We start from the raw sequence: 55,849 nt of genomic DNA, 5'->3' as shown, positions 1-55,849 counted from the left end.
ACCGGGCGACGCCGGAGTTCTTCGCCGCCCACAGCATCGCCGACCTCGACGCGCACTCCGAGATGTGGCTCGGGCAGCAGGGGCGCATCACGCATCCGATGGTGAAACGTCCCGGCGGCACGCACTACGAGCCGATCGGCTGGGACGAGGCGTTCACCATGATCGGGGACGAGCTCCGGTCGCTCGCGAGCCCGGACGAGGCGACGTTCTACACCTCGGGCCGGGCCTCGAACGAGGCCGCATTCGTGTACCAGCTCTTCGTGCGTGCCTACGGCACGAACAACCTGCCCGACTGCTCGAACATGTGCCACGAGTCCACGAGCATCGCCTTGCAGGAGTCGATCGGGATCGGCAAGGCGAGCGTCACGCTGCAGGACGTGCACGACGCCGAGCTCATCGTGCTGGCCGGGCAGAACCCCGGCACCAACCATCCGCGGATGCTCACGGCGCTGGAGACGGCCAAGCGCAACGGCGCGAAGATCATCTCGATCAACCCGCTCCGCGAGGCCGGCCTCGTGCGGTTCAAGAACCCGCAGAACGTCCGTGGTGTCGTCGGGCGCGGCACCGACCTGTCGGACCTGCACCTGCCGATCCGGCTCAACGGCGACCTCGCACTGTTCCAGGCGATCGGCTCGCTGCTCGTGGAGTGGGACGCCGTCGACCACGACTTCGTCGAGCGGTACACCACCGGGTACGAAGAGTGGCGCCGGCACGTCGGGGCCGTGGACCGCGACGTCGTCACCGCGGCCACCGGCCTGAGCTGGGAGCAGATCACCGAGGCCGCCCGCATGCTGCGGGACTCCGGCCGCACGGTCTTCTGCTGGGCGATGGGCCTCACCCAGCACCGCAACGCCGTCGCGACGATCAAGGAGGTCGTCAACCTCGCGTTCGCGCAGGGCAGCATCGGCCGGCCCGGAGCGGGACTGCTGCCGGTGCGCGGGCACTCCAACGTCCAGGGCGACCGCACGATGGGCATCTGGGAGCGCGTCCCCCAGTCGTTCCTCGTCGCGCTGCAGCGGGAGTTCGGCTTCGACCCGCCGCGGGAGGACGGGCTGGACACCGTCGACTCGATCCGCGCCATGCGCGACGGCACGGTGCGGTTCTTCCTCGGTCTCGGCGGCAACTTCGCCCAGGCGACCCCGGACACCGACGTCACCGCCCGTGCCCTGCGCCGGACCCGGATGACGGTGCAGATCTCCACGAAGCTCAACCGGTCGCACCTCGTGTGCGGGCGGACCGCGCTCATCCTGCCCACGCTGGGGCGCACCGAGAAGGACGTGCAGGCCGGTGGGCCGCAGGCGGTCACCGTGGAGGACTCGACCTGCTCGGTGCACGCCTCCCGCGGGCCGCTCGATCCGGCGAGCCCGCACCTGCGCTCCGAGGTGTCGATCCTCACCTCGATCGCCGAGACGACCTTGGGGGACCGGTACGGGATCGACTGGCGGGCGATGCGCGAGGACTACCGGCACATCCGCCGGCACATCGCCCGGGTCGTGCCGGGGTGCGAGAGCTACGAGGTGAACGTCCGCCGCCCCGGCGGCTACCTCATGCCGCACCCGCCCCGGGACTCCCGCACCTTCGACACCCCGTCGGGCCGTGGCGAGTTCGCGGTGTCCCCGCTGGAGGTGCTGCAGGTGCCGCCCGGGCACCTCGTGCTGCAGACGCTGCGCAGCCACGACCAGTTCAACACGACGATCTACGGGCTCAGCGACCGTTACCGGGGGGTCGAGGGCGGGCGCCGGGTGATCTTCCTGCACCGCGAGGACATCACCGCGCTCGGCTTCCGTGACGGGGACCGCGTCGACATCGTCACGCGCTGGGACGGCGACGAGCACGTTCGCAGGGCGCCCGGCTTCCGGATCGTCGAGTACGACACCCCGCGGGGCAGCGCCGCGGCCTACTACCCGGAGACCAACCCGCTGGTCCCGCTGGACTCCACCGCGCTGGGCAGCAACCAGCCGGCGTCCAAGTCGGTCGTCGTGACGCTGGAGCGCGAGTCGTCCGGTCGGGCGGCCGACTCCACGTCGGGCACCCAGGACGACACGGGGGCGGACCAGTGGCACAAGCGTGACCCGGAGCCGGTCTACCCGTCCTGACCCGACCAGCCCCGTTCCGCATCTGCGGACGGCGTAGCCATCATCAGATGATGACGCGGGCATCCGGTAGCCATATCTCCGCGGATGCGGATACGCTCCGGTCATGACCTCGACCTTCAGGATCCGGCAGGCCGCCGAGCTTCTGGGGGTGAGCGACGACACCGTGCGCCGGTGGGCCGACTCGGGCCGGCTGCCGACCACCGTGGACGACTCCAACCGGCGCGTCGTGGCGGGTCCCGCGCTCGCCCGGTTCGCTGAGGAGCTCGCCGCGGCGGCGCAGAACGAGCCACGCCCGGCGGTGGCGCAGTCGGCGCGCAACCACTTCCGCGGGCTGGTGACGAAGGTCGTCAAGGACACCGTGATGGCCCAGGTCGAGCTGCAGGCCGGCCCGTTCCGTGTCGTCAGCCTCATGAGCCGCGAGGCGGCCGACGAGCTCGGCCTCGAGCCGGGAGTGCTCGCCGTCGCGAGCGTGAAGTCGACCAACGTCACCGTCGAGATCCCCGCCGACTGACCGCGCCGCCCCGCCGTCCCCTCTCGCCCCGGCCCGCAAGGAGCAACCGTGCGCCGTCGTCCTGCCCTCGCCCCGTCCCTCGTCGTCGCCGGGGCCCTGCTCCTCGCCGCCTGCGGCGGCTCGTCGTCCGGTGCTGACGCGCCTGCCGGGGCGTCGTCCGGCGGGTTGTCCGGTGAGATCACCGTGCTCGCCGCCGCGTCGCTCACCAGCTCCTTCCAGACCCTGGGCACGCAGTTCCAGGACGCGAACCCCGGTACGACGGTCACGTTCAGCTTCGGGGCGTCGTCCGCGCTCGTCACCCAGATCACGCAGGGCGCGCCGGCCGACGTGTTCGCCTCCGCGTCGCAGAAGAACATGGACGCCGTCGTGGCGGCGAAGGCGGCGACGACCTCGACGCCGTTCGCCAGGAACGTCATGGAGATCGCGGTGCCGCCGGAGAACCCCGGCAACGTCACCCGGCTCTCCGACCTCGCCCGGCCGGGCGTCAAGGTGGCCCTGTGCCAGGCCGCGGTGCCGTGCGGCGCGACGGCGGCGAAGGTCTTCGAGAACGCGAAGCTCACTGTCCGGCCGGTCACCGAGGAGGCTGACGTCAAGGCCACCCTCGCGAAGGTCAGCCTCGGCGAGGTCGATGCCGGGGTCGTGTACGTGACCGACGTCCTCGCCGCCGGCGACGCCGTCAAGGGCGTCGAGATCCCGGCCGACGTCAACGCCTCGACGACGTACCCGATCGCGCCGCTCACGGCGAGCAGGAACGCCGCCGTCGCGCGGGCGTTCGTCGACTACGTGCTGTCGGCCGAGGGGCAGAAGGTGCTCGCCGGAGCGGGCTTCCAGGCTCCGTGACACCGCCACCCGTAGGGTCGTGGTCGTGACGGACGACGGCGACCGCCAGGCCCCGCCCGGCCGGTCGCCGTCGTCCGTGCGGGCCGTCACCGACGCCGGACGGCGCACCCCGTGGCCGCTCGGGGTGCCGGCGGCGGTCGCGGTGGCCTTCCTCCTGCTGCCGCTCGCAGGGATGTTCGTGCTCGCCCCGTGGCGAGACCTGCCGCGGATCCTCGCCGAGAGCCAGGCGGTCGAGGCACTGCGGCTCTCGCTCGTCACGGCCTCGGTGACGACGGTGATCTCGGTCGTCGTCGGCGTCCCGCTCGCGTGGGTGCTCGCCCGCTCCCGGGGGCGCGCGATCCGGCTGCTCCGTGCGCTCGTCACGCTGCCCCTCGTGCTGCCGCCCGTCGTCGGTGGCGTGGCGCTGCTGCTCGCCTACGGCCGCAACGGGATCGCCGGCCGCTGGCTCTACGACTGGACCGGCTACCAGATCCCCTTCACGACGGCCGCCGTCGTCGTCGCGCAGACGTTCGTCGCGATGCCGTTCCTCGTGGTGACGGTGGAGGGCGCGCTGCGGTCCGCCGACGCCGGGCTCGAGGAGGCCGCGGCGACCCTCGGCGCGCGGCCCGTCACGACGTTCCGCCGGGTCACCCTGCCGCTCGTCGCGCCCAGCCTCGCCGCCGGGGCGGTGCTCTGCTGGGCCCGGGCGCTCGGCGAGTTCGGGGCGACGATCACCTTCGCCGGCAACCTGCCCGGCGTCACCCAGGCGATGCCGAGCGCCGTCTACCGCGCCTTCGAGACCGACCCGCCCGCCGCCGTCGCGCTGAGCCTGGTGCTGCTCACGGTGTCGGTCGCCGTGCTCGTGCTGCTGCGTGACCGGTGGCTGCGGCCCGGGGCCGGGCTGTGACGGCACGGGCGGACGGCGAGCCCGCTACCGGCGGGGCGCTGCGGGCCGACGTCGGGGTCGTCCGGGGCGGCTTCGACCTCGAGGTGCGGGCGGACGTACGGGCCGGTGAGATCCTCGCCGTCCTCGGCCCGAACGGCGCGGGCAAGTCGACGCTGCTGCGGGCGCTCGCCGGGCTGCTCCCGGTCTCCCGGGGCCGGGTCACGGTCGGCGACCAGACGTGGGACGACGCCGACCGCGGCACGTTCGTGCCGGCGGTGGACCGCCGCGTCGGCCTCGTCTTCCAGGACTACCGGCTGTTCCCGCACCTCACGGTGCTCGACAACGTCGCGTTCTCCCGGCACGTGCGGGGCGGACGGCGCCCCGACGCCCGCGCGCACGCCCGGGAGGTGCTGGAGCGGCTGGGGATCGAGGAGCTCTCGGCCCGCGGACCGGGGCAGCTCTCCGGCGGCCAGGCGCAGCGCGTGGCGCTGGCCCGGGCGCTGGCGTCCGACCCGCGGCTGCTCCTGCTCGACGAGCCGCTCGCGGCCCTCGACGCCCGGACCCGGCTGGAGATCCGCACCGAGCTGCGCGGGTACCTCGCGACGTTCGGCGGACCGACCCTCGTCGTCACGCACGACCCGCTCGAGGCGATGGTGCTCGCCGACCGGATCCTCGTGCTCGAGGGCGGCCGCGCCGTCCAGGAGGGCGTGCCCGCCGCCGTCGCCCGTCGCCCCGCGACCGAGTACGTCGCCCGGCTCGTCGGGCTCAACCTCTACCGCGGCGCCATGACCGACCGCTCGACGGGCCGCGTCGACCTCGACGACGGCGGCCGGCTGTTCGCCGCGGGCCACGACCCGGACGACGGCGGCGGCCACGTCGTCCCGTTGCCCGCCACCCGGATGCTCGTCGCCGTCGCCCCCACGGCGATCTCGCTCTACACGCACTCCCCGGACGCCGGCTCGGCCCGCAACGTGTGGACCGGCACCGTCGCGGGCCTCGAGCTGCTCACCGACCGGGTCCGGGTCGCCGTCGACGGCACGCCCGACGCGATCGTCGACATCACCCCGGCCGCGCTCGCAGACCTCGAGCTGCGGACGGGGCAGCAGGTCTGGCTCACCGCCAAGGCGACCGAGGTGACGGCCTACCCGGCGCCGGGCTGAGCGCACGGGCGCGAGGTGCGCGCTCAGCGCTGCAGGTGCTCCGGGACCCGGAGCTCCTCGCGCGCGTAGAGGTCGGCGACGAACGCGGGGTCGTCGGCACCGCAGACGGCGGCGACGGCGTCGACGAGCGTGTCGTGGTCGGGACCGGTGCGCCCGGCGTAGGCGTCCGCCATCCGGCCCCACTCGTCCCAGGGCAGCACCTCGACCTTGTTGAGCGCCGCGAGGTCCCGGATCGCATTGCCCTTGATCTCGGCCGGTCCCCAGGCGTCGGAGGTGCCCGCGACGCCGAACCGAGACGCGTCGACCGCGCCGCGCCGGAACGCGACCCAGGCCTCGCCGCCGGTGAGGAACTCCCCGGCCACCGCCGCCCCGTCGCTCGTGCTCACGTCCGGTACCGGATTCGCGCCGCCGGAGGGCTCGGAGCGGTACCCGGCGCGAGCATCGGCGGAGGGCGGGAGCTCGGGGTCGACCCGGTGCCAGCGGCCGGCCGGTGCCGTCCGGTACTCCACGACCCAGTGGTCGACGGCCCGGTCCGGCTCGAAGTACGTCGCGAACCCGCACCGGGCCCGGGCCGGGACGCCGTGGTGCCGCAGCAGCGCCACGGTGATCACCGCGACGTGCCGGCAGGTGCCGACGATGCGGCGTGCCGGAGGCCGGACGACGGACAGCGGCGCCGGGTCGAGCGCCAGCACGGCCCGCACGAGGTCCGCGGCCGGCCGGACGTGGTTCGTCGCGGACCGGCCCCGCGGCAGTCCGAGGGCCTGAGCGTCCGGTGGCGCCACGACGAGCCCGCGGGCGATCCCGCACAGCGCGAGCGGGTCCGCGGACGGCGGCAGGACGGCGTCCGGCACCCCGCTCAGGTCGGTGAGGGGGCCCGGGAGGGCGTAGTCGATGACAGCGGGCATGGCGGCCTCGGGGCGTCGGGAGGTCGTCCGACGGGGCCCGCGGCGGACCCGGCGAAGCGAGCGGGGGATGTTCAGCAGGTGCGGGGAAGCGGTGGGCGGCGCACGGCTCCGCACAGTCGTGCGCCGTTCCCACCGGATCCGACCGTACGACAGAACCCCGCGGTTGTCGAACGTGTGTTCGACCGATGGGACAGGGCGGGTCAGCCCGCCGGCGGTGCCTGCACCTGGTCGCGCCAGGGGTGCTGCGGCACGAAGCCCAGCTCGGCGCGGGCCCGGGCGCTCGTCATGAGCGCCGCGAAGCCCTCGACGGGGGTCTTGTGCGGCGTCCCCGGGAAGACCTGCTCGACGAGGTCGGCGCTCGGGGTCGTCATGACCGTGTCCTCATTCGCGATGACGTACGCCCGGGCGCCGGTGACGTCGGACTCCAGCGCGAGCCGGCACGCGAGCGCCGCGTCGCGGACGTCGATGTAGCACCAGAGGTTGAACACGCGCGTCGCCGGGTCGCTCCAGTAGGTCGGGAACGCCGCGTACTCCTCGGGGAGGATGACGTTGGAGAACCGCAGCGCGAGGAAGGGGATCCCGCTCCAGGCCGCGACGTGCTCGGCCGTCGTCTCGGCGACGACCTTGGACAGCGAGTAGGTCGTCGCGGGGTGCGGGTAGTGGTCCTCGTCGAGCGGCACGTAGCGCGGCGCCCGGCCGCCGTCGCCGAAGTTCAGGCCGAGGGTCGTCTCGCTCGAGGCCCAGACGACCTTCGCCAGGCGCAGCTGGGCGGCGGCGAGGAACACGTTGGTGTTCATGAGGTTGTTGCGGTTCAACGTGCGTGCGGGCGGGATGAGGCCCGGCGCCGGGATGTTCGCGACGTGGACGACGGCGTCGCAGCCGCCGAGCGCGTCGACGGTGTCGCCGAAGTCCTCGAGGTCGGCCCGCAGGTAGGTGAAGTCCTCGCGGGACCAGACCGCGGGCAGCGTCGGCGGGTGCGGGACGGTGTCGACCGCGACCACCCGGTACCCGTGCTCCAGCAGCTCGTGGACGGCGTACCGCCCGACCTTCCCGGCGGCTCCGGTGACGCAGACGGTCGTGCTCACGGTGGCGCTCCCTCGACGACGTCGCCCGCGGCGGGGTGCAGCGGGGCGTCGTCCGCGATGCTGCCACGGGGGTCCGGGCCCGGCCGGGGCAGGTCACCTGGCGGGCCCGGAACATCCGTTTAGCGTCGATCGCACGCGCCCGTCCGCGGTCGCGCCGAGCACCAGCGCCGAGCGGAAGGAAGACCCATGCCCCGCCTCACCGTCCCCGACGCCGTCGGGAGCGCCCCTGTCGAGCTGCACTACGAGGACGTCGGCACCGGCCGCCCGGTCGTGCTCGTCCACGGCTGGCCGCTGTCCGGCAGGTCGTGGGAGGCCCAGGTCGGGCCGCTCGTCGACGCCGGCTTCCGAGTGGTGACCTACGACCGGCGCGGGTTCGGGGAGTCCTCCCGGCCGTGGACCGGGTACGACTACGACACCTTCGCCGCCGACCTCGACGCGCTCCTCGAGGGTCTCGACCTGCGCGACGTCACGCTCGTCGGCTTCTCCATGGGCGGCGGCGAGGTCGCCCGCTACCTGGGCACCTTCGGCTCGGCGCGGGTGCGCAGCGCCGTCCTCGCGGGCGCCGTGACGCCGTACCTCGCGAAGACCGACGACAACCCCGACGGCGGCCTCGACGAGGCGACGATCGGGCAGTTCCTCGACGGTGTCGCCACCGACCGGCTCGCCTTCCTCGACGGCTTCGTCAAGGACTTCTACGCCGCCGGCGGCACGCAGACCGTGAGCGACGCCGTCGTCCGGTTCGCCTGGCAGGTCGCCTCGACGGCGTCGCCGAAGGGCACCGCCGACTGCATCACCGCGTTCGCCCGCACGGACTTCCGCGCCGACCTCGCGCGCGTCGACGTCCCGGTGCTCGTCCTCCACGGCGACCAGGACGCGATCGTGCCGTTCGAGGTCAGCGGGCGGCGGGTCGCCGAGCACGTCAAGGACGTCGAGACCGTCGTCGTGAGCGGCGGGCCGCACGGGTTCAACGCCTCGCACCCGCGGGAGTTCAACGCGGCCCTGCTCGCCTTCCTGGCGCGGTGAGCCCCGTGCCGTGCCCGCCGCCGTCCCACCGGCCGTCGCGTCGCCCGCAGGCCGACCCTCTGCACGCGCCACTGCGCCGTCCCAAGCCGTTCCCAGCGAATTCGAAGGTCACGGGAGTGTCACAAACCCCTGCGGCGACTTACGCTCGCTGAATGGCGCGGGCAGTGCTCCCACTGGTCGCCGCCGACGACCCGGCCGACGCCGCACCCGCCGAAGGGGCCGCGACGGGCCGCGTCCGGCGGCGGCTGCGCCCCGCCCTCCTGCTCGTCGTGCTCGTCGTGGTCGCCGCGCTCACGTGGTGGCTGCTGCGTGACCCCGGCCCCGCACCGCTGTCCACGGCGGACGTCGCCAGGACCGTCGCCGAGGGGCTCGCGGCGGCGCAGGCCGAGCAGCGCGCCGCCCCGCCGGACGCCGCCGTCGTCTACGGCACGATCCTGCCCTCGCTCGTCACCGTGACCACCGGCAGCGGCTCGGGCGAGCCGGCCGGGCAGGGCGACGGGTCGCTCGGCACCGGCACGGTCGTCAACGCCGACGGCTCCGTCCTCACCGCGCTGCACGTCGTCTCGGGCGGCGGCACGATCACGGTCAGGTTCGCGGACGGCACCCGGGCGACCGCGACCGTCGCGGAGAGGGACCCCACCAAGGACATCGCCGTCCTGGCCGTCGACCGGCTGCCCGAGGTCGTCGTCCCCGCGGTGCTCGGCGGCGGCGTCCAGGTCGGGGACGCCGTCTACCCGGTCGGCAACCCGTTCGGCCTCGAGCGCACCCTCACCGCGGGCGTCGTGTCGGCCACCGGCCGGACGGTGCGCAGCCAGGCGGGGACGCTCGAGGACCTCATCCAGTTCGACGCGGCGGTCAACCCGGGCAGCAGCGGCGGCCCGCTCGTCAACCGGGACGGCCAGGTGGTCGGTGTCGTCACCGCCCTGGCCAACCCCGGCAAGCAGTCCTTCTTCGTCGGGATCGGTTTCGCCGTCCCCATCGCGAACGCCGGCGGCGCCGCCGGCGGCCCGGCGATCTGAGCCGACGTCGTGGACCAGCCCCAGGAACGGAGCCCGATGACCGCCACCCCGCAGCAGCCGGCCCCCCAGCCGGCGGGCACCCACCCGCTCGAGCAGGCGCTCTACCAGGTCAAGAAGACGATCGTCGGCCAGGACCAGCTCCTCGAGCGGATGTTCGTCTGCCTGCTCGCGCGCGGCCACCTGCTCGTCGAGGGCGTCCCGGGGCTCGCGAAGACCATGGCGATCAAGACCCTCGCCGAGGCGATGGGCGGGGTCTTCCAACGGATCCAGTTCACCCCCGACCTCGTGCCCGCGGACGTCGTGGGCACCCGGGTCTACAACCAGAAGGACGCCGAGTTCCAGACCTGGCTCGGCCCGGTGTTCGCCAACCTGTTGCTCGCGGACGAGATCAACCGGGCGCCGGCCAAGGTGCAGAGCGCGCTGCTCGAGGTCATGCAGGAGCGGCAGGTGACGATCGGCCGCGAGACCCACACTGCGCCGGACCCCTTCCTCGTCATGGCGACCCAGAACCCCATCGAGTCCGAGGGCACCTACCCGCTGCCCGAGGCGCAGGTCGACCGCTTCATGCTCAAGGTGCTCGTCGGCTACCCGACCCCGGCCGAGGAGTTCGTCGTCGTCGAGCGGATGACGAGCGCGCGCGAGCGCACCGCGCGGGTGCTCGACCTCGACCAGCTGCGGGACTACCAGCGTGCCGCGGACGCCGTGTACGTCGACCCCGGCGTCATCGAGTACGCCGTCCGGCTCGCCACCGCGACCCGGGAGCCGGCGTCCGTCGGCCTGCCGGACCTCGCCCGCTACGTCTCGTTCGGCGCGAGCCCGCGGGCCCCGATCAACCTCGTCCTCGCCGCGAAGGCGCTGGCGTTCCTGCGCGGGCGCGACTACGCGCTGCCCGCCGACGCCCGGGACCTCGCCCGCGACGTGCTGCGGCACCGGCTCGTCCTGTCGTACGAGGCGCTAGCGGACGGCGTCTCGCCGGACGACCTGCTCACCCCGGTCCTCGACGCCGTGCCGCTGCCCGAGATCCCGATGCGGGACCGGGCCCGCGCCGGCGGGGGAGACCGGTCGTGGCCGGCCCAGGGGCGCTGACCCCGGCGGCGCTCACCCCCGAGCGCCTGCTGCGGCGGCTGGAGTGGCGCGTCGTCCGCCGGCTCGACGGCCGGCTCCAGGGCGACTACCGCACGCTCTTCCGCGGGGCGGGGGTCGACGTCACCGACCTGCGCGAGTACGAGCCCGGCGACGACCTGCGGCACATCGACTGGAACGTCACGGCCCGGATGGACGAGCCGTACGTCCGCGAGTACGTCGAGGACCGGGACGTCACCGCGTGGCTGCTGCTCGACCGGTCGCCGTCCATGGGGTTCGGGCCGGTCGACCGCCGCAAGCACCTCGTCGTCGCCGAGGTCGCCGCGACCGTCGCCAGGATCCTGGCCCGGGGCGGCAACCGGGTCGGTGCGGTGCTCTTCGACGCCGAGGTGGAGCGGGTCGTCCCGCCCGGGCACGGCCGCACCCAGGTGCTGCGGATCCTCGAGCACCTGCTGCGCGAGCCGCAGCCGCCGGACGGCGCCCGGCGGCCGACCGACCTCGCCGTCCCGTTGCGCGCGGCCCTGGGCCTGGTCCGCCGCCGCTCCCTCGTCGTCCTCGTCTCGGACTTCATCGGCGAGCCGGGCTGGGAGCGCCCGCTCGGGATGCTCGCGCGCCGGCACGACGTCGTCGCGGTCCAGGTCGTCGACCCGCGGGAGTTCGAGCTGCCCTCCGCCGGGACGATGTGGGTCGAGGACGCCGAGACCGGTGAGCAGATCCTCGTCGACACCGACGACCCGGGCTTCCGGGAGCGGCTGCGTGCGGCTGCCGAGGAACGGCAGGCGACGCTGTCCGCCGGCGTGCGCACCGCCGGCACGGACCTGCACGTCGTCGGAACGGACGAGGACCTCGTCCGCGCGCTGGCCCGGATCGCCGAGCTGCGCCGGCGCAGGGCCGTGCGATGACGGCCGCGCGGACGGGGGCCGGCCGATGACCTTCGCCTGGCCGTGGATGCTCGTGGGGCTGCTCGCCGTGCCGCTGCTCGTCGCCGGCTACCGGCGGCTCCTGCGCAGTCGCGACGAGCGCCGCGAACGCCTTGCCGCGCAAGGCATCGTCGCCCCAGTCGTGCGCGGCCGCCGGCGCCGGCACGTCGCACCCGCGCTGCTGCTCGTGGCTCTCACGCTGCTCCTCGTCGCGCTCGCCCGGCCGCAGGCGACGGTCGCGTCGCCGCGCCGCGAGGGCACCGTCGTCCTCGCGTTCGACACCTCGAGCAGCATGGCCGCCACCGACGTCTCCCCGACCCGGATGGAGGCCGCGAAGACCGCGGCCCGCACGTTCGTCCGCCGGCAGCCGGCGCAGGTGCGGATCGGCGTCGTCGCCTTCGGCGAGGGCGGCCTCGTCGTCCAGCAGCCGACGACCGACCGGGCGCAGGTGCTCGCCGCCGTCGACCGGCTCTCGCCGCAGGGCGGGACGTCGATCGGCCGCGGGATCCAGACCTCGCTGTCGGCGATCGCCGGCCGGGTCGTCGAGGTCGACGAGAGCGCCGGCGGCGGGGTCGAGGCGTCCGGCGGGGACATCGGCTACTACGGGTCGGCCGCGGTCGTCATGCTCTCGGACGGCGAGAACACGTCGGGTCCGGACCCGCTCGAGGTCGCGGCGATCGCCTCGACGGCCGGGGTGAAGGTCTACCCGGTCGGCCTCGGCAGCGCGGCAGGCACGGTGCTGCAGGTCGACGGCTTCCAGCTCGCGACGAAGCTCGACGAGCCGCTCCTGCGCGAGGTGGCCCGCACGACCGACGGCACCTACTACGCGGCGGCGGACGGTGCCGCCCTCGAGCAGGTCTACCGGACCATCGACCTCGCCTGGACGGTCCGCACGGAGAAGATCGAGATCACCGCGCTGCTCGCCGGGATCGCCGCGCTGCTGCTCCTCGTCGGCGCCGGGCTGTCCTTCGTCTGGTTCGGACGGGTGGTGTGACGATGGGCTTCGCCTGGCCGTTCGTGCTCCCCGCGCTCCTCGTCGTGCCGCTGCTCGTCGCCGGGTACGTGTGGGCGGTGCGCCGGCGCAAGCGCGTCGCCGTCGTGCACCCGCACGTCGCGCTCGTCCGGGCCGCGGCACCGCGGCGCGCCGGCTGGAAGCGGCACGCGCCCTTCGGGCTGCTCCTCGCCGCGCTCGCGTGCCTGCTCGCGGCCGGCGCCCGGCCGCAGGTCTCGGCGCAGGTGCCGGTCTCGGCGTCGTCGGTGATCCTCGCGCTCGACGTCTCCGGCTCGATGTGCGCGACCGACGTCGACCCGAACCGGCTCACCGCGGCGCAGGCCGCCGTCCGCGAGTTCGTCGACAACCAGGACGACCGCACCCGGATCGGGCTCGTCGTCTTCTCCGGCTCCGCGCAGCTCGCCGTCCCGCCGACGACCGAGCGCGACCAGCTCGTCGCGACGATCGACGGCCTGACGACGGGGCGCGGGACGACGATCGGCGCCGCGATCCTCAAGTCCGTCGACGCGATCGCGGCGATCGACCCGGACGTCGCGCCGTCCGACGTCGAGCTGCCCGCGGCCGGGACCGGCGGCACCGGCGGCCCGGGCGGCCGGTACGCCCCGGAGATCGTCGTCCTGCTCACCGACGGTGCGAACACCCGCGGGGTGCCGCCGGAGGAGGCCGCGCAGGTGGCGGCGGCCCGCGGCGTGCGGGTCTACCCGATCGGCTTCGGGACGACGGACCCGACGAGCCTGGTCTGCTCGGCCGCGCAGCTCGGCGGCAGCGGCTTCGACAACTTCGGCCCGGGCCTCGGGGGTGGCGGCGGCGCCGCGAACGACCCGCGCCGGCGCGGGTTCCTCGTGGTCGACGAGCCGACCCTGCGCGAGGTCGCCGAGACGACCGGCGGCCGGTACTTCGCCGCGACGGGCGCCGAGCAGCTCCAGGACGTGCTCGCCGACCTGCCGCGGCAGGTCGAGGTCGTGGAGCGCGACATCGAGGTGACCGTGGTGCTCGCCGGGCTGGCCGGCCTCTTCGTGCTCCTCGGCGTCGGGGCGGCCGCGCGCTGGACGACGTTCCCGGGCTGACCCGCCGATCAGCCGCCGAGCCGGTCGACCGTGAGCGCGGCGAGGAAGCCGAGCGACGTCGCGAGCCCGGTGTAGGCGTGCGCCCGCTCGAACGCCTCAGGGATCATCGTGTCGGCGACCATCGCGAGGATGGCGCCGGCGGCGACGGCGGTGATGACGGCGACGGTCGTGCCGGAGGCGTCCTGGAGCAGCAGAGCGCCGAGCATCGCCGCCAGCCCGGAGGCCAGCGCGATCCCGCCCCAGACGCCGAAGACGTAGCCCGCGCTCCGGCCGGCGCGCTTCATCCCGGCTGCGCTCGACAGGCCTTCGGGCAGGTTGGAGATCGCGATGGCGACGAGCACGGCGACGCCGACCCCGCCGCCGCCGAACAGGGACATCCCGAGGACGACGGACTCCGGGACGCCGTCGAGCAGCGCCCCCACCGCGATCGCCGCGCCGGTCCCGCTGTCGTCCGGCGAGGGCTGCTCGTCACCCGCGCGCTTGCGGTGCCGGGCGCCGCGGCGGGCCAGCGCGATGTTCGCCGCGACGTAGGCGACGGACCCGGCGAGGAAGCCGCCGGCCGTCGCGGCGAGGCCGCCGCCCTCGACGGCGTCGGAGACCAGCTCGAAGGCGAGCGCCGAGACGAGGACGCCGGCGCCGAACGCCATGACGGTCGCGACGACGTCCCGCGGCACCCGGGCGAACCACGCGACCGCGGCCCCGACGAGCAGCGTCGCGCCGGCGGCCAGCCCCCAGAAGCCGGCCTCGAGCCAGAGCGGGACGTCCACGGCCGCAACTATGCCGGGCGGCCGCCCCGCTGCACCGCGAGGGCACCCGCCACCCGCTCGACGAGGTCGTACGGCACCGGTCGGGCGAGCGGGAACTTCAGCGTGCCCCGGGGGCCGGCGTACGGCGTGAGCGCCTCGGCGAGGGCGGGGTCGCCCGCGGCGTCCGGCACCGGGTAGATGCTCACGTGCTTCTTCCACCCCGCGAAGTGCAGGAAGACCTTGTCGCCCAACGTCATCCCCGCGATGTCGTAGCTGATCCGCTCACCGGCGTCGGGGACGACGACGAGCACCCGGCGGCGGATCTCCTCGAGGACGGCGCGGACCTCGTCCGGGAAGGACGCGAGGTACTCCTCGACACTGGCGTGCTTCGTGGCCACGCGGGCTCCTGCCTCTCGGGGGTCGCTGCCGTCAGGATGCCGGGCCGGCGCACGGGATCGTCTCGGGCACGGTCGTCATCCTCTCGCGTCGGCTGCTGGTAGGACCGTCCGGCCGCCCGGAAGTCACCGGCCGGCGCCTGTGCCGGCCGCGGCCACCCCGCACGTGACGCACCCACGGTTGCACGGTGCTGAACCGGTGGCCCGTGCAGCGATGGGTGCACGGAGGGCGGCGTCGCGGAGCGGGCGGGCACCCGGTCAGGCGTCCCCGGCCTCGCGCCGGGCCTTCGCACGGCGCTTGCCCTCGTGCATCGCCGCGACCCGGGCGACCGGGATCGTCCGGCCCTCCTCGACGAGGCCCGGGTCGAGGGTCTGCGGGGCGGGGAGCAGGTCGCGCCAGGGGTCGGCGTCCGGGCCGGCCGCGGCGAGCAGACCGGGCACCGTGCGGACGGTCGCGTCGCGCGGGTCGGCGTCGAGCAGGTCGGCCCAGGGCAGCGGGAACGACACCGTCGTGCCGGGCCGCACGCGCGGGCTCCACGTCGCGACGACGGTCGCGCCGCCGGACCGGGTCGCGTCGAGGAAGACCTTCCCGCCGCGGTCGGCCTTGATGTACGCGGTCGTCGCGAGCGCCGGGTCGAGGCGTTCGGCGCGGGCGGCGACGGCCCGGGTCGCGGCCATGACGTCCTCGCCGTGCGCCGTGCCGTCGAGCGGGACGACGACGTGCACGCCCTTGGCGCCGCTCGTCTTCACGGCCGACGCCATCCCCGCCGCGTCGAGCACCTCGCGCACGAGCAACGCGGCACGGGCCGCCGTCCGGAACGCGTGCAGGACGGCACCGGAGCCGGCGGACGACGCGGCGCCGTCCGCGCCGTCCGGCTCCGGCGGGTCGAGGTCGAGCACGAGCGACGTCGGGGCGTCCCAGGCGTCGCCGCGGAACAGCTGCGGGTGGTACTCGACGGCGCGCTGGTTCGCCAGCCACATCAGCGTCCTGCGGTCGTCGCAGACCGGGTAGCGGACCTGCCGCTGCGACGACTGCGCCCAGGCCGGCACCGTCGGCAGCCAGTCGGGCGCGTACTTCGGGACGTTCTTCTGCATGAACGGGTCCTGGCCGCGCAGCACCCGCACGACGGACAGCGCCCGCCCGGCGAGCACCGGCAGGATCCGGTCGCTCATGGCGTCGAGGTAGTCGACGAGGTCGCGCTTGGTCGCGTCCGCGCCGTCGAAGAGCGGGGTGTCGAGGTTGCTCAGCGACACGCCCTCGCGGGTCTCGGCAGATGGCACACGCCGAGCCTGGCCCATCGCGGGCCGGGCGTCACGCGGACGTCGTCCCGTCGGGGTGCCGCAGCAGCGCCACGAGGGGGACCACACCGACGACGGCCATCACGGCGAACAGGTACGCACCCGCCATGGTCGCGACGTCCGACGCCGGGTCGGCGCTCGAGCCCATCCACTGGTCGACGCCCACCCCGACGGCCTCGGCGACGTAGTACACGACGAGCGCCGAGCCGAGCACGTAGCCCCAGGGCCGTCGCTGCCAGAGCCAGACGGCGACGACGAGCGCCAGCGGCAGCCAGAAGGCGAGGTCCTGGACGTGCGTCGGGAACGTCGTCAGCCCGGTGCCCCGCAGGAACGCGGCGTCCGCGGGGTCGCCGAGCGCCGGGACGACCATCCGCAGCCACACGAGGGCGTTCGCCGTGGCGACGAACCCGATCCACGCGCCGACGGCGCGGTACGGCGCGCGGTCCCGGGGCGGGGCGAGCGTCGTCGGGTCGAGCCCGGCGAGCAGCGCCACGAGCGAGCCGATCCCGAGCGCGAGCATCGCCTCGTAGAGCAGGAAGAGCGCGTTGAACGGCGTCCCGAGGACGAGCATCACGGCGTTGTAGACGACGTACGCCGCCGTCCCCACCCAGGCGAGGAAGGCCCGCCGCGCCCAGGTCGGCCCGGCCCGGCGGACGGCGGCCATGAGGCCGAGCAGCGCGGGGACGCCGAGCACCAGGAGCACGAGCGCCGTGCCCCGCGCCGAGCCGCGCATGACCGCCGGCCCGAGGAGGACGCCGTCCACGAAGAACGTCGGGACGCACGCCGCCGTCGTCGCGACGGCGAGGGCGCCGGACAGGACGAAGGCCGCCGGCCGGACGACGGGTCGCGTCGTGACCGTGCGGGCAGCCGGTGCGCCAGGGGGCGGCGGTGCGGCGGGTGACGTCGCGACGCGTGTCGCGTCCGGGCCGGGGTGCAGCAGGTGGCGGGTCATGAGGGCCTCCGAGGGATGCCTCCAGCCTGCTGCGCCCGGGCTGCGACGTCCCCGGGCTTAGGGCCCGCCCGGTCACTCCCCGCTGTAGCGCGACCAGACCTCGTCGGCGGCCTCCGGGTCGCCGGACTCGTCGAGGACCCGGGCCACCGTGCCGCCGACCGCCCGGGCGTGCCCGCTGCGGCCCTGGGCGAGCGCCTGGTCGGCGACCGCGCGACCGAGCGCCTCGGCGGCGTCCGTCCGACCGCCCTGGTGCAGCGCCTGCACGTGCAGGCACGTCACCCGCACCGCGTTGTCGTCGTCGCCGACGTCGCCGTAGGCCTGCGCGACCCCGGCGAGGGCCGCGAGCGCGGCGTCCGCCCGGTCGGCGCGCAGGAGCACCGCGGTCTCCAGGTGGCCGATCGCGGCGAGGTGCCAGGTGCGGGCGGCCTCCTCCTCGGCGGGCACGTCGGCGGCGGTGACGTCGGCGCGCAGCCCGGCGAGCAGCGCGAGCGCGGCGTCGGGGCCGTCCGCGTCGTCGACGGCGTCCGCGTGGCGGCGCCGCAGGTCGGCCGCGAACCAGCGGTCGTCCGCGCCGGCGGCCACCTCGACGGCCTCGGCGAGCAGCCGGACCCGTTCCGGGACGTCCTCCGTGCAGCCCGCCGCGAGGTCGAGCGCCTCGGCCCGGGCGAGCGACTGCGGGTGCAGGGCATGCAGGGCGGCGCTCGTCGTCGCGAGCCGGGCGGCCGCGGCGCCCTCGTCGAGGGTGCGCAGGGCGAGGGCGCCGACGAAGGCGGCCCGGCCGGCGTCGAACGCCTCCTGCGGGTCGTCACCCGTCGGCGGCCGCTCGCCGACGAGCCGCTCGACGGTGTCCGCGAGGTCCGCGGCGTCGAGCGTCCGACCGGCCCGGCCGAGGGCGACGACGAGGTCGGCGTGCACGCCCCAGGCGGTGGCCGTGGGCGGCAGGGCGGCGAGTGCGCGCTCGAGCCGCTCCGCGGCCTCACCGGGGCGGTCGAGGTCGAGCAGGAGCCCGCCGGCCCGGGCCGCGCAGGACGCCGCGAGCGCGGTGTTGCCGCTCGTGCGGGCGTCCGTGGCGGCCGCGTCGAGCGCGTCGGCGGCCTCCTCGACGCGGTCGAGGGCCGCGAGCCGGAACGCCGTGGCGTCGAGGACGACGGCGCGCTCGTAGGCGCGGGTGCCGGCGGGTAGGACGGCGAGCGCCCGTTCGAGCAGGGTGAGCGCGTCCTCGTGCCCGGCCCGCTGCGTCGTCACGAGCAGAGCGAGCGCGTACCGGCCGCGCTGCGCCCCGTCGAGGCCCGCGGGGTCGAGGACGGCGAAGGCCTCGGCGGCGGCGGCCGCGGCGCGCAGCCCGCCGTCGTGGGCGGAGCGGGCCACCGCGGGGTCGGCGACCGTCTGGCCGAGGCGGACGGCGAGCAGCGCCAGCTCCGCGGTCGCCTGGGCCGCGGCGGCGGCGTCCCCCGCCGCCGCGACGGCGTCGGCGAGCCGGGTGGCCTCGGTGAGGTCGGCCTCCACGGATCCGGGCCCGGCGTCGGCGCGGGCGATCGCCTCGATCCCGTGCGCCTGCAGGGCGACGAGAAGCCCTTCCGCCTCCTGGCCGGCGCTGCGCAGCGCCGCCCCCACCGTGACGAGCCGGGCGCGCAGCGCGGGGTCGGGCCGTCCGCCGTCGGGGACGGCGGTCAGCTCGTGCCGGACGGCGGCCACGTCGAGCCGTGCGACGTCCACGGCGCGCGCGACGAGCAGGTCGGAGGCCTCGGCGACGACCCGGGGCCGCAGCGCGGACCAGCCGGCGACGAGGCGGTCCCAGCCGTCGGCGGCACCGGTGGCGGACACCTCGTCACGCAGCCGCAGCAGGTCGTCGAGCCCTTGCGCGGGCGGCAGCGCGCCGGCGGCCGCGGCGCCGGAGCCGTCTTCTGCGCTGGTGGCCGGGGCCGCCGCACCGCGGTCCAGCCGCGGCCGGCGGGTGCGGGGCCAGGCCGGCACGTCCGGGAGGTCGGCGGCCGTGAGGCGGGCGGTGACCCGTTGCGAGACGGCCGTCGTCCCGTTGCGGTCGTCGAAGGCGCCGGCGAGGCCGAGCGCGGTCTCCCGCAGGTCCGTGCGCACCTCGGCCGCGGGGCGCGGCGTCGAGAACCTGCTGCCGGGCCGGGCGGCGGCGACCGGCTCGTCGGCGTGGCCGGCCGTCACGAGCCCGTCGAGCAGCCGGGCCCCGGCCGCGGCGAGCATCATCCGCGACCACGGGACCGTCGAGGTCTCCACCTGGTGCAGGACGTCCTCGAGCAGGTCGAGGCCGCGGCCGTAGCGGCCGACGAGGGCGCACGCGTGGACCTGGGCGGCGAGGTCGGCCTGCGGGCCGTTGCGGCGGTGCAGCCGCGTCGCGCGGGCGTGCTCCTGCGCGGCCCGCACGACGTCGCCGCAGGCCAGGAGCGAGCCGAGGACGGCGTCGATCATCCGCTGCGGCTGTTCCGCGCAGCCGCCGTCGGCGAGCACCGGGCCCGCGGCCGCGACGGCGTCCTCGTGCCGCCCCAGGGCCGCGAGCCGCTCGACCCGGGTCGAGGGCTCGCAGGCCCGGCAGTCCGACAGGCCGGTCCGGGGCAGGGTGACCCAGGCCTCGAAGGCCTCGGCCGTGCGCGGGTCCGCCTCGCCGTAGCGGTGCGACGCCTGGACGTACCGCGAACCCTCGTACGGGGCCAGGCCCTCGCCGGCGCGCTCGTAGCGGTCCCGCATGTCGGCGAGCGTCGCCTCCGCCTGCGCGAACGGCACCTGCGGGTAGTTGAGCACCTCGCCGGTGACCCACTTGAAGTACCAGAGGAGCGAGTGCCGGTCGACGGCCTCGAACGCCTCGGGGTCCTCGTCCCAGCGGGCCAGGTTCCACGCGAAGGCCGCGAAGATCTTCTGCGGCTCCGCGGCCGGACCGTAGAAGTACGAGGGGATGAGGACGTGCCGGGCGCCGACGCCGAGGGCGACGTCGCCGGCCGCGTCGGCCTCGGCGACGAGCCGCTCGGCGAGCAGCGTCCGCTCCCGGCCGTACGGCATCTCGTCGCAGGCCTCGATGCGGTCCGCGAGATCGGTCGTCGTCACAGCTGGTCGCCCTCCTCGGCGGTGCCCGTCGCGAGCTCGAGGAGCCCGACGAAGGAGCGGTTCATGACGGCCTGGTCCGCCGGGCGCAGGGGGCGCTGGCCGAGCAGGAGGGCCTGGCACCACAGGGCCTCGGCCGTGAGCGCGAGCACCCGCGCGGGCATCGGCGTCGTGAGCCGGCGGACCACGGGGTGCGCGTGGTTGAGCAGCAGCCTGATCTCGCTGCGGCCGCCGTCGTCGAGGGCGGCGAGCAGCCCGGCCCACGCGTCGTCCGCGTCGTCCGCGGCGGCCCGGGCGCTGCGCCGGTGCGCGCTCTCGCGGTCGTCGAGGACGAGCGCGGGCAGGCTCGCCGGGGTGAACGAGCGGACCTCGACGTCGACGTCGAGGCGGCCGAGCGTCTCCCGGGCGACCTCGAGGAACCTCGCGTAGCCGGCGAGGACGTCGTCGTCGAGCAGGTCGACGTGGGCGTCGAGGTCCCCGGGCACGACCTGCACGGCCCGCACGTCCGGGTCGAGCAGGGGCAGCCGCTCCATGAGCTCAGCCTGGAACGAGTACCCGGCGTTGACGACCCCGAGGCCCTGCGCGCTCGCGACGGGCAGCACCTGGCGGAACTCGTCGGTCGTCGCGGTCCAGCGGACGACGTCGAAGCGCCGCAGGGCGTCGCCGAGCGTCGTCGTGCCCACGGACGTCTCGACGGTCATGAGAGGTGCGTAGGCCCGGTAGAGGTCGTCGTCGTGGACGGCCAGCGCCCGCATCCCCGGTTCGTGGAGGGCGAGCACCTCGCCGAACCGCTGCGGCGCGACGTCGGCGGTGCGCAGCAGCCAGCGGCGCAGGTGCTCGCCGAGCGCCTCCCGGACCTCGGCGAGCAGGTCGTCGTCGTACAGCGACTCCCGGGACGCCGTGAGCCGCAGGCCGTCCGTGTCGACGAGGGCGCGCGCGAAGAACGCCCATCCGGGCAGCAGCCCTTCGACGCCCGTGCCGACGAGCATCCCCTTGGCGTACACGTGGTGCGCCTGCCGGGACGACGGCGCTGTCGGCCGCCCGAGGACCGCCACGACGCCGCGCAGGCCGGCGGTCCGTACGGTCACGGGCAGCACGGCGAGCACGGGCACCCCGAGCAGGTCGGCGGCCTCGTCGCGCATCTGCGCCGCGGAGCGGGCGTCGCCGTCCCAGGGCCGGACGTCCCGGGTGACCCGCTCGGTGCGCCCGCCGGCGCGGGCGACCGACACCTCGACCGGGAGCATCTGGGCGAAGCGTCGGGCCAGCCGCTCGACCTCGCCCGCGGACGTGGTGTCCCGGGCGTCCCGGCGCGGCAGCAGCCGCACCCAGGTCCCGGCGCCGGTCGGCAGGTCCGGGGCGCCGGCGGCCGCGACGAGGTCGGCGAGGGCCGCCCGCTCCCGGGCCGCTGCGGCCGCGTCGAGCACGGTCACCGTGTAGCCGCCGTCGCTGCGGCCGACCCAGCGGGTCGTCGGGCCGCCGCCGGCGGGCGTCGTCACGAGCTCGATCCCGTCCGCGACGAGGAAGCACGAGAGCAGGCCGATGCCGAACTGGCCGAGCAGGTCCGCACGCGCCAGGCCGAGCTCGTCCCGCTTGGACGACGACCCGATCGTCGCGAGGAACCGCTCGACGTCGTCCGGGGACAGGCCGCAGCCGGTGTCGACGCAGTGCAGCCGGCCGTCGGCGGCGACGTCCGAGGGGACGAGGAGGACCTGCCCGGGCGCGGACGGCTCGGCGCCGCGGCGGGCGGTCACGGCGTCGACCGCGTTCTGGACGAGCTCGCGGAGGTACACCTGCGGGCTCGAGTAGAGGTGGTGGCTCAGGAGGTCGACGACGCCGCGCAGGTCGACGCGGAACGCGCGGTCGACCGGTTCACCGGCTGGCGCGCCCCCGCCCAGCCCCTGGGTCATCTCGGCCACGACCAGATCATGACGGCTCCGCGGCGCCGCGGAGCGCGATACCCCGCGGAGCCCCCGCGCGGCCGAGTCGTACCGACCCAAATGGTGACTTTTCGTGGGGGGAAGTGCACTGATCGTCAGGCTTCGGCGGATCGTGGAACAACCTTAGGCATTTTGTTGACGACGGTGAACGGAACGCCTAACGTCCGACACCTCCCGGCCGCGGCCGGGGACGCGCCGGCCCCGCGGCGGTGCGCATGGCCCCCTGCTCGTCAACGCCGTCGTCGCACCATCTCCCAGGAGGAGAAGCCAGATGCACTCGCCCACCATCGGTCGTCGGGGCGCCGCAGCCCTCGCGGCCGCCGTCCTCGCCACCGTCCTCGCCGCCTGCGGCGGCTCCGCGTCCGACCCGGCCACCGGGACCGGGGCCCCGGGATCGGCGTCCTCCGCCGCCGGGACGAAGAAGATCACCGTCGGCGTGATCCCGATCATCGACGTCGCGCCGCTCTACCTGGGCATCCAGAAGGGGTTCTTCTCCTCGCGCGGCCTCGAGATCACGCCGGCGCCCGCGCAGGGCGGGTCCGCGATCGTGCCCGCCGTCCTCGCCGGGGAGAACCAGTTCGGCTTCAGCAACGTCGTCTCGCTGCTCACCGCACGGGAGAAGGGCGTGCCGCTCGTCGCCGTCGTCGGCGGGGCCAGCTCGACCGGTGACCCCGCGAAGGACGTCAACGCCGTCCTCGTCGCCAAGGGGTCGCCGCTGAAGACGGCGAAGGACCTCGAGGGCAAGAAGGTGGCCATCAACGCCCTGAACAACATCGGCGACACGACGATCAAGACCGCCGTGAAGAAGGCCGGCGGCGACCCGTCGAAGGTCACCTTCGTCGAGATGCCGTTCCCGGACATGCCCGCGCAGCTCGCCGCCGGGAAGGTCGACGCGGCCTGGGAGAGCGAGCCGTTCCGCAGCCAGATCCTCGCGGCCGGCGGCTCGATCCTCTTCGACAACCTCACCGAGACCTACCCGAAGCTCCAGATCGCCACGTACTTCACGAGCGAGAAGCTCAAGGCCGAGGACCCGGCGACGGTGACGGCGTTCGTCGAGGGCATGGAGGAGTCCCTGGCGTACGCGGTCGCGAACCCGGACGAGGCCCGCGCCGTCCTGGCGACGTACACGAAGATCCCGCCGGAGGTCGCGGCCAAGGTGGTCCTGCCCGCATGGCCGGCCGAGCTCGACGCCCAGTCGGCGACCGCCGTCGGCGAGGCGGCCCGCTCGTTCGGCACGCTGACGAAGGCGCCGGACGTCGCGGGGCTGTTCGCCGGCGCCTGACCGGCGGGCCGCCCAGGCCGCACCGGTCCGTCGTCCGTCCGCCAGGAGAGGGAGCAGATGCTCGAGGTCCGTGGGTTGCGCAAGGTCTACACGTCACGGGACCGGACCGTGGAGGCGTTGCGCGACATCACCTTCTCGGTGGCGGCCGGTGAGCTGGTGTGCCTGGTCGGCCCCTCCGGGTGCGGCAAGACGACGCTGCTGAAGTGCCTGGCGGGCCTGCTCGGCCCGACGGGCGGCGAGGTCCGTGTCGAGGGGCGGCCCGTGAGCGGGCCGCCCCCCGGCATGGCCGTGGTGTTCCAGGAGTACGGCCGCTCGCTGTTCCCCTGGATGACCGTCGCCCAGAACGTCGAGCTGCCGTTGCGGCACAAGGGGCGCGGCCGGGCCGAGCGGCGCCGGCTCGTCGCGGAGTCGCTCGCGGCCGTCGGGCTGGCGCACACCCCGGACGCCTACCCCTGGCAGCTGTCCGGCGGGATGCAGCAGCGCGTGGCCATCGCCCGTGCGCTCGCCTACGAACCGCACGTCATGCTCATGGACGAGCCGTTCGCGGCCGTCGACGCTCAGACCCGTGCCGACCTCGAGGACCTCATCCGGACCCTCTGGGACCGCACCGGGGTGACGACCCTGTTCGTCACCCACGACATCGACGAGGCCGTCTACCTCGGCGAGCGCGTCGTCGTCCTCTCCTCGTCGCCGACCGTGGTCCAGGACGACCTGCCGGTCGACCTGCCGCGCGAGCGCGACCAGCTCGACACCCGGGCCATGCCGCGCTTCACCGAGCTGCGCACCAGGGTGTACGGCGAGATCCGGGCCGCGCAGCGGGCCGCGGGCCGTCCGGACGGCGCATGAGCGCCCGGCCGGCCGGGCCGCCGGTCCCGCGCACCGTCGTGCTGGGGGCGACCGGCCTGGGCCTGACCGCCCTCGCCGCGGAGGTCCTGCCGCGCGTGCTCGGCGTCCCCGACGACGTGCTGCCGCCGTTGTCGGTCATCCTCGGCGCGCTCGCCGCCGAGGTGCCGACACCGCAGTTCCGGGCGGCGCTCGCCGCGACCACGGTCCAGTGGGGGCTCGGGCTCGCGATCGCGGTCGTCCTCGGCGTCGCCGTCGGGGTCGTGCTCGGCTCGGTGCCCTGGCTGCGCCGGCTCACGGCCTCGACCGTGGAGTTCCTGCGGCCGATCCCCTCCGTGGCCCTCGTCCCGCTCGCCGTGCTCGTGCTCGGCACCCAGCTGCGCTCGGCGCTCCTGCTCATCGTCTACGCGTCGTTCTGGCAGGTGCTCGTGCAGACGATGTACGGCGTCGCGGACGTCGACCCGGTGGCCGAGCAGACGGCGCGGTCCTACGGGCTGGGCCGCTGGGCGCGGGTCCGTCACGTGCTGTGGCCGACCGCGCAGCCGTACGTCGCGACCGGCGTCCGGCTCGCCGCGGCGGTCGCCCTCATCCTCGCGATCACCGCCGAGCTCGTCATCGGCAGCCCCGGCCTCGGCCGGGAGATCGCCGCGGCGCAGAGCGGTGGCGCCACGGCGCTCGTCTACGGCCTCGTCCTGGTGACGGGGCTGCTCGGGCTCGTCGTCAACGTCGGTGTCCGGGCGCTCGAACGCCGCCTGCTGCGCTGGCACGTCTCGGTCCGCGGGGAGGTGGCGCCGTGAGCGTCGGTGCGCGGCTGCGCCGGGCGGCGGAGGTCGTCGCGCTGCCCGTCGTCCTCCTCGCGGCCTGGTGGGTCACCAGCGACGGGAGCGAGAGCTTCTACTTCCCGCCGCTGCGCGAGGTGGTGGCCGTCCTGCCCGAGACGTGGTTCGCGGGCGGCGCCGACGCCCGCATCGTCTCCGACGTGCTGCCGAGCCTGGCCCGGCTGCTCACGGGGTACGGGCTGGCCGCCGTCGTCGGCGTCGGCGCCGGGCTGCTCATCGGGTCGTCGCCCACGCTGCGGGCGCTCGTCGAACCGGTGCTCGAGGTGTTCCGGGCCGTCCCGCCGCCGGCGACCGTGCCGCTGCTCGTCGCCGTCGCCGGGATCGACGACCTGATGAAGGTGCTCGTCATCGTGTTCGGCTGCCTCTGGCCGATCCTGCTCAACACCGTCGAGGGGGTCCGCGCGGTCGACCCCGTCCTGGCCGACACGTGCCGCAGCTACGGCATCCGCGGCCCCGGCCGGGTCCGCTCCCTCGTCCTGCGGTCCGCCAGCCCGCAGATCATGACGGGCCTGCGGCAGGCGCTGTCGGTCGGGATCATCCTCATGGTCATCAGCGAGATGTTCGCGGCGAGCAACGGGATCGGGTTCACGGTCGTGCAGTTCCAGCGGACCTTCGCCGTCCCGCAGATGTGGACCGGCATCATCGTGCTCGGGCTGCTCGGCGTCACCCTCGCCTGGGTCTTCCGGGCCGTCGAGGCCCGGGTGCTGCGCTGGTACGAGGGCATCCGCTCGGCGCACCGCTCGGGCGGCTGACCCACGGGTTGCTCACTGCCGCGGCTCACCGCTGCGGGTCACTGCTGCGGCACGGTGTCCAGGTCGAGCTCCGCCTGCCGCCGCGACGGCTCGGCGAGCCAGCCGACGAGGTCGCGGAACAGGGTCTGCGCCCGGGCGGCCGGCCAGTCGGCCGGCAGCAGCTCCACGGGCAGCCGCGGGTCGCGCCGCACGACGCGTGACCAGTCGGCCGCGAGCAGCGCCCGGCGGGCCAACGGGTCCACCGGCCCGGGGTCGTCCAGGGTGCCCGCCCAGCGCTGCTCGAAGGCGGTGTAGCCGGCGGCGAGCGCCTCCAGCGGGTAGGCCTCGGCGACCATCCGGGAGACCCGGGTCGGCGAGAGGGTCGTCGCGCGGAAGGCGCGCACCCGGTCGTGGAGGTCGAGCCCTTCGGGGTCCACCTCGCCGAGGACCGCCGCGACGTCGACGTCGCGGGGGCATACCCACAGCCCGCCCTGGGCGACCCCGAAACCGGCCCACTCCAGACGGACCCGCAGGTCGTAGCGCCGGCGGCGCTGGCTGTCCGGCAGCGAGAAGGCGACGAGCGTCCACGCCCCGTCCCAGTCCGTCGTGACGACGTCCGCGTGCGCCCGGGCCCGCCCGTCGAGGACGGTCCGCCGGCCCTCCTCGCTGAGCCCGATGTAGGCCTGGCGGCCGCGTCGCAGCCGGGTCAACGTGCCCCGGGCGGTCAGGCGGGCCAGCGTCGTCCGCATCGCGTGCTCGCCGATCCCGACCCGCCGCGCGACGTCGAGGAGGCTGCTCGTCGCGACGGCGAGACCGACGTCGACGAGGTGGTCCCCGAAGACGGTGTAGAGGACGATCTGGGGCCGGACCGGGGTCGCGGCGCCGACGGACCCGACGACCGGGTCACGGGTCGGGACCTGCCCGACGGGCGTCGACACGATGCTGATCGTAGGCGAGCCGAAGCACTGCGTGAGATTGGCGGGGTGATTGCCACTCACTCGGCCCTGACCTGGGCATTCGCGTTGACGAGCCCCTATGGCCGCCCTACGTTCGCTTGATCGCCCGCTCCTGCTGGAGGCCCGCCATGCCTCGACCGTCCCGTCGCCTGCGCGCCCTGCCGGGTGCCGGTGCCGTGCTGGCCCTGCTCGCCGGGCTGCTCACGGCGTGCGCCGAGCCGGACCCCGGCCTCACCATCGGCGCCGGCGCGTCGAGCGGCCTGCCGATGACGAAGATCTCGGTCGGGATCATCCCGATCATCGACGTCGCGCCGATCTACCTCGGGATCCAGAAGGGCTACTTCGCCCAGCGCGGTCTCGAGGTCGAGCCGGTCATCGCGCAGACCGGCGGCGAGATCGCGGAGAAGGTCCTCGGCGGCAAGGTGGACATCGGGTTCAGCAACGTCGTGTCCCTCCTCGCGGCCCGGGAGAAGGGTGCGGAAGTGATCGCCGTCGCGGCCGGCGTCAGCTCGACGGGCGACCCGGTGAAGGACGTCAACGGCGTCGTCGTCGGCAAGGGGTCGACGCTGCGCTCGGCCAAGGACCTCGAGGGTCGCAAGGTCGCGGTCAACGCCCTGAACAACATCGGCGACACGACGGTCAGCGCCGCCGTCGAGAAGGCCGGCGGCGACCCCTCGAAGGTCACGTTCGTGCCCATGCCGTTCCCCGAGATGCCCGCCGCGGTCAAGGCCGGGACCGTCGACGCCGCCTGGCTCAGCGAGCCGTTCGTCAGCTCGGTCGTGGCCGGCGGCGGCCGCATCCTCTTCAACAACCTCACCGAGACCTACTCCAAGGTGCAGATCGCCGCGTACTTCACGACGGCGTCGTTCCGCGAGAAGCAGCCGATCATCCTCGACCGCTTCGTCTCCGCGCTCAACGACTCCCTCGCCTACGCCCGCGACCACCAGGTCCAGGTCCGCGAGATCGTCACGACGTACACGAAGATCCCGCGCGAGGTCGCCGTCTCCGTCAACCTCCCGGACTGGCCCGTCGGCCTCGACCGGGAGTCCCTGCTGGCCGTCGGCACGGCCGCGCGGCGCTACGGCACCCTGAAGAAGGCCCCGGACGTCGACGGGCTCGTCGGGTAGCCCGTCCCGCCGTGCGGGCCGGTGGGAGGCTGCTCCCCGTGCCCGCCTCCCCGCCCGCCCACGTCGGCGCCCCCGTCCTCACGGTGCTCGCGTCGGTCGCGTCCGTGCAGGTCGGCGCGGCCCTGGCCAAGCAGTTGTTCGGCGCGGTCGGCACGACCGGGACGGTCGCCGTCCGGGTGGGCGTCGCGGCGCTCGTGTGCCTCGCCGTCGTCCGGCCGCGCCGGCGCGACCTCGACGCCCGCCGGCTCGGCCTCGCCGCGCTGCTCGGGCTCGTGCTGCTCGCGCTCAACCTCACGTTCTACGCCTCGATCGGGCGGATCCCGCTCGCGGTCGCGGTGACGCTCGAGTTCGTCGGGCCGCTCGCGGTCGCCGTCGTCGGGACGCGGCGGCCGGCGGACCTGCTGTGGGCCGCGCTCGCCGGGGCCGGGGTCGTGCTGCTCACCGGCGGCGGCCGCGCGCTCCTCGACGGCAGCCTCGACCCGGTCGGCACCGCCCTGGCGCTGCTCGCCGGGGTCGGCTGGGCCGGCTACATCGTCGTCAGCAAGCGGGTCGGGGCGGTGCTGCCCGGGTTCCAGGGGCTGGCGGTGGCGTTCACGGTCGCGGCGGTCGTCGCGTTCCCCGCCGGGCTGGTCACCGCGGGCACGGCGCTGCTCGAGCCGCGGGTGCTCGCGGTCGGGGCGCTCGTCGGCGTCCTGTCGTCGGCGCTGCCCGCGGCGCTCGAGATGGCCGCGTTGCGGGCGCTGCCGACCGCGACCTTCGGGGTGCTCATGAGCCTGGAGCCGGTCGGTGCCGCGGCCGCCGGGCTCGTCGTGCTCGGCGAACGCCTGTCGCCGATCGAGGTCGGCGCGATCCTCGTGGTCTGCGTCGCGAGCGCCGGGGCTGCTCTGTCGCCGCGGCCGGCACGTAAGGTGGCGCAATGGCCGACGCCGCAACAGGATCCGACGCCGACGGAGCCGCAGGACCCGACAGCCGGCCGCCCGACCGGCGGCCGGAGCACCTCGACGTCCTCGTCGTCGGGGCCGGGCTCTCCGGTGTCGGCGCCGCCTGTCGGCTGAGGACGGCGCACCCCGGCCGTTCGCTCGCCGTCCTCGAGGCCCGCGACGCGATCGGCGGCACCTGGGACCTCTTCCGCTACCCCGGCGTCCGCTCGGACTCCGACATGCACACCCTCGGCTACGCGTTCCGGCCGTGGCGCGGCGACAAGGCGCTCGCGGACGGTGACTCGATCCGGGAGTACGTCGTGGAGACCGCCCGCGCGTACGGCGTCGACCGGCTCGTCCGGTTCGGGCACCGGGTCGTGGGGGCGTCCTGGTCGGGGGCCGACGCGCGCTGGACGGTGCGGGTGCGCCGCGCCGCCGGCGAGGCCGTGCTCACCTGCTCGTTCCTCTACATCTGCTCGGGCTACTACAGCTACGAGGCGGGCTACACCCCGGACCTGCCGGGCGTGGAGTCCTTCGCCGGCACCGTCGTCCACCCGCAGGCCTGGCCCGCCGACCTCGACTGCACCGGCAAGCGGGTCGTCGTCCTCGGCAGCGGGGCGACCGCCGTGACCCTCGTGCCGGCGCTCGCCGGCACCGCCGCGCACGTGACGATGCTCCAGCGCTCGCCGACGTGGGTGCTCTCGCTGCCGGGCCGCGACCCGGCGGCGCGGCTGCTGCGCCGGGCGCTGCCGCAGCGGGCCGCCGACCCGGCGATCCGGTGGAAGAACATCCTCGCCGCCCAGCTCCAGTACGCGGTGAGCCGCCGCCGTCCCGAGCTCATGAAGTCGTTGCTCCTCAAGGGGGTGCGCGCCCAGCTGCCCGCGGGGTACGACGTCGCGACCCACTTCACGCCCCGGTACGCCCCGTGGGACGAGCGGCTGTGCTTCGTGCCGGACGGAGACCTGTTCCGTGCCGTCGCGTCGGGCCGCGCCTCGGTCGTCACCGACACCGTCGACACGTTCGTGCCGGAGGGGGTGCGGACGTCGTCCGGGCAGGTGCTGCCCGCGGACGTCGTCGTCACCGCGACCGGGCTCGTCCTGCTGCCCGTCGGGGGGATCGCGCTGAGCGTGGACGGTGAGCCGGTCGACGTCGCGCAGACGGTGGCGTACAAGGCGATGATGCTCACCGGCGTCCCGAACCTCGCGTTCACCGTCGGCTACACGAACGCCTCGTGGACGCTCAAGGCCGACCTCGTCGCCGAGTACGTCTGCCGCCTGCTCACCCACATGGACCGCGAGGGGCTGCGCAGCGTCGTCCCGGTGCCGCCACCGACCGACGAGCGGCTGCCGCTGCTCGACCTGCGCTCCGGGTACGTCCGCCGCGGCCTCGACGTGCTGCCCAAGCAGGGGCCCCGGGCGCCGTGGCGGGTGCACCAGAACTACGTCCGGGACCGGGTCATGTTCCGGCGGGGGCGGGTGGACGACGAAGGGGTCCGGTTCGGCTAGCGTCAGGCACCATGACCGACGCCGCCGCCGTGCCCGCCACCAGTGCCCACCCCGACCCCCGGGACGACATCCGCCGCGTCGGGGTCGTCGGCGGCGGGCTCATGGGCTCGGGCATCGCCGAGGTCTGCGCCGCCGCCGGCTGCGACGTCGTCGTCGCCGAGGCCGACGAGGCGGCCGCGTCGCGCGCGCTCAAGCGGGTCAGCGCCTCGGTCGAGCGCGGTGTCACCCGCGGGAAGATCACCGCGGACGCCGCCGCCGAGACGCTCTCCCGGCTGCGCGTCGTCGTCGGGCTCGACGCGCTCGCCGACCGCGACCTCGTCGTCGAGGCGGTCGTCGAGGACGAGGCCGCCAAGGTGGCCGTCTTCCGCACCCTGGACGCCGTCGTCGAGCGGCCGGACGCGCTGCTCGCGTCGAACACGTCCTCGATCCCGATCATGAAGGTCGCGATGGCGACCGGCCGCGCCGAGCACGTCGTCGGCATGCACTACTTCAACCCGGTGCCCGTGCTCAAGCTCGTCGAGCTCGTGCCGTCGCTGCTCACCTCGGGCGAGACCGTCCGGCGGACGCAGTCGTTCGCCGAGCAGGTGCTCGCCAAGAAGGTCATCCACTGCCGCGACCGGGCCGGCTTCGTCGTCAACGCGCTGCTCGTGCCCTACCTGCTCTCCGCGGTGCGGATGCTCGAGTCCGGCTACGCGACGGCGGAGGACATCGACACCGGCATGGTCCAGGGCTGCGCGCACCCGATGGGCCCGCTCGCGCTCACCGACCTCATCGGCCTCGACACGACGAAGGCGATCGCCGAGTCGCTCTACGAGGAGTTCAAGGAGCCGCTCTACGCACCGCCGCCGCTGCTGAGCCGGATGGTCGAGGCCGGGCTGCTCGGCAAGAAGAGCGGCCGCGGGTTCTACGCGTACGGCTGAGCCGCGCTCGCCCTAGGGCTGCTTGGCGACCTGGGCCATCGCGTCGGCGAGCGCCTCGACCGCCTCGCGCTCGGCCTTCGCCTTGGCGTCGGCCTCCTTCTGGGCGGCGGCCTTCTTGTCGATGTCGGCCTTGAGCTTGGCCTGCGCCGCCTCGAGCTTGGCCTGCTGCTCGGCGAGCTGCTCGGCGGCGAGGATCGAGCGGGCGATCGAGTCCCGCCGCAGGACCGCCCGGGCGTTCTCCTTGGCGAACCGGTTCGCCGTCGCGAGCACGAGGTGAAGCCCGATCGTCAGGGCGATGACGGCGCCCCACTGCTGCACGGCGAGCTCGGCGCGCTTCGTGCCCGACCACACCGTCGGGAACCACACGACGAGCGTCATGACGAAGAACGCGACCCTCGACCACCGGCGCGCGTCGACGACCGGGTCGTGCCGCTGGACGGCGTCCTGCAGCTGCGCCCGGGTGACGTCGTCGAGCACGTCGGGCGGCATCACCGTGACGGTCGACTCGATCTCGGCGGGGGTGCTCACGTCTCACATCGTCGGTCGCCGGCGCGCGGATCTGACAGCAGCCTGGCGGGGGACCCCTGACCGGCCCAACGCGCGCCGTGCGGCCGTCGCGCAGGGTCGCCGCGTCACCCGGCGGCCGGGTGACGCCGCGCCGGCCCGGCTGCGCCGGGTGACGGACCGCTCAGTGGTGCGCCGCGTGCTCGTGGTCGGCGTGAGCGGCGGACTCGAACTGGAACGTCGAGTGCTCGACGTCGAAGTGCCCGGCGAGGCAGGCCTGCACCTCGTCGAGCAGCCGCGGCACGTGACCGTCGTGGAAGCACGCGTCGTCGACGACGACGTGCGCGGAGAGCACCGGCAGCCCGGTGGCGACCGTCGAGGCGTGCAGGTCGTGCACGCCGAGCACGTGCGGCAGGCCGAGCACGTGGCTGCGCACCTCGGCGAGGTCGACGCCCTTCGGGGTCGCCTCGAGGAGCACGTCGACGGTCTCCCGCAGCAGCTTCCACGTGCGGGGCAGGATGAGCAGGCCGATGACGAGGGAGGCGACGCCGTCCGCCCGGAGCCAGCCCCCGGCGAGGACGGCGAGCGCCGCGAGGACGACCGCGACGGATCCGAGCGCGTCGTTGAGCACCTCGAGGAACGCCGCGCGGGTGTTGAGGTTCTCGCCGCGGCGGCCCACGAGCAGCGCGAGGCCGACGAGGTTGCCGAGCAGCCCGACGCCGCCGAAGGCGAGCATGAGCGGGGCGTCGACCTCCGGCGGGTCGACGAGCCGGCTCAGCGCCTCGACGACGACGAAGACGCCGACGGCGAGCAGGACGGCGGCCTGGGCGGCGGCCGCGAGCACCTCGGCCCGGCGGAACCCCCACGTGCGCCGGTCGGTCGCCGGCCGCCGGGCCAGGGTCGCCGCGGCGACGGCGAGCGCGAGCCCTGCGACGTCGGTGAGCACGTGCCCGGCGTCGGCGAGCAGCGCGAGGCTGCCCGAGACGACGGCGCCGACGACCTCGACCGCGAGGATCGTCAGCGACACCGCGAGGACGGCGACCAACCGGCCGCGCGCGCCGTCCGGGGGCAGGTGGGAGTGGCCGTGCGCGTGCCCGCCGTGCCCATGTCCCTGACCGCCCACCCGGACAGCGTAGGTCGGCTAGCGTCCGTGACCATGACCCGCCGGGGGAGTGTCCTCGTCGTCGAGGACGACGCGCGGCTCGCCGCGTCGATCCGGCGTGCGCTCACCTACGACGGCCACCGGGTCCGGGTGGCCGCGGACGGTCCGGCGGGCCTCGCGGCGATCCGCGACGACCCGCCCGACATCGTGCTCCTCGACGTCATGCTGCCCGGCGTCGACGGGGTGGAGATCTGCCGACGGGTCCGCGCCGCGGGGGACGACGTCGCGATCCTCATGGTGACCGCCCGCGACGCCGTCCGGGACCGGGTCACCGGGCTCGACGCCGGCGCCGACGACTACCTCGTCAAGCCGTTCGACCACGACGAGCTGCTCGCCCGGGTGCGGGCGCTGCTGCGCCGGCGGACGGCGTCCGCGGTGCCGGGGCCGGACGCCCCGGACGCCGCCGGTGCCGTCGTCCTGCGGCTGGCCGACCTCGAGCTCGACCCGGCCGCGATGACCGTGCTGCGGGCCGGCGAACCGGTCGACCTCACGACGCAGGAGTTCCGCCTCCTCGAGCACTTCGTCCGGCACCCGCGGGTCGTGCTCTCCCGCGAGCGGCTGCTCGACGCGGTGTGGGGCCTGGACGCCCGGACGGCGTCCAACGTCGTCGACGTGTACGTCGGCTACCTGCGCCGCAAGATCGACGACGGGCGGCCGGTGCGGCTGCTGCACACCGTGCGCGGGGCCGGCTACGTGCTGCGGGAGGGCGGGTGAGCGCGCGCTGGCGGCTCGCGGCGCTCGGCACCGTGCTCGCCGCGGGGACGGTCCTGCTCTTCGCCCTGCTCCTCGTGGCGCTCGCCACCGCGGCCGGCCCGCAGGACCAGGACGACGCCCTCGACGCGCTCGCCACGGCGGCCGCCGCCGGGTTCGAGCCCGGTGGCTCGGCGTCCCCGGCGATCGTCACCGACCTCGGGACGTCCCTGGACCCCGCCGTCGTCGTCACCGACCGGGCCGGCGAGGTCGTCTACAGCCAGGCCCGGATCGGGGGCCGGCCGCCCCAGGTGCCGGTCTCGCTCGTCGAGGACGCCCTCGCCCGGCAGGTCTCGAAGGCCACCGTGAGCCTGGCCGGGGTCGAGGTCCGGATGGTCGGTCGGGCCCGGCCGGACGGGGTCGCGGTGGCCGTCCAGCAGACGGCGTACGTCGCCGGACAGCGCCAGGGGCTCTGGGGTGCGGTGCTGCTCGCGGCGCTCTTCACGGCCCTGGCCGGGGCGGTCGCCTCGTGGGTCGTGAGCGGCCGGGCGCTGCGGCCGCTGCGCGACCTCGCGACGACCGTCGGCGAGGTGGCGAGGACCGGTGACCTCGGCCGCCGCCTCGACGTGCCCCGCCGCAGCGACGAGGTCGGGCGGCTGGCCCGCGAGTTCAACGCGATGATGGACCGGATCGCCGACGGCCGGGCCCGGCTCGCCGCCGCGCTGGAGGAGCAGAAGCGCTTCGTCGCGGACGCCTCGCACGAGCTGCGGACCCCGCTCGCGACGATCCGCAGCAACGCGGGCTTCCTCGCCGAGCGGCCGGACGCCGAACCCGCCGACCGCGCCGAGGCCGTCGCCGACGTCCGGGCGGAGGCCGACCGGATGAGCCGGCTCGTCGACGACCTCCTCGTGCTCGCCCGGACCGACGCCGTCCCCGAGCCGGCCCGGCGTCCGGTCGACCTCGGGGCGCTCGCCGCGGACGTCGCCCGGGTGGCCGGTGCCGCCTGCGAGGTCCGGGTGCCTCCGGGGGCGCCGGCGGTGCTCGTCCTCGGGGACGCGGACCTGCTGCGGCGCGCGGTCGGCTGCGTCGTCGACAACGCCGTCCTCCACGGCGGCGGCGCGCCGGTGCTCGTCACCGTCGGCCGGCCCGACGGGCCGGGCGGCGCCGGGCACTGGGCGGTCGTCACCGTCCGGGACCACGGCCCGGGTTTCCCGCCGGACGCGGTGGGCCGGGTGTTCGAGCGCTTCTACCGCGCCGACCCGGCCCGCTCGGGGCGCGGCAGCGGGCTCGGGCTGTCGATCACGAGCGCGGTGGCCGGGCTGCACGGCGGCGGGGTCGCCGCGCAGAACGCGCCGGACGGCGGGGCCGTCGTCACGCTGCACCTGCCGGCCGCGTAGGGCTCCGGAGGTCCGGCCGCCGGCTCTCATCGTCGTCTCATCGCAGCCCCACGGCCGGTTCACCGGCCCGCGCGACCGTCCCGGCATGACCACGACCCCCACCCTGCCCCTCGCGCCGCCCCCGACGGCGCCGCTGCCCCTCACCGGGCCCGGGCCCTCCGGCCGGATGCGCGTCGTCCGGGTCCTGCTCCTCCTCGAGCTCGTCGTCGCCCTCGTGACGACGCTCGAGGCACTCGTCGTCGCCGCGGTCGGCATGGGCACCCCGGTGCCGGCCGTGCTCACCGCCGCGGTCGCCGTCGTCCTCGCCCTGGCCGCGCGGGACGCCGGCCGCGCCGCGCCCGGCGCCGTCCGGCGGCGCTGGCTCGTCCTCGCCGTCCAGGTCGTCTTCCTCGCCGCGGCCGGCGTCGACGTCACCATCGCGATGCTCGAGGGGGTACCGCCGCTGCTCCTCCCGGCGCTCGTCCGGATCGCCGTCCCCGCAACGGTTCTCGTGCTCCTGCGCGGTGAGCGGTGAACCGGCTCGCGCACGGCGGGGGGCACGTCGAGGGCGAGCCCGGCAGCTACGTCGGGTCGCTGCTCTACGACGTCGCGCCCGAGCACGTGCCCGCACTCGTGGTGCTCGCGCTGCTCCCGCTCGTCGCCGTGCTCGTGCACCGGCTCCCCGCGGTGCTGCCGCCGGTGCCGTGGCTCGGCCGGCTGCGCGCACTGCCCGCCGAGCGGGCGCTCGCGGTGTGGGCGCTCGTCGCGTCGGCCGCCGTCCACGTCGCGCTCGTGCCGACGCACGGCCTGTCCGGCTGGTCGGTCGCGTTCGCCGTCGACGCCGGGCTGCTCGGCTGGGCGGCCCACCGGCTCGTCACGGGCCGCCGCCGCGCCGGCCTCACGGCGGCGCTCGTGCTCGCCGGCTCGCTGCTCGGGCTGCTCGCCGGCCTCGCCGCCCGGCACATGCCGGACCAGGTCGCCATGGCGTGCAAGGTCGTCGAGGTGACGGGGCTGCTCGCGCTCGGTGCACCGGTCGGTGCGGGCCGGGCCCGCCGCGTGCTCGCGACGTCGGGCGTGGCGGCGGGGACCGCGCTCGTCGTCGTGGGGGTCTGGGCGGTCGGGCTGAGCGCCGGTCACGGCGACGGCGAGGACGGGCACCACGCCGGTTCGCCCGCGGTCGGGGTCGCCATGCCGGCCGGGGACGGTGAGGACCCGACGGTCGCGCAGACCGCGGCGGCCGAGGACCTCTACCGCAGCACGGTCCGCTCGCTCGCGCGGTACGCCGACCCGGCGGCCGCGGTGGCCGCCGGCTACGCGGCGACGGGCATCCGGGGGCACGACTTCCACGCCGACAACCCGCGGTACACGAAGGACGACGCCACGCTCGACCCGGACCGCCCCGAGACGCTCGTCTACGCGCTGCGCGACGACGGCACCCCGGTCCTGCTCGGGGCGATGTTCCAGGTCGAGGGGCTGCGCACGCACGGGCCCGCGGTCGGCGGGCCGCTCACGACCTGGCACGCCCACGAGCAGGTCTGCTTCGCGCTGCTGCCGCCGTCGCTCGCCGGGCTGACCTCGCCGCTCGGGGTGTGCCCGGCCGGCTCCGTCACCGTGGCGCTGACCAACGAGATGATCCACGTCTGGACGGTTCCCGGTGCGCCGCAACGGTTCGGGGATCTCGACGAGGGCTGGCTGAAGCAGCACGTCCTCGCGGTGCCGGCGCCCTGACGGGCCCTGACGCGGACGGCCGCTGACGCGGACGGGCGGCGCCCCCTCGGGGTGCGCCGCCCGCCCGCGCGGTCGTCCGGCCTCAGCCGGCGGAGATCACCGGCTCAGCGCCCAGGTCGTCCGGGCCAGGGTGTTCTCCTGGCCCGTGAAGCCCTCGAACAGGTCGAACGTGTCGGTGACGAAGTCGACGTCCCGGTCGTCCGCCGTGCCGCCGACACCGTCCGGGCCGACGCCGAAGAGGTTGCCGTAGCCGAAGCCACCGGCGTCCATGAGCGACGCCTGCTCGTCGGTGTTGTCGGTGTGGAAGCTGCCGAGGGTGTGGCCGACCTCGTGCGAGACGACGTTGCCGACCGCCTGGCCCACGAACCGGACCCGGTCGCTCCGCGGGCCCATGTACGTGTTGAGCGAGTACGGCGGGCTGTTCTCGACGTCCCCGAGGGTGCCGGGCTCGCTGAGCGCGTCGAGGAGCACGAGTGCGCTCTCCTCGCGGGCGAAGTTGCCCGGGTCGATGGACGGCGCGATGCCGATCGTCGCGACCCCGGACTCGTCGATGGTGCCGCCGACGACGACCCGCATGACGCCCTGGCCGCCGTACGGGTCCTTCTTCACCTCGTCGCTCGTGACGACCTTGACCGAGACCGTCGTGCTCAGGCCCGAGGCGACGAGGTCCTTCTGCAGGTTCTCGACGACCGTCGCCTTGATCTTGCGGCCCAGCGCCTTGCGGTCACCGGCCTTGATCCCCCAGCCGGGCAGGAAGCTCGACAGCGGCGAGAGCGTCGTCACGCCGCGGCCGAAGACCGAGTTCGTGTTGAGCCGCTGGCCGTCGTAGTCGAGGAAGACCGTCTGCCGGACCTTCCCCGTCCCGCCCGGCCGGTACGCCTCGACCTGCAGCGTGTACGGCCCGTCGCCGCCGGAGACCTGGACGTAGTACGTGCCCTTCTTCGGCGCGACGGTCTCGGCGACCGCGTTGCCGCCGCCCGGCAGCGGGGTGTTCGTCGGGTAGATCCCGGACGCGTCCTGCGCGGAGCCCATGAGCTCGGTGCCCTTGGCGTCGAGGAGCGTGACGACCTTGCCGGAGCCCGCGACGTTCGTGCCGAGCACGTCACCGGCGGCCAGGGCGACCTTGTAGGTGTCGGTGTCCCCGGCTCGCGCGGCCAGGTCGAGCGCGTAGTTGCCCTTGGACACCGTGACCTTGCCGGTGCCGAGGTCGATGATCGTGAAGCCCTGGACGCCGACGTAGTAGCGGCCGGTGGTCTTGACCGGGGCCTGGATCGACGGGTTGAAGAAGTCCGGGTCGAAGAAGCTGTCGGCCAGGAAGTTCCCCTGCTCGTCGAGGAGGAAGATGATCGGCTCGAGGTCGCCGCTCGTCGTCCGCAGGTCGACGTCGAGGATCTGACCCGCGGTGAGGTCGAGCGCGTAGAGGTCGGCGTCCGTGGCCCCGGGCTCGTCCGGGTTCGGCGGGTTGTCGCCGATGAAGCCGGTCGTCGTCGCGCCGCCGCGCACCGTCGAGACACCGGTGACCCCGGCGGTCTCGAAGGTGCTGTCGTCCTCGACGTTGGGCTTGATCTTCGCCAGCGTCGGCCTGGGGGCCGCCGCCTGGTCGCCGGTGACGTCGGCGGCGTTCTTCGCGGGGCGACGGGTCCCGAAGCCGGGGATCCGCTGGGCCGTCGCGAGGGTGTCGTTGCCGCCGCGGGTGCCGGCCGGCTCGGACTCGGTGACCGCGCGCCGGCCGGAGCCGGACGGCGGCTTCACGGTGCCCGAGGACCGTCGGCTCTGGGTGGAGACGCCGCCGCCGGTGTCCGCCTGCGCGGCCTCCTTCTCGAGGGCCTCCTTGCGGGCCCAGCCGGCGACGTCCCGGACGCCGGGACCGGTGGCCAGGCGCGGGTCGGGCCCGACCGTGACGAGCTGGCCGTGCCGCTTGTGGATGACGGCCTGCGCGCGCATCGTCGTGAGCCATGCGGGTGCCGGGCCCGCCTTACGGGCGGAGACCGCCTGGGCCTTGGCGAGCCCTGCCGTGGTGACACCGTCGGCCGGTGCACCTGCGGCGGCGAGCGCGGTGACCACCAGGGCCCCGACCGCTGTGCCGACGGCGGCGCGGCGTCTGCTGGATCCGATCCTCTTCATGTGCGGTTCCCCCGAGTCCTTCCCCCGAGCGCGGACCCGCCCGGTCGAGCGGGCTGCCCGATCTTCCCGTGCTGCGGTGGTCCGTGTGGGGAGAACCGACGAGAAACTGTGACCGATCGTGGGTGTGGGCCTACAGAGGGTTGCTGTCGCGGAGCGTGCCGACCGGCGCCGCGACGTCGAGGGAGAGGGACGTACCGAGCCGGCGGACGGCGGCCAGCGAGGCGAGCTCCGGGGCCTCGGCCGCGACCGCCTCCCGGAACCGGTGCTCCGCGAGCGGTGCGAGGGCGTCGAGGAGGCGGACGAAGACGCCGGTGGCCTCCGTGCGGGGCCAGTCCGCCGGGAGGAGCGCCGCGGGCAGCGACGGCTCGTCGTCCACGAGGCCGCGCCAGGCCTCGAGCGCCTCGGCGCGCAGCCGCAGAGCGGTGCGCGGTGAGACGGCGCCGGCCGCGAGGTCGTCGAGGACCGGGGCGTACGTGCGCGTGAAGCCGCGGTAGCGGTCGGCGAGCGTCGCGAGGTTCCACACCGCCGTCGGGTGGCCGACGCCGTCCCCGGGGTGCAGGACGGACGAGCGCATGACGGTCGCCTGCTCGACGCCCAGGTCGGCGAGGAGGCGGACCAGCGCGTCGTGGGAGGCGTTGGGAGAGGCCCACACGCCGTCGTAGAGCGGCCCGAACCCGAGGCGGCGCAGCCCGGCGCGCAGTGCGTGGCGCACCTCGCGCCGGTCCTCCGAGACCGAGAAGGCCACGACGAGCCAGGTGCCGTCCCAGGCCTCCTCGACCGGTGCCGTCGACGCGACGAGCGCGTCGCGGGTCGCCGCGAGGCCGGCCCGCGCCGGCGGCGACAGGCGGTAGAAGGTGTTGCGACCGCTCTTGCGGGCGTCGAGCGTGCCGCGGCGCAGCAGGCGGCTCAGGGCCGCCCGCGCGCTCGCCGTCGTGACGTCGAAGTCGCACACGAGGTCGACGAGACTGGCCGAGGGCAGGTGCTCGTCGCGGTCGAGCCAGTAGTCGCCGAGCAGGGTCGCCATGACGTGCTGGGGGTTCGCACCGCTCTGGCTGCGCGGGAGGCCTCCCGCGTCCTCACCGGGTCCCGGGGACAGCATGGCAGTGCCTCCCTCGACGCGACGGGCCATGTCGCGCGACGGGTTCCACGGCGAGGAAGGCCGGCCCCGCCGCTGAGCCGTGCTTCTCACGCCTCTGTGGCCTGATGGTAGGCACGGACGATCGTCGTCACGTGGCGCGACCGCTGATATATCTGCACCCGCCCGGGGCGGCACCGGGCCCGGCCGTCGATCACGTCCGCCGGGAGCCCTCGGCGACGGCCCAGCGCGCGACCTCGTCGAGCGCCGCGGCGTACCGGTCGGTCCGGGCGCGCGCCAGCGCCGGGTCCCGCTCCGCGAACAGCCGCTCCCAGTCGAGCGGAACAGGGCGGACCAGGCTCGCGGGCCGGGTCAGCAGCAGCGCGAAGAGGCGTGAGAGCGGGCCGTCCACGAGGCCGACGACGTCGCCGAGGACGGCGTTGCGCCCGGCCCGCGCGACGAGCCGCCAGCCCCGGGACCGGTTCTCCGTGAGGCCGGCCGGGTCGTCGGCCGGTGACGTCATGAGGGCGACGATGCGTCGCGCCTCGTCCGGCGTCGCGTGCCGGACCGCGAGCCCGACGAGCGTCGGCGCCAGGCACGCCCACATCTGGACCGTGTCGAGGACGTCCTGCGGCGTCGTCGTGGTCACGACGTAGCCGGCCCGGGGCAGGGTCAGCACCAGGTGCTCGTGGTCGAGCCGCGCGAGGGCCTCGCGGACGGGGGTGATCCCGAGGCCGAGCTCGGCCGACAGCGCGCGCTCGGTGAGCCGGGCACCGGGGGCGAGGTCGCCGTCGATGATCCGCCGGCGCAGCGCGGCCCACGCCGAGTCCGCCAGGGACCCGGGCGGTGCGTCGCCCGGCTCGCCGACCGGCGGCCCGGGATCAGGGAGGCGGTCGAGCAGCGGCCGGACTGTGGCCCGGAATGCCTCGATCTCGGCCGTCGCCCGGTGCGCGGCGCGTTCGGTGTCCCGGGTCGCGAAGAGCTCGGTCCAGGTCGGTGCGGCCGGCGCCGGCAGCGGGGTGCCGTGCGGCAGGACCGTGCGCAGCCGCAGGAGGTGCCCGTCGAGCAGCCGGTACACGTCCGCGAGCAGCCCGTTGCCGGCCTCGGCGGTCATGAGGCTCCAGGCCCGGCTGCGGTCCTCGAGCGTCCCGTGCGCCGACGGGGTGTCCGCCCAGGTGCGCAGGTCGTCGTCGAGGAGGGCGCAGATCCGCTGCGCCGCCTCCGGGGAGGCCCGGCCCACCGCGAGCGCGACGACCCGCGGGCGGATGACGGCCCAGACCTCGAGGCAGTCGCGGACACCTGTCGCGGTGACCGGTGCGACCCGGTAGCCGCGGCGGGGCATCGTCACGACGAGCCGCTCCCGGTGGAGCTGGGTCAGGGCCTCGCGGACCGGCGTCAGGCCGAGGCCGAGGTCGGCGGCGAGCTCGCGGGCCGTGACGGCCGTGCCGGGGGCCAGCTCGCACCGGGTGATCCGTCGCCGCAGCAGTGCGTACGCCTCGTCCGCCCGGGAGAGCATCGTGCTGCGACGGTTCGGCACGTGTCGGGCCTCCCTGGTCGGTGGTCCGTCGCCGGTTGGTGATCAAGATTAGCGAGAAGGGGTGTCGGTCACAGGTCGGCACGGCCAAGGTGGGCAGAATGTGATCGTAGGTTCACTTTCTGTCACGCAGGTGTGGGTGCGGACGGCGCCGTGCAGGTCGACGTGCACGGTGGTGTGCAGGCGGGGTGGATCCTGCGCGCCGGTGCGCAGCGTTCTCATGACCTGCACGACGACGTGCCGGCAGATCTGCACAGGGCCGGGTCGCCAGGTGGGGCACCGAGCGTCGCGGCACGTGCTCGCACAGGTCTGTGCATCTGATCTCGCCATCAAGTGCGCTGCTTAACTTGCACGTATATGTGCAGCCTTCTAGGGTTGATCGCATGACGACCTCCCTCTCCGAGACGGCGGGGGCCGTCCTCGTCCGCCGTCGCGACGCGCTCGCGAACCGGATCGCCCTCCTCGACGCCGGGCTGGCGGCCCTCACCCGGGACCCCGACGCCAGCCTGGAGAGCGTCGCCCGCGAGGCGGGCCTGTCCCGGCGCACCGTCTACGGCCACTTCTCGTCACGCGAGGAGCTCGTCGCGGCGATCGCGACCCGCGCCGGGGACCGGCTCGTCGCCGTCCTCGACGCCGTCGACACCTCCGCCGACGACCCGGCGACCGCACTGGCCCGGTTCGAGCTCGCCGTGTGGCGCGCCGCCGAGCCGTTCCGCTTCCTCGGTGCCCTGGCCGCCCGCTCCGAGCACCGCGACCGGGCGCTGGAGCGCCTCGAGCCGTTGCGCCGGCGCCGGGCCGCCCTCGTCCGGGCGGGGCAGGACGAGGGTGTCTTCCGGGTCGACACCGACGCCGACGTCCTCGCGCGGGTCGCCGGGCAGGTCGTGCTCGCCGTCTTCGACGAGGTGCTCGAGGGCGCCGTGGACCCCGCGGCCGCCGGCCGGCTCGTCGCGACGAGCGCGCTCGCCGTCGTCGGCGTCGCGCCGGCCAAGGCGTCCCGCTGCGCCGACGCGGCCGCGGCCGCCGATGCCTGACCCCGCCGCGGGCCCTCGGTCCGGGCGGTCTCCGGACGGCGTCCGGACCCGGCCCAGGCTCGTGCTGTGATCCTCTCGTCACGGCGGCCCCCGGGTGGCACAGTGGCGCCGTCCAGACGCCGGTGACGAGGGAGTCCCATGGCCGCGAACGCCGTCCCGCCCTTCCGCGCCGACCACGTCGGCAGCCTCCTGCGCCCGCCGCGCCTGCTGGCCGCGCGGGCCCGCCGGGCGGCCGGCGAGATCGATGCGGACGCGCTGCGCGCCGTCGAGGACGACTGCGTGCGCGAGGCCGTCGCCCTGCAGGCCGAGGCCGGGCTGCGGACGGCGACCGACGGCGAGTACCGCCGGACGTCCTGGCACATGGACTTCATCTACGCCCTCGGCGGCGTCGACCCGACCGACGAGCGCCTGCGGGTGCACTTCCGCAACGCGGCCGGTGAGCTGGATTTCGACACCCCGGCCATGCGCGTGCACGACCGGGTCACCCTGCCGCGGACCGTGTTCGGCGAGGCCTTCTCGTTCCTCCGGGACGCGGTCTCCGCCGCCGGGACCGGGGCGACGCCGAAGCTGACGATCCCGTCGCCGAGCATGGTCCACTACCGGGGCGGCCGGGCGGCGATCGACGCCGACGTCTACCCCGACCTCGACCGGTTCTGGGCCGACCTCGTGGCCGCCTACCGGGCGCAGGTCGCCGGTGTCGCGGAGCTCGGCTGCACCTACCTCCAGCTCGACGACACGAGCCTGGCCTATCTCAACGACCCGGCCCAGCGCGAGCTCGTCGCGGGTCTCGGCGGTGACCCGGAGCGCCAGCACGAGCACTACATCCGCACGATCAACGCAGCCCTCGCCGACCGGCCCGAGGGCCTGCGGGTCACGACGCACATGTGTCGCGGCAACTTCCGTTCGTCGTGGGCCGCCGAGGGCGGCTACGACTACGTCGCCGAGGCGCTCTTCGGCGGCCTCGAGGTCGACGGGTTCTTCCTCGAGTACGACGACGCCCGCTCGGGCGGGTTCGAACCGCTGCGCTTCGTGCCGCCGGGCCGGTTCGTCGTGCTCGGCCTCGTGACGACGAAGAGCGGGGCGCTCGAGAGCAAGGACGCGCTCAAGCGCCGGATCGACGAGGCGGCGCGGTACGTGCCGCTGGAGCAGCTGTGCCTGTCGCCGCAGTGCGGGTTCTCCTCGACGGTCGAGGGCAACGCGCTGACGTGGGAGGAGCAGCTCGCCAAGCTCCGGCTCGTCGTCGAGACGGCCGAGGAGGTCTGGGGGTAGGCGCGTGCGGCGCCCCGCTCAGAGCGCGCGCATCCGGTTGTTGCGCGGGTTGTGCTCGACCTCGGCGAGGCCGAGCTGCTCCAGCAGGGGCGGCAGGTACATCCCGAACCGGCCGCGCAGCCCCTTCTTGAGGCCGTACCAGCCGCCGACCGGGTTGTCGGCCGCGCGGCCCCAGGCCTCGACGGTGCCGGGCCTGGCGTCCTTCTGCTCGTCGGCGCTGCCCAGCTCCATCCAGTCCCCGTGGGCCTTGAGCATCGCCGCGAGGTCGTCGACGCAGCGCCGGTCGTAGTGCAGGACCGTCTTCCCCACCCGCACGACGACGACGTCCGTGCCGCCGACGGTGTCGAACCAGGCCTCGTACTCGGACGTCAGCGGCGGGGTCCGCAGGGTCCACGGGTTCTCCGGCGTGCCTGCCTCGGCGGTCATCGACGTCCTCTCGTCCGGTCGGGCCGCGACCGGCCCGGACGGACAGCCTGGCAGCACGAAGCTGACATCTTCTGTCATGTTCCTGTCTCGGACGATCTCCTCGGCCGGGTGTCACGCCGTACTGTCGTGGGGTGCGCGCGGCCCGGCTGCTGACGATGATGCTCACCCTGCAGCGGCGCGGCCGCATGACCGCCCAGGAGCTCGCCGACCTGCTCGAGGTGTCGCCGCGGACGGTGCTGCGCGACGTCGAGGCCCTCAGCGAGGCGGGCCTGCCCGTCGTGACGACGCAGGGCTACGGCGGGGGCATCGCCCTGCTGGACGGCGTCCGCGGGCTCCCCGCCCAGCTCTCCCACGACGCCGCGGAGGCGCTGTGGCTCGTCGGGTTCCCCGGTCTCGCCGAGGCGCTGGGGATGCGCGCCGGCGCGCAGGCGGCCAGGACCGCCGTCGGGGCGGCGCTGCCCGAGCCGGTCCTGCGGACGGCCGCGGCCCTCGAGGGCTGGCTGCACGTCGACCTCACCGCGGCGGACGACGGCCCGGTCGAGGCCCTGGCCGTCGTCGCGCGGGCCGCCCGGGAGGGGCTCGAGATCTCGGTGCCCGCCGCCGCCGGCGGGCGGGAGGTGCTCGCCCCGCTCGCCCTCGTCCACGCGGGCACCGGTTGGTGGCTCCTGCACACCGGGCGCGCCGGCACCGTCGTCCGGGCGACGCAGGTCGCCGGGCTCGGCGAGGTCCGGCTGCTCGGGACGACGTTCACCCGGCCGGAGGGCTTCGACCCGGCCCGGGCCTGGGCCGCACTGGGCCGCGACCGGGCGGCCGTGCGACCCTGACCCGCATGGGACGTCGGCTCGAGGTCGTCGGGGCGTGCGCGCTCGACTGCCCGGATGCGTGCTCGTGGGTCGTCACCGTCGAGGAGGACGACGCCGGCGGCCGCCGCGCGGTGTCGCTGCGCGGCAACCCCGAGCACCCGTTCACCCGGGGCGGCCTGTGCGCCAAGGTCAACCCCTACCTGGAGTACGCCGCCTCGCCGCGGCGGCTGCTGCACCCGTTGCGCCGGGTCGGACCCAAGGGCGGCAACGACTTCGAGCGGATCTCCTGGGACGACGCGCTCGACCTCATGGCCACGAGGATCCGGGACGCCGTCGAACGGCACGGCGGCGAGTCGGTCTGGCCGTACTCGGCGACCGGCACGATCAGCGTGCTGCAGGGCTGCTCCGGCTCGGGCGCCCGGCTGTTCAACACCCTCGGCGCGAGCCGGCACGTCGGCAACATCTGCTCGCCCGCCGGCCACGCCGGGATGGGGTTCACCGTGGGCGCGGCCGCGAGCATGGACCCGGCCGACCTGCGGCACTCCGGGACGATCGTGCTCTGGGGCACGAACACCCTCACCTCGAACCTGCACCTGTGGCCCTTCGTCACGCAGGGCCGCGACGCCGGTGCCCCGCTCGTCGTCGTCGACCCGATCCGCACCCGGACGGCGGCCCGGGCCGACCTGCACCTCGCGCCGCGGCCCGGCACGGACGGCGCGCTCGCGCTCGGCGTCATGGCCGGCCTCGTCGCACGCGGCGCGGCGGACGAGGAGTACCTGGCGGCGCACGCGCTCGGCTGGGAGGAGTTCCGGGACACGGTGCTCGCGCGCTGGAGCCCGCGGCGTGCCGCCGAGGTGTGCGGCCTCGGCGTCGAGGAGGTCGACGCCTTCGCCGACCTCGTCGCCGCGCACCGCCCGCTCGGCATCCGCACCCTCATGGGCGTGCAGCGGCACGGCGGGGCGGCGGCCGCTGTCCGGCTCGTGTCCTGCCTGCCGGCCGTCACCGGCGACTACGGCCGCCTCGGCGGCGGGACGGCGTACTCGACCGGGCGCTTCTACGGGTTCGACGACGCCGCGCACCAGCGGCCCGACCTGCGCCCGGCCGCCCCCGGTCGCGGCCTGGTGATGTCCCGGCTCGGGCGCGAGCTCCTGACGCGCGACGACCCGCCGGTCGAGGTGCTCGTCGTCTGGGCCGGCAACCCGGTCGTCTCCAACCCGGACCAGCGCACGACGCGCGCCGGCCTGGCCCGGGAGGACCTCTTCACGGTCGTCGTCGAGCACACCCTCACCGACACCACGGCGTACGCCGACCTCGTGCTGCCCGGCGCGATGCAGCACGAGCAGTTCGACCTCGTCGACTCCTACTCCCACCTGTACGTGCAGCTCGCCCGGCCCGCGGTGCCGCCGCCGGGGGAGTGCCTGCCGCACACGGAGATCTTCCGCCGGCTCGCCGCCCGGCTCGGGATCACCGACCCCGCGGTGCTCGCGAGCGACGAGGAGCTGCTCCGGGATGCCATCGGCGACGAGACCCGGGGGATCCCGGGCGTCACCTTGGAGTCGTTGCAGGAGAAGGGCTTCCAGCGGATCGACGTGCCGGAGCCGTTCCTGCCTTTCGCCGAGGCGTTCCCGACGCCGTCCGGCCGCTTCGAGTTCGTGAGCGCGACGGCCGAGGCGGCCGGGGCCGGCCGGCTGCCGGACTACCGGCCCCCGCACGAGGCGCTCGACGGCCTCGCGCTCGTCAGCGCGGCGAACCACTACCTCGTGAACTCGACGTTCACCGACTCCCCGAAGCACGACCGCGCCGGCGACCCGGTCGTGCTCGTGCACCCGAACGACGCGGCGGAGGCAGGCGTCACCGACGGGGCCGCGGTGCGTGTCGGCAACGACCGGGGCGCCTTCGTCGCCGTCGTCACCGTGACGGACGCCGTCCGCCCGGGGGTCGCGGCGACGACGAAGGGCCTGTCCCGCGGCCGGTTCCCCGACGGGTCGACGGTCAACGCGACGACGTCGGACGCGCTGTCGGACCACGGCGGCGGCGCGACGTTCCACGACAACCGGGTGCGGCTCACTCCGGTGGAGGACCCGGCCCGGTAGGCGCCCGGCCGGGCCCGGCCGCGGAGCACTACAGGGAGCGGCCCGGCGTGCCGATCAGGGTCGGGATGAGCACCCCGACGACGCCCCTCGCCTCGCCCGCCCGCCTGCTGCGCGCCGCGGCGCCGCTCCTCGTGCTCGGCGTGCTCGCCGCCGCCGTGGTGGTGCTGCACCGGCACCTCGCCGACTACCCGTGGCACCGGCTCGGCGGGGACCTCGCCGCGCTCGGGGCCGGGCCGGTCCTGCTCGCGCTCGGCGCCACCGTGGTCTCGTACGGCGCGATGACCGGCTACGACGCCCTCGCGCTGCGGTACGTGGAGCACCCGCTGCCGTGGCGCCGCTACGCGGCGGCCTCGTTCGTGGCGACCGCCTTCGGCAACTCGCTCGGCGCCTCCGCCGTCGTCGGCGCCGCGCTACGGGCACGCGTCTACTCGGCCTGGGCCGTGCCCGGCTTCGCCGTGACCCGGATCATCGGCTTCAACCTCGTGACCCTCGGCCTCGGCTGCGCCCTCCTGGCGGGCGTCGGCGCCGTCGCCGACCCGGCAGTCGTGGGTGCGGCACTCGGCACCACGCAGCCGGTCGCGCTGGCCGGCGGCGCCGCCCTGCTCGCGGCCGTCGGCCTGTACGTCGCCTGGTCGGGCGCCGGACGCCGTCCGGTGACCGTGCGGGACTGGCGGGTCGACCGGCCCTCCCGGCCGCTCGCCCTCGCCCAGGTCGCGCTGTCGACGCTCGAGTGGCTCGCGATGGCGGCCGTCCTCTTCGTGCTGCTGCCCGACGGCACCGGCGTCGGTTTCGCGACGTTCGCCCCGCTCTTCGTCGTCGCGACGGTGGCCGGGCTCGTGAGCAACGTGCCCGGCGGCCTCGGCGTCTTCGAGACCGTCCTCCTGCTCGCCCTCGGCGGCGCCGTGCCGCCGGAGCGGCTCGTCACGGCCCTCGTCGCGTACCGGTTCGTCTACTTCCTCCTCCCGCTCGGGGCCGCCGCCGTCGTCCTCGCGGGGCTCGAGCACCGGCGCGACCGGGCGGCGCTCGGCAGCCTGCTCGCCCGGGCCGGGCTCCTCACGCCGTCCGTGCTCGGCCTCGGGGTCGGCGGGCTCGGTCTCGTGCTCGTCGTCACCGGCGACGTCCCCGGTGACTCGGCCGCCCCGGACATGACGGCGTTCACCGCGAGCCTCGCGGGGGTGCTGCTCCTGCTGCTCGCCCGTGGGCTGCACCGGCGGCTGCACGGTGCGTGGGTGCTCTCGCTCTCGACCCTCGCGGCCGTGCTCGCGGTGGCGGCCACCCATGACGCCCGGGGCGTCGCCGGCACCTCCGCGCTGCTCGTGGTCCTGCTCGTCATGGCCCGCGGCGCCTTCCACCGCACGATGTCGGTGCTCAGCGACCCGCGCGGCTGGGGCTGGTCGCTCACCGTCGCGGCGAGCGTCTCGGTCCTCGTCTGGTGGCACGACCTGTGGACCGGGAGCGCGCTCGTCGACGGCCGGACCGTGCTCGCGGCGTCGGCCGCGGGCGACGCCCCCGTGCACGTCCGGGTCGGGCTCGCCGTCGGCCTCGTCGGGGTGGTCCTCGGCGGCAGCCGGCTCCAGGCCCCCGGCCGCGCGGCCCTCACGGCGACGGACGACGAGATGCGCCGGGCGGAGCAGGTGCTCACCCGGTCGACGCACGGCAACGCCTGCCTGCTGTGGACCGGCGACAAGCGGGTGCTCTTCTCCGGCGCCGGGAACGCCCTGCTCATGTACCAGGTGCGGGCTCGCAGCTGGGTCGTCATGTCGGACCCGGTCGGGGACGAGGCCGAGTTCGACGACCTGCTCGCGCGGTTCGTCGACGAGGCCGACCGGGCGTGCGGGCGGCCGGTGCTCTACAGCGTCCGCGAGGACCTCGCCGACCTCTACCGCCGTCACGGCCTGACCCTCGTCAAGCTCGGCGAGGAGGCGACCGTCCCGCTCAGTGGGTTCTCCATGGAGGGCAAGCACCGCGCGAAGCTGCGCTCGGAGTGCCGGGCGAGCACCCGGGCCGGGGTCGAGATCGAGGTCGTGGAACCGGCGGACGTCGAGGACCTGCTCCCCGAGCTCGCGGCGGTCTCGGACTCCTGGCTCGCCGAGCGCAACGCCAGGGAGAAGCGGTTCTCCCTGGGGGCCTTCGAGCCGGACTACGTCCGGCGCTTCCCCGTCGTCGTCGCCCGTCTCGAGGGCCGGGTCGTCGCGTTCGCGACGCTCTGGACGAGCGGTGCCCGGCACGAGGTGAAGATCGACCTCATGCGCCGGCTGCCCGACGCGCCGCGGACCGTCATGAGCCACCTCTTCGTCGAGGCGATGACCTGGTCGCGGGATGCGGGCTACGCCTCGTTCAGCCTCGGGATGGCGCCGCTGTCCGGGCTGCGCACCGACGGCACCGGCACCTTCTGGGACCGCGCCGGGCACTTCCTCTGGTCGCACGGCGAGCACTTCTACAACTTCCAGGGCCTGCGGCAGTTCAAGGAGCGGTTCGACCCGGTCTGGGAGACCCGCTACGTCGCCTCGCCCGGCGGCCCCGCACTGCCGGTCATGATGCTCGACGTCGCGGCGCTCGTCGCGGGCGGCGTCAAGGGGCTCGTCGCCCGCTGACCCGCCCGCCGGCCGACCCGGCCGTTCAGACCGACGACGGCCAGACCGGCGACCGCTTCTCGAGGAACGCGTCGATGCCCTCGGCCGAGTCGGCGCCCGCGAGGTCGGTGACCATCGCGCAGCCCGCGACCTCGTACGCCTCACCGATCCCGGCGTCGATCTGCGCGTAGAAGGTGCGCTTGCCGTTGGCGAGGACCGGTGCGCTGCGGGCCACGACGACGTCCGTGAACCGTGCCACGGCGGCGTCGAGGTCGGCCGCCGGGACCACCCGGTTCACCAGGCCCCAGTCGAGAGCCGTTGCGGCGTCGACCATCTCGCCCGTGAGCAGCAGCTCCATGGCGCGCTTGCGGCCGATGCTCCGGGCGACCCCGACGGCCGGCGTCGAGCAGAAGATGCCGATGTTCACCCCGGGCAGGCCGAACCGGGCGTCGTCGGTGCACACCGCGAGGTCGCACATCGACACGAGCTGGCACCCGGCGGCGGTGGCGATCCCGTGCACCTTCGCGACGACGGGCTGCGGCAGCTGCGTGAGGCGCAGCATCATCGCGGTGCAGGCGTCGAACAGGCCCTGCTGCCAGGCGTCGTCCCCGGTGTGCGCGCGCATCTCGGCGAGGTCGTGCCCGGCGCTGAAGCCGCGCCCGGACCCGGTGAGGACGACGGCCCGCACGGCCGCGTCGTCCGCGATGTCCCGCAGGTGCCCGTCGAGGGCGGCGATCATCGCGGCGGACAACGGGTTGAACCGGCTGCCGCGGTTCATCGCGAGGGTCGCGACACCGCCCGCGTCGGACCGCAGGACGTACGGCTCGTCGGCCGGGGACTGGCTCATGCGCACCTCGCTGGACGGCTCACCGGAACGACTCGCTCGACCGCGCGCTCTCGCGCAGCACGTTCTTCTGGATCTTCCCCGTGCTCGTCTTCGGCAGCGCGCCGAAGACGACGCTGCGCGGCACCTTGAAGTGGGCCAGGTGCGCGCGGCAGTGCTCGACGAGCTCGTGCTCGGTGGCGGTCGCGCCGTCCCGCAGCTCGACGTACGCGCGCGGGGTCTCGCCCCACTTCGGGTCCGGGGTGGCGACGACGGCGGCGAACGCGACGGCGGCGTGCTGGTAGAGCACGTCCTCGACCTCGACGGAGGAGATGTTCTCGCCGCCGGAGATGATGACGTCCTTGGCCCGGTCGCGGATCTTCACGTACCCGTCCGGCTCCCGGACCGCGAGGTCGCCCGAGTGGTACCAGCCGCCGGCGAAGGCCTCCTGCGTCGCGGCCGGGTTCTTCAGGTAGCCCTTCATGACGACGTTGCCGCGGAAGACGATCTCGCCCATCGTCTCGCCGTCCGCGGGGACCTCCTCGCCGGTCTCGGGGTCGAGCACCGTGACGGCGTCCTCGAGCAGGTACCGGACGCCCTGGCGACCGTTGGCCCGGGCCCGCTCCTCGAGGTCGAGGTCCGCCCACTCGTCCTGCTTCGCCGCGACGGTCGCCGGTCCGTAGACCTCGGTGAGGCCGTAGACGTGGGTGAGGTCGATGCCGATCCGCTCCATGGCCGCGATGAGCGAGGCGGGCGGCGGCGCGGCCGCGACCATCGCACTGATCTGGTGGTCGATCCCGTCGCGCAGCTCCGCGGGGGCGTCGACGAGCATCTTGTGCACGATCGGGGCACCGCAGTAGTGCGTGACCTTCTCCTCGCGGACGAGCCGGTAGATCTCCCGGGCGTCGACCCGGCGCAGGCACACGCTCGTGCCGGCGTTCGCCGCGAGGGTCCACGGGAAGCACCAGCCGTTGCAGTGGAACATCGGTAGCGTCCACAGGTAGACGCTGTGCCGGGGCATGCTCCACGTGAGGATGTTGCCCACGGCGTTGAGGTGCGCGCCGCGGTGGTGGTAGACGACGCCCTTGGGGTTGCCCGTCGTCCCGCTCGTGTAGTTGAGCGAGATGGCCTGCCACTCGTCGACGGGCTGGGTGCGGCGGTAGCCGGGGTCACCGCCGGCGAGGAACGCCTCGTACTCGACCGTGCCGATCCGCTCGCCGCCGCCCGTGAACTCGCTGTCGTCGACGTCGACGACGAGCGGCGTCACCGAGGCCGCCTCGAGGGCCTGCCGGACGACGCCGGAGAACTCGCGGTCGACGAGGAGCACCGTCGCCTCGCCGTGGTCGAGGATGTGGGCGATCGTCGGGGCGTCGAGCCGGGTGTTCACCGCGTTGAGCACGGCGCCGGTCATCGGGACGCCGAAGTGCGCCTCGAGCATCTCCGGGGTGTTCGCGAGGACGGCCGCGACGGTGTCGCCGGGACCGACGCCGTGCGCCTCGAGCGCGGACGCGAGGCGGCGGCAGCGGTCGCGGTACTGCGTCCACGTGTAGCGCCGCGCACCGTGGACGACGGCCGGCCGCTGCGGGTAGACGTCCGCGGCCCAGTCGAGGAAGACCAGCGGGGTGAGGGCCGCGAAGTTGGCGGCCGTCCGTTCGAGCCCGGTCTCGTAGATCCCGCTCATGCCTGCTGCCAGCTCCCGGTCCTCGTCGACGCCTCTGCCTGCGAACAGTAGGCGGCGTGCGAGGGTGGCGGAAGGACCGGCGGCCCGGCATGGGTCACAGCCGCGGGCATCGCGCACGTGCGGCCGGTCCGTCTGGAGGGGACGTGCTCGACCTGCTCGACTGGCGCCGCCGGGTGGCCGCGCTCTACGCCGACGTGCGCGCCGCGGACGCCCCGCGCGCGGCGCACGACCTGTGGCGCCGCGGCCGGGACGACCTGTTCGCCCACCACCCGCAGAGCCCGCTCACCGACGAGGCCCGGGCCGGTTTCGGTGGTCTGCCGGTGGCGCCCTACGACCCGGACCTGCGGTTCGACGTCGCCGTCGAGCCTGCCCCCGAGGAGGCCGGACCGAGCACGTGGACGGCGCGGACCGGCTCGGACGGGGACGTCCCGTTCACCCGGGTGGGCGTCGTCCGGCTGCCGGGGCTCGGCGCGCTCGACGTCTGGTGGCTCGGGTCGTACGGCGGCGGGATCTTCCTGCCGGTCCGGGACGCCGCGCCCGACACCTACGGCGGCGGCCGGTACGTCCTCGACACGGTGAAGGGCGCCGACCTCGGGGGCGGACGGCGGGCACGGCCCGCGGGGTCAGCCCGGGACGTCCGGGCCGGCCGGCTCGTCGTCGACCTCAACTTCGCGTACAACCCGTCGTGCGCGTACTCGCCGGCGTGGACGTGCCCGCTGCCGCCGGCCGGCAACACCCTGACGGTGGCCCTCCCGGGCGGCGAGCGCACCCCGCCGTACACCTGATCCGCGGTCGTCGACCGGCTCCCGGGCGACCGCCCCGGATCCGGTCGACCGGGGCGGATCAGCCGCGGGCGAGCACGCGCGGGTGGTCGCGCCAGGCCGGCATCCGTGCCATGTACGCGAGGGTGGCGGCCTCGAGGTCGGCGCGCGGGGCGTCCGGCTCGCGCCGGGCCTGCCACGCGACCATCCGCTCGAAGCGCTCCTCGAACGCCTGGAGGTTGCCCTCGGCGTCCGTGCAGTGGGCGCAGTAGCGCCCCGTCTCGATGGGCATGCCGCAGCTCTCGCAGCCGGTGCTCGTCGTCATGTCGGTCTCCTCCTGGTCGGGTTCTCGTCGGTGCTCGGCCCGGCGTCGTCGTCGGCGGCGACGAGGGCACGGACGCCGCGCACGAGCGCGGCGCGGTCCTGCGGGGTCATCCGGGCCACGGCGCGGGCGAGCAGGTCGACGGACAGCACCTCGCGGTCCCGGTCGAGCAACGCCAGCCCGTCGTCGGTGAGCCAGACGAGCGTGCGCCGCCCGTTCGCCGGGTCCCGCTCGCGGGCGAGCAGCCCCTTCCCGGCGAGCTGGGTGACGATGTCGCTGACGACCGACTGGGCCCGGTCCAGGTGCTGCGCCATCTCGCCCACGGTGAGCGGCCCGGTGTGCGCGAGATGGGTGAGGACCGCGCGCGAGGCCCCGCTGAGCTCGGAGCGCTTGCCGTCGCGCCGGTGGAACCGCAGGTAGGCCTGCTGGTAGGCGCGCTCGAACGCCCGGGCCACGTGGACGGCGTCCTGCTCCTCGTCGGGCCCGTCCCCCGCGCCGTCGATCCGCACGTCGATCTGCACGGCCGTCAGCCAACGCCCGCACCGACCCATCGTCAATCCCGATGGTTGTGCCGCCCGCGTTCGGCAGCCGCGAACGCCCCGCCCGGCACCCGCGAGGGCCGACCTACCCTGCCCCGATGAGCATCGTCGACAGCGCAGACCTCGCCGCGCGGGCCGCGGCGATGGAGGCCCGGATCCGGACCTACTTCGACGGCTGCAACGCCGCCGACGTCGAGGGGATGGTCGCCTGCTTCGTCCCGGACGCCGTCCACTACTTCCCGCCGGGGATGTACGGCGGCGCGTGGCGCGGGGCCCGGGTCATCGCCGAGCGGTGGGCCGCGTCCGTCGCGACCCGCGGCTCGGCGTGGACGATCGACCGCCTCGTCTGCGACCCGGCGAGCCACCAGGCCGTCATCGAGTGGAGCCACTTCAAGACCGCCGAGGGCACCGTCCTGCGCGGTGACGAGTGGTACGTCTTCGAGCCGGAGACGTTGCTCGTCAAGGAGATCCGGGCCTACTACGCCTCCCCGCAGGACCCGTCCCTGGTCCGCCTCGAGCTCGGCGACTTCGACTACGCCGGCCGCGGCTACGCCCTGGAGTGCCCCGTCCCGCGGCCGCACCCGTCGCAGCAGGGCTGACGCGCCGCCCCTGACGGCAGCGCCCCGGCGCGGCAGACTCGGCGGATGGCGACCTGGGACGACGTCCGCACGATCGCGCTCGCGCTGCCGGAGGCGGTCGAGGAGACGAGCCGCCGGGGCACCCTGTCCTGGTCGGTGCGGCGCAAGGGGTTCGCCTGGGAGCGCCCGCTCGGCAGGGCCGGCACGGCAGAGCTCGGGGACGCCGCACCGACGGGTCCCGTGCTCGCCGCCATGGTCGACGACCTCGGCGTCCAGCAGGCGTGGGTCCAGGCCGACCCGGCGGTGTTCTTCGTCATCGCCCACTTCGCCGGCTACCCGGCCGTCCTGGTCCGGCTCGACGAGATCGAGGTCGACGTCCTGCGCGAGGTCGTCGTCGAGGGCTGGCTCGCGGTCGCCCCGAAGCGGCTCGCGGACGCGTTCCTGGCGGCCGGGGAGCACCCGGATGCCGGGGACGACCCCGAGGTCTAGCGTGGCGCGCATGAGCGACATGCGCTACCGCCCGCTCGGGGACAGCGGCCTCGTGGTCTCCGTGGTCGGCCTGGGCTGCAACAACTTCGGCCGCCGGATCGACCTCGAGGCGACGCGCGCCGTCGTCGACGCCGCGCAGGACTGCGGGATCACGCTCCTCGACACCGCCGACACCTACGGGGCGAGCGAGGAGTTCCTCGGCGAGGTGCTCGCCGGCCGCCGGGACGACTTCGTGCTCGCGACGAAGTTCGGCATGGACCTGCACGGCGCGCTCGGGAACGACGGCGGGGCGCGGGCGTCGCGGCGGTACGTCCGCCGGGCGGTCGAGCGGTCGCTGCGCCGGCTGCGCACCGACCACGTCGACCTCTACCAGCTGCACCGGCCGGACCTCGTCACCCCGGTCGAGGAGACGCTCTCGGTGCTCACCGACCTGGTCCGCGAGGGCAAGGTCCGGTACATCGGCTCGTCGAACCTCACGGGCTGGGAGGTCGCGGACGCGGACTGGACGGCGCGCACGCACGGCTACGAGCGGTTCGTCAGCGCGCAGAACGAGTACAGCCTCCTCGAACGCGGCGCCGAGGACGACCTCGTCCCCGCGTGCGAGCACTTCGGCATCGGCCTCCTGCCGTACTACCCGCTCGCCAACGGGCTGCTCACGGGCAAGTACCGGCGCGACACCCCGGCTCCCGAGGGCACCCGGCTGCACGGCCGGCAGGACTACATCACCGACGACCGGCTCGACACCGTGGAGGCGCTGACCGGCTTCGCGGGGGAGCGCGGGATCGGCCTGCTCGACGTCGCGATCGGCGGCCTCGCCGCCCGGCCCGCGGTCGCGTCGGTCATCGCCGGTGCGACGCGTCCCGAGCAGGTCCGGGCGAACGCCGCGGCCGGGGCCTGGCTGCCGACCGGCGACGACCTCGCCGCGCTGGAGGCACTGCTCGACGAGCAGTGACGCGAGTCCGTCGTCGCACTGGGTGGCGTCCGGATCCTGGGACGGCCGGACCGCAGGACGCACCAACGCGCCGGAACCGCGGCGTGTCGGCGCCGGGAGCGCTCTTGTGACGGTCTGCGGTACGACGGTCCCACGATGTGGACGGCGGTCGGCAGCCAGGCCCCGGCCGCGGCGTTCGCCCGGACCTGCTCGGGACGCGTCGCACCGGCGAT

General features: G+C 75.2%; 50 protein-coding genes and 1 pseudogene (1 of these 51 cut by a window edge). 32 read left to right on the top strand and 19 right to left on the bottom strand.

Translation table 11 applies throughout. The features are described from left to right. The 5 genes from ECOMGDLI_RS30855 to ECOMGDLI_RS30835 all read left to right on the top strand — a co-directional run. Positions 1–2,096: the 3' portion of an FdhF/YdeP family oxidoreductase gene (locus ECOMGDLI_RS30855; RefSeq protein ID WP_088320649.1), read on the top strand. The gene continues 286 nt to the left of window position 1, outside the view; only the last 2,096 of its 2,382 coding nucleotides appear in the window; its start codon lies off the left edge, out of view; its stop codon occupies positions 2,094–2,096. Between the two features lie 103 nt (positions 2,097–2,199). Next, positions 2,200–2,607 (top strand): molybdopterin-binding protein, encoded by a 408-nt coding sequence (locus ECOMGDLI_RS30850; protein WP_088320648.1) that lies wholly within the window; start codon positions 2,200–2,202, stop codon positions 2,605–2,607. A 48-nt stretch (positions 2,608–2,655) separates the two neighbouring features. Continuing rightward, the gene (gene modA, locus ECOMGDLI_RS30845) at positions 2,656–3,447 is read left to right on the top strand and encodes a molybdate ABC transporter substrate-binding protein (protein WP_088320647.1); all 792 of its coding nucleotides are present in this window, start codon (positions 2,656–2,658) and stop codon (positions 3,445–3,447) included. A 19-nt stretch (positions 3,448–3,466) separates the two neighbouring features. Continuing rightward, positions 3,467–4,333: an ABC transporter permease gene (locus ECOMGDLI_RS30840; RefSeq protein ID WP_369812812.1), complete on the top strand. Its 867-nt coding sequence runs from the start codon at positions 3,467–3,469 to the stop codon at positions 4,331–4,333. Beyond that, a complete protein-coding gene (locus tag ECOMGDLI_RS30835; protein ID WP_088320687.1) occupies positions 4,330–5,472 on the top strand; it encodes an ABC transporter ATP-binding protein in 1,143 nt (380 codons plus the stop codon). Before ECOMGDLI_RS30840 ends, ECOMGDLI_RS30835 begins: the two co-directional genes overlap by 4 nt. A gap of 23 nt (positions 5,473–5,495) precedes the next feature. On the opposite strand, the gene ECOMGDLI_RS30830 is transcribed toward ECOMGDLI_RS30835, so the two are convergent. After that, the gene (locus ECOMGDLI_RS30830) at positions 5,496–6,377 is read right to left on the bottom strand and encodes a transglutaminase domain-containing protein (RefSeq protein WP_088320646.1); all 882 of its coding nucleotides are present in this window, start codon (positions 6,375–6,377) and stop codon (positions 5,496–5,498) included. 200 nt (positions 6,378–6,577) lie between these two features. Beyond that, positions 6,578–7,462: an NAD(P)-dependent oxidoreductase gene (locus ECOMGDLI_RS30825; RefSeq protein WP_088320645.1), complete on the bottom strand. Its 885-nt coding sequence runs from the start codon at positions 7,460–7,462 to the stop codon at positions 6,578–6,580. A 186-nt stretch (positions 7,463–7,648) separates the two neighbouring features. On the opposite strand from ECOMGDLI_RS30825, the gene ECOMGDLI_RS30820 reads away from it, so the two are divergent. The 6 genes from ECOMGDLI_RS30820 (at position 7,649) to ECOMGDLI_RS30795 (ending at position 13,586) form a co-directional block, all read left to right on the top strand. Further along, complete coding sequence (locus tag ECOMGDLI_RS30820) at positions 7,649–8,485, top strand: alpha/beta fold hydrolase (protein WP_088320644.1); 837 nt, start codon at positions 7,649–7,651, stop codon at positions 8,483–8,485. Positions 8,486–8,637: 152 nt separating this feature from the next. After that, positions 8,638–9,504: a S1C family serine protease gene (locus ECOMGDLI_RS30815; protein ID WP_198955332.1), complete on the top strand. Its 867-nt coding sequence runs from the start codon at positions 8,638–8,640 to the stop codon at positions 9,502–9,504. A gap of 36 nt (positions 9,505–9,540) precedes the next feature. Continuing rightward, positions 9,541–10,590, top strand: a complete 1,050-nt coding sequence (locus tag ECOMGDLI_RS30810) for a MoxR family ATPase (protein ID WP_088320643.1) — start codon at positions 9,541–9,543, stop codon at positions 10,588–10,590. Next, positions 10,569–11,489: a DUF58 domain-containing protein gene (locus ECOMGDLI_RS30805; RefSeq protein ID WP_198955331.1), complete on the top strand. Its 921-nt coding sequence runs from the start codon at positions 10,569–10,571 to the stop codon at positions 11,487–11,489. Before ECOMGDLI_RS30810 ends, ECOMGDLI_RS30805 begins: the two co-directional genes overlap by 22 nt. 25 nt (positions 11,490–11,514) lie before the next feature. Continuing rightward, positions 11,515–12,501, top strand: coding sequence for a VWA domain-containing protein (locus ECOMGDLI_RS30800; protein WP_088320642.1), 987 nt, complete (start codon positions 11,515–11,517; stop codon positions 12,499–12,501). 2 nt (positions 12,502–12,503) lie between these two features. Next, positions 12,504–13,586 (top strand): VWA domain-containing protein, encoded by a 1,083-nt coding sequence (locus ECOMGDLI_RS30795; protein WP_088320641.1) that lies wholly within the window; start codon positions 12,504–12,506, stop codon positions 13,584–13,586. Positions 13,587–13,594: 8 nt separating this feature from the next. Here ECOMGDLI_RS30795 and ECOMGDLI_RS30790 read toward each other — a convergent pair whose 3' ends face one another. The 6 genes from ECOMGDLI_RS30790 to ECOMGDLI_RS30765 all read right to left on the bottom strand — a co-directional run bounded on the left by ECOMGDLI_RS30790 (position 13,595) and on the right by ECOMGDLI_RS30765 (position 21,951). Further along, positions 13,595–14,353 (bottom strand): ZIP family metal transporter, encoded by a 759-nt coding sequence (locus ECOMGDLI_RS30790; RefSeq protein WP_088320640.1) that lies wholly within the window; start codon positions 14,351–14,353, stop codon positions 13,595–13,597. Positions 14,354–14,361: 8 nt separating this feature from the next. Further along, positions 14,362–14,730, bottom strand: coding sequence for an iron chaperone (locus tag ECOMGDLI_RS30785; protein ID WP_088320639.1), 369 nt, complete (start codon positions 14,728–14,730; stop codon positions 14,362–14,364). 255 nt (positions 14,731–14,985) lie between these two features. Beyond that, positions 14,986–16,008 carry a DNA polymerase domain-containing protein gene (locus tag ECOMGDLI_RS30780; protein ID WP_198955330.1) on the bottom strand — a complete coding sequence of 341 codons (1,023 nt, stop codon included), beginning with the start codon at positions 16,006–16,008 and terminating at the stop codon, positions 14,986–14,988. A gap of 31 nt (positions 16,009–16,039) precedes the next feature. Further along, on the bottom strand, positions 16,040–16,978 hold the full coding sequence (locus ECOMGDLI_RS30775; RefSeq protein ID WP_088320637.1) for a hypothetical protein: 939 nt from the start codon (positions 16,976–16,978) through the stop codon (positions 16,040–16,042). Between the two features lie 72 nt (positions 16,979–17,050). Next, the gene (locus ECOMGDLI_RS30770) at positions 17,051–20,047 is read right to left on the bottom strand and encodes a hypothetical protein (protein ID WP_088320636.1); all 2,997 of its coding nucleotides are present in this window, start codon (positions 20,045–20,047) and stop codon (positions 17,051–17,053) included. Next, entirely contained in the window at positions 20,044–21,951 is a 1,908-nt protein-coding gene (locus ECOMGDLI_RS30765) for an HSP90 family protein (RefSeq protein ID WP_233153697.1), read from the bottom strand. The genes ECOMGDLI_RS30770 and ECOMGDLI_RS30765 overlap by 4 nt, the downstream gene beginning before the upstream one ends. Positions 21,952–22,252: 301 nt before the next feature. Between ECOMGDLI_RS30765 and ECOMGDLI_RS30760 the strand changes: the two genes are divergently transcribed. Genes ECOMGDLI_RS30760 through ECOMGDLI_RS30745 form a run of 4 tightly spaced genes read left to right on the top strand, consistent with a single transcriptional unit; the run spans position 22,253 to position 25,697 of the window. Beyond that, on the top strand, positions 22,253–23,263 hold the full coding sequence (locus ECOMGDLI_RS30760; protein WP_088320634.1) for an ABC transporter substrate-binding protein: 1,011 nt from the start codon (positions 22,253–22,255) through the stop codon (positions 23,261–23,263). Positions 23,264–23,320: 57 nt separating this feature from the next. Continuing rightward, on the top strand, positions 23,321–24,109 hold the full coding sequence (locus ECOMGDLI_RS30755) for an ABC transporter ATP-binding protein (protein ID WP_088320633.1): 789 nt from the start codon (positions 23,321–23,323) through the stop codon (positions 24,107–24,109). Then, positions 24,106–24,903, top strand: a complete 798-nt coding sequence (locus tag ECOMGDLI_RS30750; RefSeq protein ID WP_088320632.1) for an ABC transporter permease — start codon at positions 24,106–24,108, stop codon at positions 24,901–24,903. Before ECOMGDLI_RS30755 ends, ECOMGDLI_RS30750 begins: the two co-directional genes overlap by 4 nt. Continuing rightward, positions 24,900–25,697 carry an ABC transporter permease gene (locus ECOMGDLI_RS30745; RefSeq protein WP_088320631.1) on the top strand — a complete coding sequence of 266 codons (798 nt, stop codon included), beginning with the start codon at positions 24,900–24,902 and terminating at the stop codon, positions 25,695–25,697. Before ECOMGDLI_RS30750 ends, ECOMGDLI_RS30745 begins: the two co-directional genes overlap by 4 nt. Before the next feature lie 38 nt (positions 25,698–25,735). Here ECOMGDLI_RS30745 and ECOMGDLI_RS30740 read toward each other — a convergent pair whose 3' ends face one another. After that, on the bottom strand, positions 25,736–26,614 hold the full coding sequence (locus tag ECOMGDLI_RS30740; protein ID WP_143448046.1) for a PaaX family transcriptional regulator C-terminal domain-containing protein: 879 nt from the start codon (positions 26,612–26,614) through the stop codon (positions 25,736–25,738). Positions 26,615–26,760: 146 nt separating this feature from the next. Between ECOMGDLI_RS30740 and ECOMGDLI_RS30735 the strand changes: the two genes are divergently transcribed. From ECOMGDLI_RS30735 to ECOMGDLI_RS30720, 4 genes and pseudogenes are all read left to right on the top strand, one after another. Next, on the top strand, positions 26,761–27,759 hold the full coding sequence (locus ECOMGDLI_RS30735; protein ID WP_088320629.1) for an ABC transporter substrate-binding protein: 999 nt from the start codon (positions 26,761–26,763) through the stop codon (positions 27,757–27,759). A gap of 11 nt (positions 27,760–27,770) precedes the next feature. Then, a pseudogene (locus ECOMGDLI_RS36165) lies at positions 27,771–28,571 on the top strand (DMT family transporter); the annotation flags it as partial. A gap of 104 nt (positions 28,572–28,675) precedes the next feature. Beyond that, complete coding sequence (locus tag ECOMGDLI_RS30725; protein WP_088320628.1) at positions 28,676–30,184, top strand: NAD(P)/FAD-dependent oxidoreductase; 1,509 nt, start codon at positions 28,676–28,678, stop codon at positions 30,182–30,184. 11 nt (positions 30,185–30,195) lie between these two features. Further along, the gene (locus ECOMGDLI_RS30720; protein WP_088320627.1) at positions 30,196–31,104 is read left to right on the top strand and encodes a 3-hydroxybutyryl-CoA dehydrogenase; all 909 of its coding nucleotides are present in this window, start codon (positions 30,196–30,198) and stop codon (positions 31,102–31,104) included. Between the two features lie 12 nt (positions 31,105–31,116). Here the strand turns inward: ECOMGDLI_RS30720 and ECOMGDLI_RS35050 are convergent, their stop codons facing one another. Both ECOMGDLI_RS35050 and ECOMGDLI_RS30710 read right to left on the bottom strand, forming a co-directional pair. Beyond that, positions 31,117–31,632, bottom strand: coding sequence for a hypothetical protein (locus ECOMGDLI_RS35050; RefSeq protein ID WP_088320626.1), 516 nt, complete (start codon positions 31,630–31,632; stop codon positions 31,117–31,119). A gap of 160 nt (positions 31,633–31,792) precedes the next feature. Continuing rightward, complete coding sequence (locus ECOMGDLI_RS30710; RefSeq protein ID WP_088320625.1) at positions 31,793–32,731, bottom strand: cation diffusion facilitator family transporter; 939 nt, start codon at positions 32,729–32,731, stop codon at positions 31,793–31,795. Positions 32,732–32,764: 33 nt separating this feature from the next. Here ECOMGDLI_RS30710 and ECOMGDLI_RS30705 point away from each other — a divergent pair, with 33 nt between their 5' ends. The 4 genes from ECOMGDLI_RS30705 (at position 32,765) to ECOMGDLI_RS30690 (ending at position 36,564) form a co-directional block, all read left to right on the top strand. Further along, on the top strand, positions 32,765–33,484 hold the full coding sequence (locus tag ECOMGDLI_RS30705; RefSeq protein ID WP_088320624.1) for a response regulator transcription factor: 720 nt from the start codon (positions 32,765–32,767) through the stop codon (positions 33,482–33,484). After that, positions 33,481–34,857, top strand: a complete 1,377-nt coding sequence (locus tag ECOMGDLI_RS30700; protein ID WP_088320623.1) for a cell wall metabolism sensor histidine kinase WalK — start codon at positions 33,481–33,483, stop codon at positions 34,855–34,857. The genes ECOMGDLI_RS30705 and ECOMGDLI_RS30700 overlap by 4 nt, the downstream gene beginning before the upstream one ends. Before the next feature lie 85 nt (positions 34,858–34,942). Next, complete coding sequence (locus ECOMGDLI_RS30695) at positions 34,943–35,371, top strand: hypothetical protein (protein ID WP_088320622.1); 429 nt, start codon at positions 34,943–34,945, stop codon at positions 35,369–35,371. Beyond that, on the top strand, positions 35,368–36,564 hold the full coding sequence (locus ECOMGDLI_RS30690; protein ID WP_088320621.1) for a hypothetical protein: 1,197 nt from the start codon (positions 35,368–35,370) through the stop codon (positions 36,562–36,564). The genes ECOMGDLI_RS30695 and ECOMGDLI_RS30690 overlap by 4 nt, the downstream gene beginning before the upstream one ends. 96 nt (positions 36,565–36,660) lie before the next feature. Here ECOMGDLI_RS30690 and ECOMGDLI_RS30685 read toward each other — a convergent pair whose 3' ends face one another. The 3 genes from ECOMGDLI_RS30685 to ECOMGDLI_RS30675 form a co-directional block, all read right to left on the bottom strand. Then, complete coding sequence (locus ECOMGDLI_RS30685) at positions 36,661–38,688, bottom strand: PPC domain-containing protein (RefSeq protein WP_088320620.1); 2,028 nt, start codon at positions 38,686–38,688, stop codon at positions 36,661–36,663. Between the two features lie 130 nt (positions 38,689–38,818). Continuing rightward, the gene (locus ECOMGDLI_RS30680; RefSeq protein ID WP_158221220.1) at positions 38,819–39,787 is read right to left on the bottom strand and encodes a PaaX family transcriptional regulator C-terminal domain-containing protein; all 969 of its coding nucleotides are present in this window, start codon (positions 39,785–39,787) and stop codon (positions 38,819–38,821) included. A gap of 190 nt (positions 39,788–39,977) precedes the next feature. Continuing rightward, entirely contained in the window at positions 39,978–41,300 is a 1,323-nt protein-coding gene (locus tag ECOMGDLI_RS30675) for a GntR family transcriptional regulator (protein ID WP_088320618.1), read from the bottom strand. Positions 41,301–41,680: 380 nt separating this feature from the next. On the opposite strand from ECOMGDLI_RS30675, the gene ECOMGDLI_RS30670 reads away from it, so the two are divergent. Together ECOMGDLI_RS30670 and ECOMGDLI_RS30665 are read left to right on the top strand one after the other, a co-directional pair. Then, positions 41,681–42,328 (top strand): TetR/AcrR family transcriptional regulator, encoded by a 648-nt coding sequence (locus tag ECOMGDLI_RS30670; protein WP_088320617.1) that lies wholly within the window; start codon positions 41,681–41,683, stop codon positions 42,326–42,328. Between the two features lie 138 nt (positions 42,329–42,466). Beyond that, positions 42,467–43,597 carry a 5-methyltetrahydropteroyltriglutamate--homocysteine S-methyltransferase gene (locus ECOMGDLI_RS30665; protein WP_088320616.1) on the top strand — a complete coding sequence of 377 codons (1,131 nt, stop codon included), beginning with the start codon at positions 42,467–42,469 and terminating at the stop codon, positions 43,595–43,597. Between the two features lie 18 nt (positions 43,598–43,615). On the opposite strand, the gene ECOMGDLI_RS30660 is transcribed toward ECOMGDLI_RS30665, so the two are convergent. Continuing rightward, on the bottom strand, positions 43,616–44,023 hold the full coding sequence (locus ECOMGDLI_RS30660) for a DUF6855 family protein (RefSeq protein WP_088320615.1): 408 nt from the start codon (positions 44,021–44,023) through the stop codon (positions 43,616–43,618). A gap of 131 nt (positions 44,024–44,154) precedes the next feature. On the opposite strand from ECOMGDLI_RS30660, the gene ECOMGDLI_RS30655 reads away from it, so the two are divergent. The 3 genes from ECOMGDLI_RS30655 to mprF are packed head-to-tail and all read left to right on the top strand — an operon-like array spanning position 44,155 to position 49,513. Continuing rightward, entirely contained in the window at positions 44,155–44,847 is a 693-nt protein-coding gene (locus ECOMGDLI_RS30655; RefSeq protein ID WP_088320614.1) for a YafY family protein, read from the top strand. A gap of 5 nt (positions 44,848–44,852) precedes the next feature. Continuing rightward, entirely contained in the window at positions 44,853–46,919 is a 2,067-nt protein-coding gene (locus tag ECOMGDLI_RS30650; RefSeq protein WP_088320613.1) for a molybdopterin-dependent oxidoreductase, read from the top strand. Between the two features lie 47 nt (positions 46,920–46,966). Next, positions 46,967–49,513, top strand: coding sequence for a bifunctional lysylphosphatidylglycerol flippase/synthetase MprF (gene mprF, locus ECOMGDLI_RS30645; protein ID WP_233153694.1), 2,547 nt, complete (start codon positions 46,967–46,969; stop codon positions 49,511–49,513). Positions 49,514–49,538: 25 nt separating this feature from the next. Here mprF and ECOMGDLI_RS30640 read toward each other — a convergent pair whose 3' ends face one another. Next, positions 49,539–50,339, bottom strand: coding sequence for an enoyl-CoA hydratase (locus ECOMGDLI_RS30640; protein ID WP_088320612.1), 801 nt, complete (start codon positions 50,337–50,339; stop codon positions 49,539–49,541). Between the two features lie 19 nt (positions 50,340–50,358). Beyond that, a complete protein-coding gene (locus tag ECOMGDLI_RS30635) occupies positions 50,359–51,996 on the bottom strand; it encodes an acyl-CoA synthetase (protein ID WP_088320611.1) in 1,638 nt (545 codons plus the stop codon). An 89-nt stretch (positions 51,997–52,085) separates the two neighbouring features. Here ECOMGDLI_RS30635 and ECOMGDLI_RS30630 point away from each other — a divergent pair, with 89 nt between their 5' ends. After that, positions 52,086–52,781: a DUF1684 domain-containing protein gene (locus ECOMGDLI_RS30630; RefSeq protein WP_088320610.1), complete on the top strand. Its 696-nt coding sequence runs from the start codon at positions 52,086–52,088 to the stop codon at positions 52,779–52,781. Positions 52,782–52,839: 58 nt separating this feature from the next. Here ECOMGDLI_RS30630 and ECOMGDLI_RS30625 read toward each other — a convergent pair whose 3' ends face one another. Continuing rightward, the gene (locus tag ECOMGDLI_RS30625) at positions 52,840–53,082 is read right to left on the bottom strand and encodes a hypothetical protein (protein WP_088288483.1); all 243 of its coding nucleotides are present in this window, start codon (positions 53,080–53,082) and stop codon (positions 52,840–52,842) included. Beyond that, positions 53,079–53,600, bottom strand: a complete 522-nt coding sequence (locus ECOMGDLI_RS30620) for a MarR family winged helix-turn-helix transcriptional regulator (RefSeq protein ID WP_088320609.1) — start codon at positions 53,598–53,600, stop codon at positions 53,079–53,081. The genes ECOMGDLI_RS30625 and ECOMGDLI_RS30620 overlap by 4 nt, the downstream gene beginning before the upstream one ends. A gap of 116 nt (positions 53,601–53,716) precedes the next feature. Between ECOMGDLI_RS30620 and ECOMGDLI_RS30615 the strand changes: the two genes are divergently transcribed. Genes ECOMGDLI_RS30615 through ECOMGDLI_RS30605 form a run of 3 tightly spaced genes read left to right on the top strand, consistent with a single transcriptional unit; the run spans position 53,717 to position 55,637 of the window. Continuing rightward, positions 53,717–54,217, top strand: coding sequence for a nuclear transport factor 2 family protein (locus tag ECOMGDLI_RS30615; protein ID WP_088320608.1), 501 nt, complete (start codon positions 53,717–53,719; stop codon positions 54,215–54,217). A 45-nt stretch (positions 54,218–54,262) separates the two neighbouring features. Then, the gene (locus ECOMGDLI_RS30610; protein ID WP_088320607.1) at positions 54,263–54,685 is read left to right on the top strand and encodes an MmcQ/YjbR family DNA-binding protein; all 423 of its coding nucleotides are present in this window, start codon (positions 54,263–54,265) and stop codon (positions 54,683–54,685) included. Positions 54,686–54,704: 19 nt separating this feature from the next. Next, positions 54,705–55,637, top strand: a complete 933-nt coding sequence (locus tag ECOMGDLI_RS30605; RefSeq protein ID WP_369812813.1) for an aldo/keto reductase — start codon at positions 54,705–54,707, stop codon at positions 55,635–55,637. Positions 55,638–55,849: the final 212 nt, after the last annotated feature.

The sequence above is a fragment of the Kineosporia sp. R_H_3 genome (genome assembly GCF_002198675.1).
Classification (GTDB): Bacteria; Actinomycetota; Actinomycetes; order Actinomycetales; family Kineosporiaceae; genus R-H-3.
This window is presented reverse-complemented; position numbering and strand designations above follow the sequence as displayed.

What these genes read in the sequence shown, in the direction of transcription:
- ECOMGDLI_RS30685 (WP_088320620.1), bottom strand. Translation starts at nt 38,688, where the DNA reads ATGAAGAGGATCGGATCCAGCAGACGCCGCGCCGCCGTCGGCACAGCG.
- ECOMGDLI_RS30630 (WP_088320610.1), top strand. Translation starts at nt 52,086, where the DNA reads ATGGGTCACAGCCGCGGGCATCGCGCACGTGCGGCCGGTCCGTCTGGA.
- ECOMGDLI_RS30625 (WP_088288483.1), bottom strand. Translation starts at nt 53,082, where the DNA reads ATGACGACGAGCACCGGCTGCGAGAGCTGCGGCATGCCCATCGAGACG.
- ECOMGDLI_RS30695 (WP_088320622.1), top strand. Translation starts at nt 34,943, where the DNA reads ATGACCACGACCCCCACCCTGCCCCTCGCGCCGCCCCCGACGGCGCCG.
- ECOMGDLI_RS30670 (WP_088320617.1), top strand. Translation starts at nt 41,681, where the DNA reads ATGACGACCTCCCTCTCCGAGACGGCGGGGGCCGTCCTCGTCCGCCGT.
- ECOMGDLI_RS30665 (WP_088320616.1), top strand. Translation starts at nt 42,467, where the DNA reads ATGGCCGCGAACGCCGTCCCGCCCTTCCGCGCCGACCACGTCGGCAGC.
- ECOMGDLI_RS30760 (WP_088320634.1), top strand. Translation starts at nt 22,253, where the DNA reads ATGCACTCGCCCACCATCGGTCGTCGGGGCGCCGCAGCCCTCGCGGCC.
- ECOMGDLI_RS30720 (WP_088320627.1), top strand. Translation starts at nt 30,196, where the DNA reads ATGACCGACGCCGCCGCCGTGCCCGCCACCAGTGCCCACCCCGACCCC.
- ECOMGDLI_RS30650 (WP_088320613.1), top strand. Translation starts at nt 44,853, where the DNA reads ATGGGACGTCGGCTCGAGGTCGTCGGGGCGTGCGCGCTCGACTGCCCG.
- ECOMGDLI_RS30765 (WP_233153697.1), bottom strand. Translation starts at nt 21,951, where the DNA reads ATGACCCAGGGGCTGGGCGGGGGCGCGCCAGCCGGTGAACCGGTCGAC.
- ECOMGDLI_RS30705 (WP_088320624.1), top strand. Translation starts at nt 32,765, where the DNA reads ATGACCCGCCGGGGGAGTGTCCTCGTCGTCGAGGACGACGCGCGGCTC.
- ECOMGDLI_RS30680 (WP_158221220.1), bottom strand. Translation starts at nt 39,787, where the DNA reads ATGCTGTCCCCGGGACCCGGTGAGGACGCGGGAGGCCTCCCGCGCAGC.
- ECOMGDLI_RS30635 (WP_088320611.1), bottom strand. Translation starts at nt 51,996, where the DNA reads ATGAGCGGGATCTACGAGACCGGGCTCGAACGGACGGCCGCCAACTTC.
- ECOMGDLI_RS30815 (WP_198955332.1), top strand. Translation starts at nt 8,638, where the DNA reads ATGGCGCGGGCAGTGCTCCCACTGGTCGCCGCCGACGACCCGGCCGAC.
- ECOMGDLI_RS30640 (WP_088320612.1), bottom strand. Translation starts at nt 50,339, where the DNA reads ATGAGCCAGTCCCCGGCCGACGAGCCGTACGTCCTGCGGTCCGACGCG.
- ECOMGDLI_RS30810 (WP_088320643.1), top strand. Translation starts at nt 9,541, where the DNA reads ATGACCGCCACCCCGCAGCAGCCGGCCCCCCAGCCGGCGGGCACCCAC.
- ECOMGDLI_RS30615 (WP_088320608.1), top strand. Translation starts at nt 53,717, where the DNA reads ATGAGCATCGTCGACAGCGCAGACCTCGCCGCGCGGGCCGCGGCGATG.
- ECOMGDLI_RS30830 (WP_088320646.1), bottom strand. Translation starts at nt 6,377, where the DNA reads ATGCCCGCTGTCATCGACTACGCCCTCCCGGGCCCCCTCACCGACCTG.
- ECOMGDLI_RS30725 (WP_088320628.1), top strand. Translation starts at nt 28,676, where the DNA reads ATGGCCGACGCCGCAACAGGATCCGACGCCGACGGAGCCGCAGGACCC.
- ECOMGDLI_RS30605 (WP_369812813.1), top strand. Translation starts at nt 54,705, where the DNA reads ATGCGCTACCGCCCGCTCGGGGACAGCGGCCTCGTGGTCTCCGTGGTC.
- ECOMGDLI_RS30800 (WP_088320642.1), top strand. Translation starts at nt 11,515, where the DNA reads ATGACCTTCGCCTGGCCGTGGATGCTCGTGGGGCTGCTCGCCGTGCCG.
- ECOMGDLI_RS30775 (WP_088320637.1), bottom strand. Translation starts at nt 16,978, where the DNA reads ATGACCCGCCACCTGCTGCACCCCGGCCCGGACGCGACACGCGTCGCG.
- ECOMGDLI_RS30750 (WP_088320632.1), top strand. Translation starts at nt 24,106, where the DNA reads ATGAGCGCCCGGCCGGCCGGGCCGCCGGTCCCGCGCACCGTCGTGCTG.
- ECOMGDLI_RS30755 (WP_088320633.1), top strand. Translation starts at nt 23,321, where the DNA reads ATGCTCGAGGTCCGTGGGTTGCGCAAGGTCTACACGTCACGGGACCGG.
- ECOMGDLI_RS30850 (WP_088320648.1), top strand. Translation starts at nt 2,200, where the DNA reads ATGACCTCGACCTTCAGGATCCGGCAGGCCGCCGAGCTTCTGGGGGTG.
- ECOMGDLI_RS30660 (WP_088320615.1), bottom strand. Translation starts at nt 44,023, where the DNA reads ATGACCGCCGAGGCAGGCACGCCGGAGAACCCGTGGACCCTGCGGACC.
- ECOMGDLI_RS30735 (WP_088320629.1), top strand. Translation starts at nt 26,761, where the DNA reads ATGCCTCGACCGTCCCGTCGCCTGCGCGCCCTGCCGGGTGCCGGTGCC.
- ECOMGDLI_RS30795 (WP_088320641.1), top strand. Translation starts at nt 12,504, where the DNA reads ATGGGCTTCGCCTGGCCGTTCGTGCTCCCCGCGCTCCTCGTCGTGCCG.
- ECOMGDLI_RS30820 (WP_088320644.1), top strand. Translation starts at nt 7,649, where the DNA reads ATGCCCCGCCTCACCGTCCCCGACGCCGTCGGGAGCGCCCCTGTCGAG.
- ECOMGDLI_RS30610 (WP_088320607.1), top strand. Translation starts at nt 54,263, where the DNA reads ATGGCGACCTGGGACGACGTCCGCACGATCGCGCTCGCGCTGCCGGAG.